This is a genomic window from Kitasatospora sp. NPDC004531 (assembly GCF_053602195.1).
In genome coordinates this window covers 112,427-169,154 of the sequence record NZ_JBSGDD010000004.1, presented here as the reverse complement: position 1 = coordinate 169,154, position 56,728 = coordinate 112,427, and the positions used below count along the sequence as shown (strand labels likewise).

General features: G+C 73.8%; 47 protein-coding genes and 3 CRISPR repeat arrays (1 of these 50 only partly in view). Of the genes, 20 read left to right on the top strand and 27 right to left on the bottom strand.

All coding sequences use genetic code 11. The features are described from left to right. Positions 1–110 precede the first annotated feature (110 nt). The 11 genes from ACWEMJ_RS03770 (at position 111) to ACWEMJ_RS03720 (ending at position 8,385) form a co-directional block, all read left to right on the top strand. The gene (locus ACWEMJ_RS03770) at positions 111–965 is read left to right on the top strand and encodes a S8 family peptidase (RefSeq protein ID WP_452135312.1); all 855 of its coding nucleotides are present in this window, start codon (positions 111–113) and stop codon (positions 963–965) included. A gap of 40 nt (positions 966–1,005) precedes the next feature. Beyond that, positions 1,006–1,626, top strand: a complete 621-nt coding sequence (locus ACWEMJ_RS03765) for a GAF domain-containing protein (protein WP_452135311.1) — start codon at positions 1,006–1,008, stop codon at positions 1,624–1,626. Between the two features lie 66 nt (positions 1,627–1,692). Continuing rightward, complete coding sequence (locus ACWEMJ_RS03760; RefSeq protein ID WP_452135310.1) at positions 1,693–1,857, top strand: hypothetical protein; 165 nt, start codon at positions 1,693–1,695, stop codon at positions 1,855–1,857. A 78-nt stretch (positions 1,858–1,935) separates the two neighbouring features. Continuing rightward, on the top strand, positions 1,936–2,103 hold the full coding sequence (locus ACWEMJ_RS03755; RefSeq protein WP_452135309.1) for a hypothetical protein: 168 nt from the start codon (positions 1,936–1,938) through the stop codon (positions 2,101–2,103). Between the two features lie 71 nt (positions 2,104–2,174). Beyond that, positions 2,175–2,336 (top strand): hypothetical protein, encoded by a 162-nt coding sequence (locus ACWEMJ_RS03750; RefSeq protein ID WP_452135308.1) that lies wholly within the window; start codon positions 2,175–2,177, stop codon positions 2,334–2,336. Positions 2,337–2,353: 17 nt separating this feature from the next. Continuing rightward, positions 2,354–2,524, top strand: coding sequence for a hypothetical protein (locus tag ACWEMJ_RS03745; protein WP_452135307.1), 171 nt, complete (start codon positions 2,354–2,356; stop codon positions 2,522–2,524). 17 nt (positions 2,525–2,541) lie between these two features. Further along, on the top strand, positions 2,542–2,715 hold the full coding sequence (locus ACWEMJ_RS03740; RefSeq protein ID WP_452135306.1) for a hypothetical protein: 174 nt from the start codon (positions 2,542–2,544) through the stop codon (positions 2,713–2,715). Between the two features lie 32 nt (positions 2,716–2,747). Then, complete coding sequence (gene lanKC / locus ACWEMJ_RS03735) at positions 2,748–5,327, top strand: class III lanthionine synthetase LanKC (protein WP_452135305.1); 2,580 nt, start codon at positions 2,748–2,750, stop codon at positions 5,325–5,327. Positions 5,328–5,331: 4 nt separating this feature from the next. Further along, entirely contained in the window at positions 5,332–6,600 is a 1,269-nt protein-coding gene (locus tag ACWEMJ_RS03730; RefSeq protein ID WP_452135304.1) for an MFS transporter, read from the top strand. Positions 6,601–6,655: 55 nt separating this feature from the next. Further along, on the top strand, positions 6,656–7,750 hold the full coding sequence (locus ACWEMJ_RS03725) for a helix-turn-helix transcriptional regulator (protein ID WP_452135303.1): 1,095 nt from the start codon (positions 6,656–6,658) through the stop codon (positions 7,748–7,750). A gap of 83 nt (positions 7,751–7,833) precedes the next feature. After that, positions 7,834–8,385 carry a GNAT family N-acetyltransferase gene (locus ACWEMJ_RS03720; protein ID WP_452135302.1) on the top strand — a complete coding sequence of 184 codons (552 nt, stop codon included), beginning with the start codon at positions 7,834–7,836 and terminating at the stop codon, positions 8,383–8,385. Positions 8,386–10,477: 2,092 nt separating this feature from the next. Next, positions 10,478–10,871: direct repeats of the CRISPR family, unit length 29 nt. Positions 10,872–10,962: 91 nt separating this feature from the next. Continuing rightward, positions 10,963–11,785: direct repeats of the CRISPR family, unit length 29 nt; unit sequence CGGCTGACCCCCGCTCGCGCGGGGAGGAC. A gap of 21 nt (positions 11,786–11,806) precedes the next feature. Here the strand turns inward: ACWEMJ_RS03720 and cas2e are convergent. From cas2e to casA, 7 genes are all read right to left on the bottom strand, one after another. Continuing rightward, positions 11,807–12,127 carry a type I-E CRISPR-associated endoribonuclease Cas2e gene (cas2e, locus tag ACWEMJ_RS03715; RefSeq protein WP_452135301.1) on the bottom strand — a complete coding sequence of 107 codons (321 nt, stop codon included), beginning with the start codon at positions 12,125–12,127 and terminating at the stop codon, positions 11,807–11,809. A gap of 31 nt (positions 12,128–12,158) precedes the next feature. Next, positions 12,159–13,082 (bottom strand): type I-E CRISPR-associated endonuclease Cas1e, encoded by a 924-nt coding sequence (gene cas1e / locus ACWEMJ_RS03710; protein ID WP_452135319.1) that lies wholly within the window; start codon positions 13,080–13,082, stop codon positions 12,159–12,161. A gap of 68 nt (positions 13,083–13,150) precedes the next feature. Then, positions 13,151–13,807 carry a type I-E CRISPR-associated protein Cas6/Cse3/CasE gene (gene cas6e / locus ACWEMJ_RS03705; protein ID WP_452135300.1) on the bottom strand — a complete coding sequence of 219 codons (657 nt, stop codon included), beginning with the start codon at positions 13,805–13,807 and terminating at the stop codon, positions 13,151–13,153. Next, a complete protein-coding gene (cas5e, locus tag ACWEMJ_RS03700; RefSeq protein ID WP_452135299.1) occupies positions 13,804–14,613 on the bottom strand; it encodes a type I-E CRISPR-associated protein Cas5/CasD in 810 nt (269 codons plus the stop codon). Before cas5e ends, cas6e begins: the two co-directional genes overlap by 4 nt. Further along, on the bottom strand, positions 14,610–15,770 hold the full coding sequence (gene cas7e, locus ACWEMJ_RS03695; protein ID WP_452135298.1) for a type I-E CRISPR-associated protein Cas7/Cse4/CasC: 1,161 nt from the start codon (positions 15,768–15,770) through the stop codon (positions 14,610–14,612). The genes cas5e and cas7e overlap by 4 nt, the downstream gene beginning before the upstream one ends. A gap of 79 nt (positions 15,771–15,849) precedes the next feature. Next, positions 15,850–16,608, bottom strand: a complete 759-nt coding sequence (gene casB, locus ACWEMJ_RS03690) for a type I-E CRISPR-associated protein Cse2/CasB (protein ID WP_452135297.1) — start codon at positions 16,606–16,608, stop codon at positions 15,850–15,852. Further along, on the bottom strand, positions 16,605–21,185 hold the full coding sequence (casA, locus tag ACWEMJ_RS03685; RefSeq protein ID WP_452135296.1) for a type I-E CRISPR-associated protein Cse1/CasA: 4,581 nt from the start codon (positions 21,183–21,185) through the stop codon (positions 16,605–16,607). Before casA ends, casB begins: the two co-directional genes overlap by 4 nt. A gap of 545 nt (positions 21,186–21,730) precedes the next feature. Here casA and ACWEMJ_RS03680 point away from each other — a divergent pair. Then, entirely contained in the window at positions 21,731–21,856 is a 126-nt protein-coding gene (locus ACWEMJ_RS03680) for a hypothetical protein (RefSeq protein WP_452135295.1), read from the top strand. 1,286 nt (positions 21,857–23,142) lie between these two features. After that, positions 23,143–24,025: a CRISPR direct-repeat array (repeat unit 28 nt; unit sequence GTCTTCCCCGCGCAGGCGGGGGTCAGCC). 369 nt (positions 24,026–24,394) lie between these two features. Here the strand turns inward: ACWEMJ_RS03680 and ACWEMJ_RS03675 are convergent. The 4 genes from ACWEMJ_RS03675 to ACWEMJ_RS03660 form a co-directional block, all read right to left on the bottom strand. Then, positions 24,395–25,048 carry a 2'-5' RNA ligase family protein gene (locus tag ACWEMJ_RS03675; RefSeq protein ID WP_452135294.1) on the bottom strand — a complete coding sequence of 218 codons (654 nt, stop codon included), beginning with the start codon at positions 25,046–25,048 and terminating at the stop codon, positions 24,395–24,397. A 44-nt stretch (positions 25,049–25,092) separates the two neighbouring features. Continuing rightward, positions 25,093–25,356, bottom strand: a complete 264-nt coding sequence (locus ACWEMJ_RS03670) for a hypothetical protein (protein WP_452135293.1) — start codon at positions 25,354–25,356, stop codon at positions 25,093–25,095. Between the two features lie 373 nt (positions 25,357–25,729). After that, on the bottom strand, positions 25,730–26,644 hold the full coding sequence (locus ACWEMJ_RS03665; RefSeq protein WP_452135292.1) for a hypothetical protein: 915 nt from the start codon (positions 26,642–26,644) through the stop codon (positions 25,730–25,732). Beyond that, positions 26,629–27,033 carry a glycosyltransferase gene (locus ACWEMJ_RS03660; protein ID WP_452135291.1) on the bottom strand — a complete coding sequence of 135 codons (405 nt, stop codon included), beginning with the start codon at positions 27,031–27,033 and terminating at the stop codon, positions 26,629–26,631. The genes ACWEMJ_RS03665 and ACWEMJ_RS03660 overlap by 16 nt, the downstream gene beginning before the upstream one ends. A gap of 690 nt (positions 27,034–27,723) precedes the next feature. On the opposite strand from ACWEMJ_RS03660, the gene ACWEMJ_RS03655 reads away from it, so the two are divergent. Next, complete coding sequence (locus tag ACWEMJ_RS03655) at positions 27,724–29,127, top strand: uracil-xanthine permease family protein (protein ID WP_452135290.1); 1,404 nt, start codon at positions 27,724–27,726, stop codon at positions 29,125–29,127. A gap of 8 nt (positions 29,128–29,135) precedes the next feature. Here ACWEMJ_RS03655 and ACWEMJ_RS03650 read toward each other — a convergent pair whose 3' ends face one another. After that, complete coding sequence (locus ACWEMJ_RS03650; protein WP_452135289.1) at positions 29,136–29,783, bottom strand: response regulator; 648 nt, start codon at positions 29,781–29,783, stop codon at positions 29,136–29,138. 531 nt (positions 29,784–30,314) lie between these two features. Next, on the bottom strand, positions 30,315–31,445 hold the full coding sequence (locus ACWEMJ_RS03645; protein ID WP_452135318.1) for a sensor histidine kinase: 1,131 nt from the start codon (positions 31,443–31,445) through the stop codon (positions 30,315–30,317). A 132-nt stretch (positions 31,446–31,577) separates the two neighbouring features. Between ACWEMJ_RS03645 and ACWEMJ_RS03640 the strand changes: the two genes are divergently transcribed. After that, positions 31,578–32,315, top strand: coding sequence for a class I SAM-dependent methyltransferase (locus tag ACWEMJ_RS03640; RefSeq protein WP_452135288.1), 738 nt, complete (start codon positions 31,578–31,580; stop codon positions 32,313–32,315). A 153-nt stretch (positions 32,316–32,468) separates the two neighbouring features. Continuing rightward, positions 32,469–33,179: a lytic polysaccharide monooxygenase gene (locus tag ACWEMJ_RS03635; RefSeq protein WP_452135287.1), complete on the top strand. Its 711-nt coding sequence runs from the start codon at positions 32,469–32,471 to the stop codon at positions 33,177–33,179. An 84-nt stretch (positions 33,180–33,263) separates the two neighbouring features. On the opposite strand, the gene ACWEMJ_RS03630 is transcribed toward ACWEMJ_RS03635, so the two are convergent. The 7 genes from ACWEMJ_RS03630 to ACWEMJ_RS03600 all read right to left on the bottom strand — a co-directional run bounded on the left by ACWEMJ_RS03630 (position 33,264) and on the right by ACWEMJ_RS03600 (position 42,717). Then, a complete protein-coding gene (locus ACWEMJ_RS03630) occupies positions 33,264–36,035 on the bottom strand; it encodes an AAA family ATPase (protein WP_452135286.1) in 2,772 nt (923 codons plus the stop codon). Positions 36,036–36,894: 859 nt separating this feature from the next. Then, positions 36,895–37,821 (bottom strand): helix-turn-helix domain-containing protein, encoded by a 927-nt coding sequence (locus tag ACWEMJ_RS03625; protein WP_452135285.1) that lies wholly within the window; start codon positions 37,819–37,821, stop codon positions 36,895–36,897. Positions 37,822–38,227: 406 nt separating this feature from the next. Continuing rightward, on the bottom strand, positions 38,228–39,670 hold the full coding sequence (locus ACWEMJ_RS03620) for a cytochrome P450 (protein WP_452135284.1): 1,443 nt from the start codon (positions 39,668–39,670) through the stop codon (positions 38,228–38,230). Positions 39,671–39,710: 40 nt separating this feature from the next. Beyond that, complete coding sequence (locus ACWEMJ_RS03615; protein ID WP_452135283.1) at positions 39,711–40,328, bottom strand: GTP-binding protein; 618 nt, start codon at positions 40,326–40,328, stop codon at positions 39,711–39,713. After that, positions 40,309–40,656 (bottom strand): DUF742 domain-containing protein, encoded by a 348-nt coding sequence (locus ACWEMJ_RS03610; protein ID WP_452135282.1) that lies wholly within the window; start codon positions 40,654–40,656, stop codon positions 40,309–40,311. Before ACWEMJ_RS03610 ends, ACWEMJ_RS03615 begins: the two co-directional genes overlap by 20 nt. A gap of 13 nt (positions 40,657–40,669) precedes the next feature. Continuing rightward, complete coding sequence (locus tag ACWEMJ_RS03605) at positions 40,670–41,077, bottom strand: roadblock/LC7 domain-containing protein (protein WP_452135281.1); 408 nt, start codon at positions 41,075–41,077, stop codon at positions 40,670–40,672. Further along, positions 41,074–42,717: an ATP-binding protein gene (locus ACWEMJ_RS03600; RefSeq protein WP_452135280.1), complete on the bottom strand. Its 1,644-nt coding sequence runs from the start codon at positions 42,715–42,717 to the stop codon at positions 41,074–41,076. Before ACWEMJ_RS03600 ends, ACWEMJ_RS03605 begins: the two co-directional genes overlap by 4 nt. 559 nt (positions 42,718–43,276) lie before the next feature. Here ACWEMJ_RS03600 and ACWEMJ_RS03595 point away from each other — a divergent pair. Next, the gene (locus tag ACWEMJ_RS03595; protein ID WP_452135279.1) at positions 43,277–44,830 is read left to right on the top strand and encodes a CehA/McbA family metallohydrolase; all 1,554 of its coding nucleotides are present in this window, start codon (positions 43,277–43,279) and stop codon (positions 44,828–44,830) included. A gap of 92 nt (positions 44,831–44,922) precedes the next feature. Here ACWEMJ_RS03595 and tyrS read toward each other — a convergent pair whose 3' ends face one another. After that, positions 44,923–46,296 carry a tyrosine--tRNA ligase gene (gene tyrS, locus ACWEMJ_RS03590; protein WP_452135278.1) on the bottom strand — a complete coding sequence of 458 codons (1,374 nt, stop codon included), beginning with the start codon at positions 46,294–46,296 and terminating at the stop codon, positions 44,923–44,925. 582 nt (positions 46,297–46,878) lie between these two features. Between tyrS and ACWEMJ_RS03585 the strand changes: the two genes are divergently transcribed. Beyond that, on the top strand, positions 46,879–47,559 hold the full coding sequence (locus tag ACWEMJ_RS03585) for a DUF5995 family protein (protein ID WP_452135277.1): 681 nt from the start codon (positions 46,879–46,881) through the stop codon (positions 47,557–47,559). Between the two features lie 54 nt (positions 47,560–47,613). On the opposite strand, the gene ACWEMJ_RS03580 is transcribed toward ACWEMJ_RS03585, so the two are convergent. The 5 genes from ACWEMJ_RS03580 to ACWEMJ_RS03560 all read right to left on the bottom strand — a co-directional run bounded on the left by ACWEMJ_RS03580 (position 47,614) and on the right by ACWEMJ_RS03560 (position 52,822). After that, positions 47,614–49,053, bottom strand: a complete 1,440-nt coding sequence (locus ACWEMJ_RS03580) for a GuaB1 family IMP dehydrogenase-related protein (RefSeq protein ID WP_452135276.1) — start codon at positions 49,051–49,053, stop codon at positions 47,614–47,616. A gap of 191 nt (positions 49,054–49,244) precedes the next feature. Beyond that, positions 49,245–49,877 carry a hypothetical protein gene (locus ACWEMJ_RS03575; RefSeq protein ID WP_452135275.1) on the bottom strand — a complete coding sequence of 211 codons (633 nt, stop codon included), beginning with the start codon at positions 49,875–49,877 and terminating at the stop codon, positions 49,245–49,247. Positions 49,878–49,948: 71 nt separating this feature from the next. Continuing rightward, complete coding sequence (locus ACWEMJ_RS03570) at positions 49,949–50,593, bottom strand: response regulator transcription factor (RefSeq protein ID WP_452135274.1); 645 nt, start codon at positions 50,591–50,593, stop codon at positions 49,949–49,951. Further along, positions 50,584–51,750 carry a histidine kinase gene (locus tag ACWEMJ_RS03565; protein ID WP_452135273.1) on the bottom strand — a complete coding sequence of 389 codons (1,167 nt, stop codon included), beginning with the start codon at positions 51,748–51,750 and terminating at the stop codon, positions 50,584–50,586. The genes ACWEMJ_RS03570 and ACWEMJ_RS03565 overlap by 10 nt, the downstream gene beginning before the upstream one ends. Positions 51,751–52,162: 412 nt before the next feature. Further along, a complete protein-coding gene (locus ACWEMJ_RS03560; RefSeq protein WP_452135272.1) occupies positions 52,163–52,822 on the bottom strand; it encodes a DedA family protein in 660 nt (219 codons plus the stop codon). A 267-nt stretch (positions 52,823–53,089) separates the two neighbouring features. On the opposite strand from ACWEMJ_RS03560, the gene ACWEMJ_RS03555 reads away from it, so the two are divergent. Next, positions 53,090–53,602, top strand: a complete 513-nt coding sequence (locus tag ACWEMJ_RS03555; RefSeq protein ID WP_452135271.1) for a hypothetical protein — start codon at positions 53,090–53,092, stop codon at positions 53,600–53,602. A 107-nt stretch (positions 53,603–53,709) separates the two neighbouring features. On the opposite strand, the gene ACWEMJ_RS03550 is transcribed toward ACWEMJ_RS03555, so the two are convergent. Next, positions 53,710–54,477 (bottom strand): lytic transglycosylase domain-containing protein, encoded by a 768-nt coding sequence (locus ACWEMJ_RS03550; RefSeq protein ID WP_452135270.1) that lies wholly within the window; start codon positions 54,475–54,477, stop codon positions 53,710–53,712. Positions 54,478–55,143: 666 nt separating this feature from the next. On the opposite strand from ACWEMJ_RS03550, the gene ACWEMJ_RS03545 reads away from it, so the two are divergent. Both ACWEMJ_RS03545 and ACWEMJ_RS03540 read left to right on the top strand, forming a co-directional pair. Then, positions 55,144–56,085 carry an AEC family transporter gene (locus tag ACWEMJ_RS03545; protein ID WP_452135269.1) on the top strand — a complete coding sequence of 314 codons (942 nt, stop codon included), beginning with the start codon at positions 55,144–55,146 and terminating at the stop codon, positions 56,083–56,085. 100 nt (positions 56,086–56,185) lie between these two features. After that, on the top strand, positions 56,186–56,728 hold the 5' end (the start) of the coding sequence (locus ACWEMJ_RS03540) for an SDR family NAD(P)-dependent oxidoreductase (RefSeq protein WP_452135268.1). Its footprint extends 957 nt past the window's final position; the window shows 543 of its 1,500 coding nt (coding positions 1–543); its start codon is at positions 56,186–56,188; its stop codon lies off the right edge, out of view.

Here is a 56,728-nt window from a genome sequence, read left to right as displayed (position 1 = left end):
GCCGCGTCCGTCGCCGCCGCCCGCTTCGCCGCCAAGGGCCACCGCCCGGGCGTGCGGCTCGCCGAGTCGCTGGCCGGCGACCACCGTTCCCGCAGAGAGGCGGCTTCGCGATGACGACCGTGCCCGAGGCCGCGTCCCCGCGCGGGCTGACCTGGTACCTGGCGGACCGGACCGTCGAGGACGTCCGGCTGGAGGCCGACGCGCTGCCCGGGCGTCCGGCGCCGGGCGCGCTGGTCGGCGGCTCCGGCCGCGGGGTGCGGGTGTGCGTGGTCGATTCGGGCGTGGACGCGACCCATCCGCTGGTCGGCGCCGTGGCGAGCGCGCACGTGGTGCGCCGGGGCGAGGACGGCGGCATCCGGGTCGATCCGCTGGACGCCGACGACCCGGGCGACCTGTGCGGGCACGGCACGGCCTGCGCGGGCATCGTCCGGCGGGTCGCGCCGGACTGCGAGCTGCACAGCGTCCGGGTGCTCGGCGAGCGGTTCACCGGGCGCGGCGACGTGCTGCTGGCCGGCCTGCGCTGGGCGGTCCGGCAGGGCTTCGAGGTGATCAACCTGAGTCTGTCCACCACCCGCAGCCGGTACGTCGAGGACCTGCACGTGCTGGCCGACGAGGCGTACTTCGGGCGCAGCGTGATCGTCGCGTCCGCGCACAACACGCCGGTGGAGAGCTTCCCGTGGCGGTTCTCCTCGGTGGTGTCGGTGGGCAGCCATCCGGTGGCCGACCCGGATCTGCACCTGTACAACCCGCGGCCGCCGGTGGAGTTCTTCGGCCCCGGCATCGATGTCGAGGTGGCCTGGCCGGGCGGCGGCACCGTGCGCAGCAGCGGCAACAGCTACGCGACGCCGTTCGTCGCGGGCCTGTGCGCGCGGATCCTGTCCGGGCGGCCGCGGCTGACGCCGTTCCAGTTGAAGCACGCCCTGTACCTGTCCGCAGCCAACGTCCGCGTCGGCGGCGACCGGTGAGCGCCGGTCCGTTCGGCGCGAGGAAGGGACCGTGGTCGAGATGACCCAGCCAACCGCCCCCGCAGCGCCCTCGACCGATCCGGTGGTGGCGGAGCTCCTGCAGTCGGTGGTCGACGTGGCCCGCGCGATCTTCGGCGCGCAGGCCGGCTCGATCCTGCTGCTCGACCACCACTCCTTCGAGCTGGTCTTCCAGGCGGTGTCGGGCCGGGGGCAGGAGTTCCTGATCGGCCGCCGCTTCCCGGCCGGGCAGGGCATCGCCGGCTGGGTGGCGGGTTCGGGCGAGCCGATGATCGTCGACGACCTGCGGCGCAGCGCCTCCTTCGACCGGGCGGTCGCCGAGTCCACCGGGTACGTGCCGGACGCGCTGATGGCCGCGCCGCTGGTGCACGGCGACCGGGTGCTGGGCGTCCTGGAGGTGCTGGACCCGGCGCCGGGGCCGACCCGGGCCGCGCTGCCCGAGCTGGAACTGCTGGCGCTGTTCGCCCGGCAGGCGGCGGTGGCACTGCGGGTGGCGGTGGACGGCGCCGCGACGGCTCCGGCCGCCGACGAGCGCGACCGCGCGGTGCGGCTGCTGGCGGAGGTGCAGCGGCTGATCGGCGACCGCCCGGAGCGGTGGGGCACCGGTTGTACCGACCCTGAACCGGGCTCGTACCGGCCTTGAAGCGAGCCCAACTAGCTTTGTTCTCAAGGCAGTTGAGCCGGATTCCCGCCAGCGAAGGAGACCACGATGAGCGTCGAGCAGACCCCCGAGGAGAACGCCGCCGAGACCGAGGCCGTCCTCTCCCTCCAGGAGACCGAGACCGGCGACGAGGTCGAGGCGCACGGGGGGGCCAGCACCTACAGCCTCTTCGCCTGCACCGGCACGGTCACCCCCACCAAGACCCAGGTCTGACCCTCCCGGGGCCGGGCCCGCACCGATCCGGCACGGACCCGGCCCCGGGCCCTCCCAGCGACCGCCGAGGAGACCGCCATGAACGTCAGCCCCACCGTCACGGACGCGGCCGAGACCGCCGCCGTGCTCTCCCTCCAGGAGACGCCCGTCGCCGAGGCCGACCACCAGGGCCCGGAGCAGGCCTACAGCTCCTGGAGCGTCGTCACCTGCCACATCCGGCTGCCCGGGACGAACACCCAGCCCTGAGCGGCGCGGAGCCACCACCGTGTCCCGCCGGGCCGATCGAGCCCGGCGGGACCACCCATCGGGAGACCGCCATGAGCACCGATCCGATCCGCGAGGACGCCGCCGAGACCGAGGCCGTCCTCTCGCTCCAGGAGACCGAGGCCGGCGACGAGGTCGAGGCGCACGAGGCCAGCACCTGGACCATCGGCTGCAACATCACCGTCACCAAGACGCTGCCCCCTACCGAACTCTGACCCCCGGGAGGCCACCGGTGAGCACCGACCGCACCCGCGAGAGCGACGACGCCGAGACCGAGGCCGTGCTCGCGCTCCAGGAGACGCCCGCCGCCGCCGACGACGTCGAGGCGCACGCCGCCAGCAACACCAGCGTGGTCATGTGCCCGACCACGCCCACCAACCCGACCCACCCCACCCTGTCCTGACACCCGGGAGGCCGCCGATGAGCACCGACCCCACCCCCGAGAACGACGACGCCGAGACCGAGGCCGTGCTCTCGCTCCAGGAGACGTCCGCCACCGCCGACGAGGCCGAGGTGGAGGCGCACGGGGCCAGCCTCTACAGCACGTGGAGCATCACCTGCGTCGTCAAGCCGCCCACCCCCACCGCCGTCTGACACCCCGCACCCACCGGACAAGGAGAGAGTTCATGGCCGAGGCGCTGGCGGAATTCACCGTCGCGGACCGGGAGTACTACGAGCCGCTGGACACCGCCGCGCCGCAGGGCGACCCGTTCACGCCGGGCCGGCCCGCCGAGGGCTGGCGCGGGAAGGCGGGCGGGATCTGGACCATGTGGCGACGGGAGGGGATGCCGGAACTGCCCGACGACGGCTGGAAGGTGCACGTCTCGGCGCGCCGGTCGCGGGCCGCCGCCGTGCTGGACACCGTCGCCGCGATCTGCTTCGCGCAGGACGTGGCGTTCAAGCACCTCTCCACCGACCACTGGTACTGGTGGCTGCACCGCAAGCACGCGTCGAGGCCGCAGAGCGGCAAGTTCATCGCCGCGTACCCGGTGGACGCCGACGCGGCCCGCCGGCTGATGGAGGCGCTTCGGGAGGCGCTGGACGGCGAGCAGGGTCCGCTGATCCTGACCGACCGGCGCTTCCCCGGCAGCGACACCGTGCAGTACCGGTACGGGGCGTACCGGGGCCGCGACGAGGTCGACGCCGACGGCAACCGCACCTCGCTGACCCGGGACGCCGACGGCAACGCCGTGCCGGACAAGCGCGGCGCGTCCTTCCACCTGCCGCAGGGCCTCACCGACCCGTTCGCCGCGGCCGCGCCCGATGCCGCACCCCGCCCCGAGGGGCCGGTCGTGCTGCGCGGGTTCTCGATCGAGGGCGCGATCGTCCACTCCAGCGGCGGCGGCACCTACGAGGGGCTGGAGGTCGCCACCGGCCGCAAGGTGTTCCTCAAGGAGGCCCGCCCGTTCCACGGCCTCGGCGACGGCGAGGACGACGCGGTCGTCCGGCTGCACCGGGAGTGGCGGACGCTGACCACCCTGCACGAACTCGCCCCCGGCCTCGCCCCGGAGCCGATCGCCCTGTTCACGGCCGGCGGGCACGAGTTCATGGTCACCGAATTCGTCGAGGGCAGGTCGCTGAACCGGATACCGCCGTCCAGCCACCCCCTGATGAAGGTCGACAGCACCCCCGACGACTACGCGGCCTACTACGCGCGCTGCGAGCGCATCCTCGCCTCCGTCGAGGCCGCGATGGAGCGCCTGCACGCCCTCGGCTGGACGTTCCAGGACGTCAGCCCGGCCAACGTGCTGGTCACGCCCGAGGACGACATCCGGCTGATCGACTTCGAGACCGCCTGCGGCCCCGACGACACACCCGACACGATGGGCACGCCCGGGTTCGTCCCGCCGCAGCACATCGTGGACCGCGACGGCCGTACCGCCAAGGACGACTTCGGCGTCAGCGCACTCGCCCAGACCCTGGCGGGCTGCCTGCCGCTCACCGTCGGCCACTCCCCCGACACGCTCACCCACTTCCACCACGACCTGGCCGAACTCGCCCCGGTCGCCGAGACCTTGTGGAAGCGCGCCACCCACTACTATCCGCCGAGCGAGTCCCCGGCGCTGCCCTCGCCGCAGGAGGTCGCCGCCGACCCGCTGCGCCACCTCGCCGAGCTGCGCGGCGCCGTCGCGGCGGGCCTGCTCGCCGCCGCCGACCCGGAGCACCCGGTGCGGACCTTCCCGACCGTCCCGCAGGGGTACGCCACCAACACCCGGTGCGTGCTGTTCGGCGCGGCGGGCGTGCTGCACGCGCTGAACCGCTGCGGCATCGCCGCACCCGAGGGCGCGCTGGAGCGGCTGCGCCGCGACGCCCTCGCCGACGCCGAGCAGCTCGCCCCCGGCCTGTACGTCGGCCTCGCCGGGATCGCCTGGGTGCTCGCCGAGCACGGGCTGCTGGAGGAGGCCCGGAGCCTGCTCGACACCGCCGACGCGCACCCGCTGACCGGGCGCAGCGCCACCCTGCACGGCGGCGCGGCCGGCCTGGCGATGGGCCACCTCGCGCTGTACCGGCACACCGGCGACGCGCACCACGCCGAACGCGCCCACGCCCTGCTGGCCGCCCAGCCGCACGGCGCGGACCTGGTCGCCCGGCTCGGCCGCGACGACGCCACCGGCCTGCTGCACGGGCGCGCCGGACTGGCCCTCGCCCACCAGCAGTTCGCCCAGGTCACCGGCGACACCTCGCTGCTCGCGCGGGGCGTCGACCTGCTGCACGCCGAACTCGACCGGGCCACCGACCCGGACGCGGCGGGCCTGCTCTTCCCGATCTCCACCGGGGACAAGCGGGCCATGCCGTACCTGTACTGCGGCTCGGCGGGCCTGGTGCACGTCGCCACCCGGTACCTGCGCGCCGTCCCCGACGAGCGGCTGACCGAGGCCCTGCCGCGCCTGCTCGCCCCGCTGCACGGCGCCCACACCGCGCTGCCGGCGCTGTTCGCGGGCGGCGCCGGGTTCGCGTTCGTCCTCGCCGAGCACGCCCTGCTGACCGGCGACGAGGCCTCGCGCGCCGGGGCCGTCCGGGCCGCCCGCCGGCTGTACAAGCACGCGGCGCCGCAGGAGGACGGGACGGTGCGCTTCCTCGGCTTCGGCCTGCTGCGGTACAGCACCGAGCTGTGGACCGGCTCGGCCGGCGTCCTGCTGGCGCTCGACCAGGTCCTGGCGCCGCGCACCGACCTGCTGTTCACCCTCGACGCACCGGCGGAGTGAACCCGTGGCCCGCGACCTGACCCTGTACTGGTGGGGGCAGACCGCCTCCACCGTCGGCTCCCTGTTCACCGCCGTCGCGCTGCCCGTGGTGGCCGTCGTCCACCTGGACGCCTCCCCCGGCCAGGTCTCGCTGATCGGCGCGGCGGGCACCCTGCCCGCCCTGCTGTTCGGCCTGCCCGCCGGGGTGCTGGCCGACCGGATCGCCCGGCCCCGACGGGCCCTGATGCTGCTCGACGCCGTCTCCGCGCTGGCGATCGCCGCGGTGGCCGCCGCCGTCGCGGGCGACGTGGTGTCGATCCCCTGGCTGGTCGCCCTGGCGCTGGTGTCCGGGGCGGTGTCGGTGGTCACCGAGGTGGTGTACTTCCTGCACCTGGGCCAGGTCGTCGAGGCCGGCGCACTCACCAGGGCGCGGGCCCGGCTGCAGAGCGGCCAGCTCGGCGCGGGCCTGGTCGGCCGGCTGCTGGCCGGCCCGGCGATCGTCGCGTTCGGCACCGCGACGGCGCTGGCCGTCGACGCCGTCAGCTACCTGCTCAGCGCCGCCGCGCTGCTCGCCATGCGCCCCGTCGCCCCGCGCGAGCGCGCCCCGCGCACCGGGCCGTCCACGTTCCTGCGCGACGCGCTGGTCGGCGGCCGCCTGCTGTACCGCAACCGGTTCTACCGGGCGCTGCTGCTGATGCTGGCCGCGCCCGTGGTCACCGGCGCGGGCAGCGGCGCGCTCGGCGGGCTCTACCTGCTGCACACCCTGGCCGTCCCCACCGGCGTGTACGGCCTGGTCGGCATGGCGGCCGGGCTGTTCGGGCTGCTCGGCTCGACGCTGGCCGGGCGGGTGCTCACCCCCCGGCACGACGCCCGGCGGGTGGTCGTCCTCAGCTACCTCGGCGGGACGCTGTGCGCGCTGCTGTACCCCGCCGCCGGCGGTCCGCTGCCGCTCGCCCTGGCGGTGGCGGGCCTCGGCGCGGGCGTGCCCGCCCTGTTCGGCGCGGTCGCCAACATCGCGCTCAGCCCCGTCCTGGTGGCGGAGACCAGCGAGGACGCGCTCGGCCGGGTCAGCGCGACGCTGCACGTCCTGGTCGGCGCGCTGGGCCTGGTCGGCGCGCTCGCCGGCGGCCTGCTCGGCGACCTGCTGGGCGTCCGCGCCGCGCTGTGGGTGCTCGCGGCGGCCGGCGCGGCCGCCGTCCTGGTCACCGCGCCGCTCGCGCTGCGGGTGGTCCGCGCGCTGCCCGCGCCGGGCGGACCGGCCGCCCGCGAGGAGGCCGCCGCCGTCACGCCGTGAGCATCCGCGCACACACCGTCGCCACGAGCCGAACACAGGTGCTAGCGTCCGGCGCATGGGATTACGCGGACCGCGGCGCGCCGCCGCGCGCGCAGCGATCGAAGGCCTGCGGGAGCTCACCGCGCTCGGACTGACCAGCAGTCAGATCTTCCGTCGCGCCGACGAACTCCTGCGCCCCGTCATGGATTTCGACGCGGTGTGCTGGCACACCAACGACCCCTCCACCGGGCTGGTCAACTCGGTGCAGAGCGACGACCTCAACCTCGGCCAGTTCCAGGACGCGGTGCACCTGGAGGTGTGGGCCGACGACCTCGCCACCTTCCCGAAGATCCGCAACAGCGGCGTGCACGCCGAGACCCTCAGCCGGGCCAGCCGGGGCGCCCCGCAGCGCAGCATCCGCTTCCGCGAGCAGATCTCCCGGCACGGGTTCGGCGACGAGCTGCGCGCCGTGTTCGACGCGGCGGGCGGCATGTGGGGGTGCGCGGCGTTCATGCGGGTGCCCGACCGCGGCCCCTTCCCGGCGCAGCAGCGCGAACTCGCCGACACCGCGGCCAAGTTGCTCGGCCAGGCGCTGCGGGCCAGCCACATCCCGCCCGCCGGACCGACGGGCGCGGACCCGACGCCGGCGGTGTTCGTACTGGACCGGCACAACCGGCCGCGCTCGCTGTCCGGCCCCGCGGAGGAACTGCTCGCGCGGCTCGCCGACCCCTCCCCGACCTCGCTGCGGGTACCGACGGCGATCGCGATGGCCGCCGAACACGCCCGCCGCGCCGCGCACGGGCTGCCCGCCCCGCAGGTGCCGGTGCGCATCCGCACCCACGACGGCCACTGGTACCTGCTGCACGCGGCCCCGCTGCGCGACACCTCCGCCGCCGACCTGTCCACCGGCGAGGTCACCGTGGTCGCCACCCCCGCCTCCCCCGCCGAGGTCATCCCGCTCCACCTGGCCGCCTACGGCCTGACCGCCCGCGAGCAGGAGGTCGCGCTGCTGCTCATCCGCGGCGCCGACACCCGCGAGGTCGCGCAACGGCTGGCGATGACCCCGTACACCGTGCAGGACCACCTCAAGTCCGTCTTCACCAAGACCGGCGTCAGCCGCCGCCAGGAACTCACCGCCTTGATCATGCTGGCCCTCAACCCGCCGGTCTGACCGGCCCGGCCCGGGTGCATGGACGCCATAGCAATGAGGGTTATTCGGTTGATCAACTACCCGCCCTCCTATAGCAATTGACCATGATCAGAGGCGAGAGGATCGGGCTGCGCGCCCGACACGAGAACGACGTCCCCGTCCTGCACGCCGAGCTGTACGAGGACGTGGCCACCCGGTCGCGCGCCGACTCCCGCCCCTGGCAGCCGATCCCCGCGGCATCGGGCCGCTCGCCCTTCGCCGTGACGGCGCCGGAGAACGACGTGGCGTGGTTCTCCGTCGAGGAACTCGCCTCGCGCGAACTGGCCGGCGAAGCCGTTCTCTGGGGCATCGACGCCCACCACCGCACCGCCCACGTCGGCCTGGCCCTGCGCCCCGCCTTCCGCGGTCGCAGACTCGCCGTCGACGTCGTGCACACCCTGTGCGAGTACGGCTTCGCCGTCCGAGGCATGCAACGCCTCCAACTGGAGACCCTCACCGACAACACCCCGATGCTCGCCACCGCCACCACCGCCGGCTTCACCCACGAGGGCACCCTGCGCCGCGCCGCCTGGACCTACGGCGGCTACGCCGACCAGGCCGTCCTCGGCCTGCTCGTCGACGACTGGCAGCCCCGCAACCACCACGCCCCGCAGTAGCGAACCGGCCCCCCCGACGGCATCGCGGCCCGGTCGCGGGACGTCCGGCTTGAGGATGAAGAGGACGAACGGCGAACACGAAGTCGCGGTACTCGTCCTGCGCCATCCCCTGGTTGACCCAGCGGCCTCGAACAGCACCGGTCCGGTGCTCCGCATCCGTTGCCACGGCGATCTGCCGAACTCGTCCTCCTCGCTCTCGGGGTCCAGCGCCGGCGGACGCCGGGGGCACAGGCATCGCCGACGGAGCAGAGGAACTGTGCGACTGATCGACCGCGGGCCGGAGCACCGACAGCGAAGGACTCGACAAGGCAGCGCACCCGGGCGGCCTGGCGGCCGGGGCCGACGTCGGACTGCAGGGTGGACGACAGATCCGGTGCTGAGCCGTTTGGGCGGTGCTGCTGAAATGCGCGACGCGGGCAAGGGCCTGGCCGCAGTCGGCAAGCCACCACCGCGCCCTGGCCCCGGCCAACACCTCGGCTGCCGACCGGACACAGGCGGCCGAGCAGCTCTCGGACGAAGGGAACAGGCCTCGTCGGACAGGTTCCACAGGCCGCCGGAGCATGCGGTACGGGCCTTGGGCCGGGAAGGGGCGCACCGTCTCGGTGGCACTTGGCCCGGGAACGGTCCAGAGGGCCTCGTCGTCGCGCTCGGACGACTGCCTGACGGCCCCGGGGCGAGGACCGAACTCAGCCTCCGAAGCGAATGTGGCGGGCGTATTCGGCAGACTGCCGACTGGCCCGGCCCTGCCCGTCGGCCGTGATCATCCAGTACATGCCGTCCTCCGCCTCTCGCTCCGGACCGGGTGCCGGCCCGTCGACTGGCGGGAGCCCGACGGTCATTCCAGTCCTCGCGAGTGGCCAACTGGTCATCGTTTCAAGCGCGATGGACACCGGCTCGCGCCACAGCCGACTCACCCGGTGCGGATGGCGATTCCGGCCTTGCTTCCACTTTGTGCAGTGTCGGCCGGGCAGCCCAGGCCTCCTGGGTGACGGCGGCCCGTCCTGCGCTGCCGCTCAACGAAGCCGGCGGCGAACTGGGTGGGAGCCGGGCCCGCCGCAGGCCGTTGCGGCCAGTGACCGGCAATCAAGGTCGATGCGTAGATGGCGACTTGGGCATGGGTGCCACCGGGTGACGAAGTCGATCGCACCGGTGATGGGCAGCGCCAGACCCAGCGGCGGCCCCTCCGCCCCCGCCTGGCGTCGTCGGTCCCGGCCCCCTGTGCGAAGCCGCCGTGAGCCTCGACCTGAAGGTGGTCTCGGCCGAGGTCGTCACGGGTACCGCCGACAGCCGTCAGTAGAGGGTCCCGGCCTGGCGAGACCAGCTGCGCCCGTACGTCCACCCGCCCCACGGCCCGCCCGCGGACAGGACGCTCACGTCGGCCAACTGCCGCACGATGTCGGCGCTGCCGTCGCCCTCCGGCGACCGCAGTCGTCAGGACAGTGGCGTCCGACGGCACACGTCCGGGCACTCGCTCTCGGGGTCGGGCAGGACCCGCAGGTGGACCAGCGGCGCGGCTTCCACTCCGGTCCGAGACGGACGCCGCGATGCTCAGGACGCCGGCTGCGGCCATCAGTTGTGCCGCGTCCGACCGGACGTCGGCGCGGTGCCCAGCCGCGTCGGGTCCGTACGTGGGCGCCGGGCGTCGCTCCCGTGACGAGGTAGCAGACCAGGGGCCGCCCCACCGCGACCAGGATGGTGCGCCGACAAGCGGGGCCAAGGGCCCGACATCTTCCCAGCGGCCGGCGACCAAGTCACCGCCTGCGAGCCGCCGGGCCAAGGGATCGTGAGACCGAGCCACCATCCCCTGCCCACGTCCACGATCCCGCCCGAGGAGGCGTCAGCAAACCGCACCCGGACTTCACCGCTCCACCCGGCCCTGACGGTGATCTCGCCGGCCACTTCGTACGCCTTGTCCACGGCCGTCCCCTTCCCGAATCGACCCTTTACCGGTTGTGCTTCCGACCGCCCGGGAACCGGGCGCACCCGCTCACCCCGACACGCTAACCGGCAAGGGCGGGCCGGGTCCGCCGCAACGGACGCCCCGCCCGCGCGGGGAGGACCAGGCCGGGATGCACAGCTGCACGCACTGGCGCGGCAGACCCCCGCTCGCGCGGGGAGGACTGCTCGGCCTCGCGCTGCTTGGCCTGGGCTTCCGGCGGACCCCCGCTCGCGCGGGGAGGACATGGACGGGCCGGACCTGGGCGACGTCAAGAGCGGCAGACCCGCGCTCGCGCGGGGAGGACACCTGGTCGCCGTTGGCGAAGCCGACCTCCGCCGGCAGACCCCCGCTCGCGCGGGGAGGACGGCGGCGTCGCGGTCGACACCCTCGTCACCGACGGCAGACCCCCGCTCGCGCGGGGAGGACCATAGGGAAGCTGGGGGCTGCCATGGGTCTGCGGCAGACCCCCGCTCGCGCAGGGAGGACCTGGGGGCCGTGATGAACCGGCCCGTCGTCGTCGGCAAACCCCCGCTCACGCGGGGAGGACCCCCAGCCGTCCAGCGCGCAGTTGTGACGTGCCAGCAGACCCCGCTCGCGCGGGGAGGACGACAACCTGGAACTGGGCGACGTCCCGGTGGCCGGCAGACCCCCGCTCGCGCGGGGAGGACCAGCAGCAGATCGACTTCGCCAAGGCGTGGCCCGGCTGACCCCCGCTCGCGCAGGGAGGACGCGAATCGGTTCGCGTTTCGTGCCGCACGGCTCGGCAGACCCCCGCTCGCGCGGGGAGGACCCGCAGCAGATCAGCACCTGGTGGACCACCGACGGCTGACCCCCGCTCGCGCGGGGAGGACCGCAAGCTGTCGGTCGCCTCCGTCCACGCCGACGGCTGACCCCCGCTCGCGCGGGGAGGACCGCAAGCTGTCGGTCGCCTCCGTCCACGCCGACGGCTGACCCCCGCTCGCGCGGGGAGGACTCGTAGACCCGGTGATCCTCCGTGAGGCCGAGCGGCTGACCCCCGCTCGCGCGGGGAGGACTGCCGTCGAAGCCCTCGTCGCTGACGGCTGTGCGGCTGACCCCCGCTCGCGCGGGGAGGACCATCGACGAGCCGCTGGACGCGGGCATCAACGCGGCTGACCCCCGCTCGCGCGGGGAGGACCGGCGCGCGGATACCGCCTGCCATGTCTCCCCCGGCTGACCCCCGCTCGCGCGGGGAGGACATCGGCCGCGCGGCCGGCAAGGTCGGCAGCGTCGGCTGACCCCCGCTCGCGCGGGGAGGACTCCTCGGCTGGTACGTCAACCGAACAAAGGGTCGGCTGACCCCCGCTCGCGCGGGGAGGACACCGTCGGGGCCTGGACCGACGGGAGCCACGCCGGCTGACCCCCGCTCGCGCGGGGAGGACCAGAACACAAGCCTCTGACCACGGAGTTTCATCGGCTGACCCCCGCTCGCGCGGGGAGGACCCTTTTTGACCTGCGCCTTCGCTACGCCTTTGCGATTTCTTGGCCTTCTGCCGGCGCGGCCCGCGCTTGGGCGATGAGTAGCAGTCCGTCGAAGTCGACGGGCCGGCGTCGTTGGGGGCCTGCCGTTCGCAGTGTGAAGCCCTGTTCGTTGGCGGCGGGGTGGACGAGTACGGCGACTCCGTCGGCGATGCAGTGGCTGACGGATGTCCAGAGTTCTTCGCGGACCTTGGCGGAGATGGTGCCGACGTACAGCTGGGGTGTGACTTCCAGCAGCCATCGCGTCAGGGCCCCGCGGAGGTGGTCGGGGACGGCGGTCACCGACAGGACGGTCAGGGACGCCACCGCGGCTCCTTGCCGATGCTCTGTGGGCGGTTCACAGGGCTTCTCCCGTGGAGTAGTTGACGCCGCCGGGGACTGCGCCGACCACCGGGTCCCAGAGGTCGACGAGTTGCTCGTCCGGGTCCGGGACGGTGATGTCGGTGTCGGGTGCGAGCAGGCGTTGGACGTCGGTGACGATCCTGGGGAGGAGTTTGAAGAGGCGGAGCCCTTCCCGGAAGCCGCGGCGGGCTTCGGCTTCCGGTTCGGTGGAGGAGTGGAGGGAGAAGGCCAGCGGGATGGTCAGCTCGGCCTTGTAGAGGTCGGCGATGTCGTATACGAAGGCCTGCTGGTTGCCGCTGTGGACGAAGCCGAGGGCGGGCGAGCAGCCGAGGGCGAGGATCGCGGCGTGCACGATGCCGTAGAGGCAGGTGTTGGCGGCGGACAGGGCCAGGTTGACGGGGTCCTGGGTGTCCCAGGAGTCGGGGTCGTAGGTGCGGCGGAAGCGTCCGATGCGGTGCTGTTGGGCGAGCAGGCGGTAGTGGGCCTTGACGCGTTGGCCTTCCATGCCACGGAGTCTGTCGAGGTTGACGTCGGCGGGCAGGTCGGTCGCGCCGAAGCGCCGGCGATACATGGCCACGGCGACGTCGAGGCGGCAACGGTCGTCGGCCCAGGCGCGGACTTGGCGTTCGAGCCAGGTGGTGCTGAGGGACTCGGGCAGACTCGCGGCGTAGCAGCGGACGCCGCCGGAGCCGGCGACGACGACGGTGGTGCCGTGGCGGGCGAGGGTGGCCAGGGCGCGGGCGGTGATGGACGTGCCGGGGCCGAGCAGGACGCAGCTGAGGGCGGCGGTGGGGAGGTAGACGGTCTCGGTGCCGCGCTGCGCGGTGTTGATCTCGGCGCAGACGCCGGTGTCGTCCTGGACGATTCGAACGAGGTCGAGGTAGAGGAACGAGAGGGAGTCGGCGATCCGGGGCAGCATCGCCACGGTGGGTGCGGCGAGTCTGTGGCGGGCTCCGGCCGAGGTGGCGGTTCGTGGGCGCGGGGGTGTCATGGGGCTTCCCTGCGGGGGGCGATGCTGAGCATGCCGCAGCCGTAGGCCTTGCCGCGGCCGATGCCGTCGCGGATGCGGGTGCGCAGGAGGTCGGGGTCGGTGATGTGGGCGGCGCCTTCGAAGAGGGTGCGGGCGTGTCGGACGCGCTGGTTGTTCTGGCGGCGGTTGCCGGCGGCGGTGTCCAGGGGGGTCGAGTGGAGGGTGGTGAGGGCGAGGCCGGAGGCTTCGGCCTGGCGGGTCCACCATTCGTCGGCGTGGGGGCCGTTGAGGGGGACGACTTCGGGGAGGTCGTAGAGGGCGCGGGTGGTGGCGCCGGGTTTGCGGGCGGCGTTGGCGGCGATGCGGTAGCGCACGGGCAGGCCTTTGCGCAGCGCGTCGAGGAGCGGGGTGAGGGGTTTGGCGGCGGCGGTGCCGTAGCCGGCGGGGAGTCGGGTCAGGTCGGGTTCGCGGTTGCTCTGCAGCAGGATCCGGTCGCCGTCGCGGCCGGTCTCGGTGCGGAAGAGGATGCCGAGGTGGCGGCGGGGTTCGGTGGCGGGGACGTCGTCGGGGAACAGCGACATGATCCTGTGGTGGAGGTTGACGGCGTCGTCGCCGTCGCGGTGGACGTCGCGGTGGCGCTGGTCGGGGATGATGCGGGTCAGCCACAGGGTCATGCCGGGGAGCTTTCGGGACGGGGCGGGTGGGGGGCGAGGGGGGCGAGGTGGGCGGCGAGGGCCTTGAGGTAGTCGGCGCCCAGGCCCTGGCAGCGGTCGGCGGGCAGGTGCAGGGTGTGTTGGTAGCGGGCGCGGCTCTGGTGGGCGCGGCGCTGGGGGTGGAAGGACAGCGGGTCGTCGTTGACCCGGCCCACCGGCTCGCCTCCGGCGTCTCCGGGCCCGAGGGCGGTCAGGGGCCGGTCGCCGTGGAAGACGACGGGTACGGTCCCGGCCGGGCCGCGGTGGACGCGGGCGAGTGGCAGGTGCACCAGGTGGTGCAGGACGTCGTCGAACTCGCCCAGCAGCAGCGGTCCTTCGGGCGGGCAGGAACGTCGGCCGAGGTACGGCGGCCAGAACGGCTCGCGCAGCGCCGCGGCACACGCCCGGAGGACGTCGCCGGGGCCGGTGAGCGCCGCGGTGAACGCCGCGTCCGCGAGGTAGTAGCGGTGGGAGAGCAGCGTCGCCGCTGCGGCGGGGCGCTTCCTGCCTTCGGCGGTGGTGACGGTGTGCCGGGCGGGCAGGCCGCCGCCGACGGTGTGCAGGTCGCGCAGCAGCACCCCGGGTCGGTCGGCGCGCACCGTCAGCGACAGCCGGGCCAGGTCGCCGATGTTGTCGCCGCGGCGGCGGCCGAGGGCGCAGGCGAGCAGGCCGATCACCCCGGAGCGGGTGGGGAAGGGCGCGGTGTCGCGTTCGTTGAACTTGCTGCGCTCGCCCCAGGACTGCAGCGGGCCGGCCAGCCTCAGCAGCAGGCCCGCCTCACCGCTCACGCCTGAGCCTGCGGGTAGGCGGCGGCGAGGGCGGAGTCGATCAGCGCGGGGAACGAGGCGGCGCGTTCGCCCAGTTCCTGCGGGCCCTTCGGGTCGATCCCGGCCCAGCCGGACGCGACGATGCCGCGGTTGCCGAGCAGCGTGTTCGCGGCCGTCGCGTACTCGGCCAGCGCATTGCGGGACGGCTCGGAGTAGCCGCCCTCCTGGCCGGCGCGGACCGGCTTCTCGAACGCGGCGGCGAACGACAGCGGCCGGTCCGAGCGCACCGCGATGTGCACCAGGTCGGGGATGGTGTGCGGCGCGGTCGCGGTCTTCTTCGCCTGCGGCAGCGACAGGACGAACGCCTCCACGAAACCGGCTGCCAGCTCGCGCGCGGCGGCCACGTCCCCGCCGAGGTTGTCCGCGAGCTCGCGCAGGTCGATCGTCGCGAAGCGGTAGAAGACGCCGGCGGAGAACTCGGCGTGCCCCATGTGCGCGCTGCCCGTGCTGTCGTTCCAGAAGTCGGTCACGTCGTCGACGGCCGAGAAGTAGTCCAGCTCGATGTCTGTGCCATGGGTGGTCAGCGCATGCGCGACCTGCACCGCCCCGTCCACGCCCGCGTCGTCGATCTCTGCCAGCATCCGCCCGAACAGGTTGATCACCCCGTTGCGCGAACGCAGCACCCCGTCGATCCGGTCCTTGGGCAGCACGCTCTTGTCGTTCGACTTCTTGATGTCCTTCGCCGCCTCCAGCCCGGCCCGGAACTCCTCGGCCAGATCGGCGAGTTCGGCAACCGCGCGGTACGGCACGTACACCATGGCGTTCGTCGTCACCGCGGCGCTGTCGCCGTCGACCTCGAACTTGATGCTGCTGCCCGCCGCCACGTGCTGCCCCGCCCGCGCCGCCAGGGCCCCCGGCCAGCCCCGCTCCTCCTCCAGCAGCCGCGTGACCCGCTCGCCGATCCGCCGCGTGCGCAGCGCCGCGTCGCCCATCTCCTCCTGGAAGTAGGTGCGGGCCGCGCGCTTCCACGACTGGCTGCTGACCCGGGTCCGTTCGGTCCCGCCGTAGGAGACCGTCTTCACCGAGTTGTTGTCGTCCCGGTTCAGGTTCGCGAACGGCACGCTCTGCACCACGTGCACGTCCACGAACCGCGCGCCCGCGTTCGACTTCGCTGCCATGCTCTTCTCCCTCGAATGATTGCCATGAACCTGCGTCGATCGGATGCCACGCGGCGGGCGGCACCCGGCCCTGCGCCCGCTACTTGTCGCCGCCGACGTCCGCCGCATCCGCCGCGTCCGCCGCGTCGTCCGCCTCCCGCGCCGCCCGCACACCCGACCGGTGCCGCTCGCGGTAGAAGTCCTGCAGCCAGCGCCGCTTCACCTCGCCCCCGTACCGGCGCCAGCCGGCCAGGTCCCCCAGCAGCAGTGCCCAGTCCACCGGCGCCCCGGCCTCCCGCAACTGCCGTACCGCGCCCGGCAGATGCCGGTGCAGGCCGTCCACGCTCTGCCGCGACAGCAGATTCAGCCGCGTCTCCGCCGAGCTCTCCCGCATCCCCCCGGACGCCACCGCCTGCGCGAACGACCGCCCCAGGCTCTGCCGGGCCCGCCATCGCACTTCCGGCTCCCCGTCGTCAGCCCCCACCACGGCGGCCCCCTCGGCGTCCTGGGCCTCCACAACCTCGCCTTCCGCGCCCGCGCGCACCGTGTACTGGCTGCGCCGCTGCGCGGCGATCATCGCCGCCACCGTGTAGTACGCCCGCTGCGCGTCGTCCCCGGCGCCGTCCGGAAGCCAGCGCACCACGAACCGGTGCATCGACGGCACCCGGTCCAGGCCCTTGCCCGCACCACGCCGCAGGGCCGACCGCACCGCCGGATCCGCCGCACACCGCTGCTCCACCCACGCCGTGAACGCCGCCTCCGGCCCCTTCGGCCGACGACCGGCCCGCTGCGCGGGAACGCCGCCGCCCTCCGGCGTCGCCGGCGGCTCCTGCTCGACGACCGTCACCGCTTCGCTCACCTCGCCACCTCCTTGCTCGCACCCCGACGGGCAGAGCCGCCCGCCGCCGGGCCCGGAACGCTCTTGCGCCGGCCCCCGTACAACTCGATCCGCGCCGCCTCACAGGCCCGCGCGCCCCGCACCGACACCACCGCCCGCGCGGTCACCGCCTCGAACGCCTCCTCCGCCAGCCGCCGGAACACCACGCCCGCACCGTCGAAGTCCCGCCTCCCGAACCGGTCCCAGAACTCCGCTTCCGCGGCCGGCCAGTACCGCGCACCCGCGTCCACCGCCCACGCGCAGTCCTTCAGCTTCGGGGCGTCGGTGAACTCCTGCCACGCCTTCTTCACCGCCAGCTCCAGCCGCCGCCCGTACATCTCCCCGACCGCCCGCAACTTGCCCACCAGCGCGGCGGAGTCCGGCGCCCGGCGCTCCGACAGCCCCAGCACGGGCGGCGTCGAGGCGTCGACGAACTGGACGTCCTTCGCCTGCCCGTCCTGCTCGAACCCCAGCGCCCGCACCCGCAGCCACTCCGAGACCTCCGGCGCCGTCCGGAACACCTCCGGACGGCGCGGCCGGCTCTCCCCCGGCAGCTCGCTCAGCAGCAGCGCGTCCACGTCCCGCCACAACGCCCTGCCCGAATCCGCCGGCCGCGGATAGGAGTTCCCCTCCTTCGAGAGCTGCCAGATCAGATACGGATCGCCCTCCCGCGCGACCTTCTCCCGCCACGCCCACGTGATGAACGCATCCCGCACCCGCCGCCCGTCCCCGTCCGGCACCAGCAGCAGCGCGTGCTGCGAACGCCCCGTCAACGACGAACACGGCCCCTGCACCCGCGCCGGCACCCCCAGCGGATCGTTCAACTCCGCCTGCTCCCACGGGCACAGGTCCTCTTCCCGCCGCACCTGGCCGCCGGGCTCCACCAGATTCGCCAGCAGCGTCTCGAACAGGCTCGCCCCCTGCGGGTGGTACGACAGCGTGCTGCGCAGCGGGCCCGCCTTCGCGTCCGCGGCCTTCACCTGACCGACCGTCCGGCTCGAACACCGGCCCGAGGGCCCGAAGTAGTGCCACACCAGCAGGTGCAGCACCGCCTCGGCCGTCTCCGGCAGCACCGGCGCGCCCGCCGCCACGTGTTCGAACCAGGCGTGGTTGTTGCCCGACGGCCTGGTCGTCACCAGCTTGTCCACCCCCGCCGTGTTCGACGCGTCGCACTGCTGCGCCAGCCGCGGGTCCTGCAGGAACGGCCGCACCGCATCGAACACGTCGAACCGGTGCCAGTACCGGTCGAGATACGCGCCGACGGCCTCCGCCCCGAACCGCCCCTCGTCCTGGACACGTTCGCGCCGGGCCCCCCACAGCCCCGGCCCGCGCTCGTCCAGGCCCGTCACCCGCGCCGTGATCGCCGCCAGCACCCGGTACAGCCCGGCAAGAGCCGGCGGCAGGCCGACGGCGATCTCCTCGATCTCGTGCGCGTCCAGCAGCAGCCGCCGCAGACCCACCGCACCGGGACGCTCCCCGCCCTCCACGAGCGGCGGCAGACCCGCAAGCCACCGCACCGGGATCCACGGCTCGTCGATCAGGTTGAACACCGCCGGCACACCGGACACCGCCACACCCCTCTCCTTGCTCTTCTTCGAGCCGACCAGCGGCTCCCACCGCGATGCCGCGCGCTCTTCCTGCGCTTCTGTTCCTGTGGCGCCGGCAGCCTGCGGCCGCTCCCCGGCCGCTGGCAGAGCCGCCGCGGCCAGCCTCGGCGGCTCGTCGACCGTCCAGCCCCGCGTCACCCCGACATCGGACAGCTGCAGCTCCCGACCGCCGACCCGACCGATCCACCGGCCCCCGCCGTCCTCGCGCAGCACCACCACCCGCACGTCCTTGAGCAGCGCCGTCCTCGCCCACGGCCCCGCAAGCCTGTCGCCCTCCGACTCCCCCGCCACCCAGCCCGCCGGCAGCGGCACCGAATGCCGCAGCACCTCGACCGCATCCGCCCGCCCGACGCCCCGGCCCCGCGACCAACCCGGCACCCGCACCCGGCCCTCGCGATCCAGGCTCACCCCGCCCCCCGACCGCGCGTACACGAACACCGCCCGTGCCGTCTCCGCCCCCAACCGCGTCGCCAGCAACTCCTCCGACACCCCCTCGGGAGCATCCGTCAGCACCGACCAGTCGCCGTCCACCTCCCCCGGTGCCGGAATCCGCACCAGCTCCGCGAGCTGCGCCTCCGCCAGCTCCCCCGCCTCGCGCCGCACGTCCCACCGCTCGAACTCCCGCCGCGCCGACTCCTCCAACCGCCGCCCGAAGTCGTCCTCGTACACCGCGTCGACCAGCCCCTGCACGTCCCCCGGCACCGCCACCGCCCGCCCGCCCAAACCCGCCAGCAGCGTGCTCGTCCGCACCAGCAACGAGGCGTCGTACACCGACCCCCACGAGCCCGGAACCCGTACCGCACCGTGATCCCCCACCGGTTCCAGCACCACCAGCCGCAGCTGCCCACCCGCCCACCCCGGCCGCTCACCGCGCTCGTGCCGCCACCCGCGCCCCGCCCGCTGCAGCAACTGCGCCAACGGCGCCAGATCCGACACCACCAGGTCGAAGTCCAGATCCAGCGACTGCTCCACCACCTGCGTCGCCACCAGCACCGACCCCGGCCTCACCCCCCTACCGCTCGCCTTCCCGAACGCCTCCTCGCACTCCCCCGAGACCCGCTCCCGCACCGCCGCCGGAAACCGCGAATGCAGCAGCCGCAAACCCCCGTCGCGGCCCGCCAACCCCGGAAACGCCTCCCGCAGGAAAAGGAACGTCCGCTGCGCCTCCTCGACGGTCGTGCAGCACACCAGCACGCACCCGCCGCCGTCCACCACCGGCGCCACCAGCTCCACCAGCGCCGCCCGCCGCGACCCGGCCGCCGGCGCACCGCCCTCGTGCACGTCCCACCGCACCGGCCGCCGCTCCACCACCAGCTCCCGCGCCCGGTCACTCCCCACCGCCCGCGGCCTGCTCACCTCCCCCGTGACCGCGTCCACGAACAACCAGCCCGGGTAGCACGGCTCGACCGGCGCCCGGTCCTCGAACCCCGCCCCACGCCGGTACGCCTCCACCAGCGACGACGCCGAACGCCCCGTCAACGTCGCCGACAGCAGCACCACCGGTGCCCCCAACGCCCCCAACCACTCCAGCAACCGCACCAACAGGCTGTGCATCCACGGCCCGTACGCGTGCGCCTCGTCGACGACCACCACCTTGTTCGCCAGCCCGAACAGCCGCAGGAACCCGTACCGGACGGGCAGAACCCCGGTCAGTGCCTGGTCGACCGTCCCCACCGCCAGCGGCGCCAACAACCCCCGCCGCCCCGCCCACAACCACTGCGCGGCCTCCGTCGACGTGCCCTCCTGCGAGGAGATCCCCCGGTTCTCCCGAACCTCCTCCTCGCCCTCCTGTGCCGGTGTGAACCGCGGGCTCAGGCGCGCCATCCCGTGCACCGGCATCAAGCCCCGGTCCCCCGCGAGATTCCTGTCCGCGAAATCCCGCACCCGCCGGAACATCGCATCCGCCGTCGCCATCGTCGGCAACGCGAAATACAGCCCCCCGGCCCCCGACGCCCTCGCCAACTCCGACGCCGCGAACAACGCCGCCTCGCTCTTCCCGTCACCCGTCGGCGCCGTCACCAGCACCAGGCCCGGCCCCGACACCAGTGCCGGCAACTCCCCCGCCAAACTGCGCTGCAGCGGATTCGCCCTCTCGAAGTCGAACATCTCCTCGATCGCCCGAGCGGGGAACTCCGCCTGCCCCAGACCGGCCTCCGCCACCCAGCCCTTCGCACCGGACACCGCCACGTCGAAATGCGCCCGCAACGCCCCCTCGTCCGCCACCCACCCCTCGACCGGAACCCGACCCTCGATCACCCCGACCTGGCTCACCAACCAGTCCGCCACCACCACCAGACCCAGCACCACCACCGCCGACCGCCCCGACAGCCCCGCCACCGGCACCGCACCGCCGCCGACGATCCCCCGCACCGCCTCCGCATGCGCCGCCCGCTGCTCCGCCCACCGCTCCGCCATCCCCAGCCCGGGCAGGTACGCCGACGGGTGATCCAGCTCCTTGCGCTGCAACGCCCGCCCGAAGCAACCATGATGACCACCGAGCAGCTGCGCGACCTGATGCGCCGGCCACGACCGCACCCGCCGCCCCTCGGCCGGGTAGCCCCACCCCTTCAGCAACTCCACCAGACCCCAGTGCGTCGCCGCCTCGTGCCGCACGTACTCCGACCCCGAAGCCTCCACATACCCGGGGTCGGCCTTCAACTTGGCGAACTCCGCCTCGACCAGCCCCTGGAACGAGGGACTGATCTTCCCCACGTCGTGCAACCCCGCCCACACCATCACCAGCCGCCGCGCCTCGGCCTCCTCCACCCCCAACTCCTCAGCCAGCCGACCACGCAACGGATCCCCCAGCACCGCATCCCACACCGCACCCGCCGCCGCGGCGGTGTCGAGGAGGTGGCAGATCAGCGGATACGGCTTGTCCAGCCCGCTTTCCTTCCCCCACAACAAAATGTCGATACCGCAGAACGCGCGGGCCTCGGACGCATTGCTCATGCCGAAGGAGGTACCAGCCTCCACTGACAAACCGCGAGTCGCCCGTGGAAATCGATCATAAATTGTCAAATCTGATCAAGCTTGCCCGACTGCAGGCAGAATCGCCGCCAATGTTGATGCACCTTGGCCTCCGCTCCTGCCTGACTCCTGTGATGTTGCAGTGAACAGCCATGGCGATCGTCGATCCTCGGAGGTGACTGCCCCTCCCCCCTCTCGCTTACGGACTCCGCGCCGTCGTCAACTTACGCACCGCTGGGAAAGGGTGACTCGTCAGAGGGCCGCCTGGGCGCAAATTATCGCGGCGGCGCCTTGGCAAGAGCAGTTCTGTCCTCCAACTGCCCCGTGGCGGCGCAGAGTTGCTGCTGCAGTAGAAGATCGGATGAATGCAAACGCTCATCCGATCATCGAACGAAGGCCCAAGAATGCTATTAGCGGGCCACTGACTGCGGCCGCCAGCTTCGTAACCTCCGATTGATCCTCGCCCAAAAGATGAGCCTGCCGTCGCATCGGACAGAAGAGGCAGCGACAGAGGAGAGGAGGGTGCCATGACCGACTGGTTCGTGCACCTGTGGGAGGTGGTCCGAAGGACGGCCACCACCGGGTACCCGGTGGTGGCCGCCACGTACTACCTGATTCGCATCACTGAGACGGTGGTCCATCACCTTCAGTGAGCTCCCCGAGGGGTGCCCCTTCAGATTCGACAAAAACGGCACCCCTCGGGCTTTTCGCGATGCCCTGGGCAGGTTGTTTCACCGAGGGCTGCGCGGCCCGGCTATCAGTCGCTCCTGACCATACGCCCGGAACCGTCCCTCTCGCGCAGACGGCCCCTTTGTTGTCCTTTGGCAAACAATGGGCTTTACCGCACCTATGGCGCATAGAACCTTGTGACTGCGATAGCCTGCCATCATCTTCGCTGACGCGTGGGTCTGCCCGTTCTGTGCGCAGCAGGAGCGGTTCAAGCTGCGTTCTCTCCGCGCAAGCGGAGGTCATCCAACTTCATAATTCCGCCACCCTCTTGAGTGAACACGTACACACCGGTGCCCATCTGTTCACGCCGGCAGGTGCGCACAGCAGTACCTGAACGGCGAGGAGAAGGCCCGGCTTATGGTCACCGCGCAGGGACGAGTCAACTCATCCGGACGTCACACGGCGGCACAATCTGCGCTGTGCGTCGCTGCCGGCCAGTCCTCCACCCACCGATTCCCAGAACCCCTGGGCCATGGAACCGCCGAGCGTGCGCCAGGACAGCACCGGGTTCTCGTCGCGCAGTTGGGCGGGCATGCAGCGGCGAGGCCGAGCCGTCGATACCGTTGCCGGGTGCATGGCTGTTCGACCCAGCCGAGGCGACATCGAGTGCAAGTACGGTAGCGCCCTCAGGCACCGGCTCGCCGTTGAGATTCGCGCCACGACAGCGCCAAGTTGGACGCTCCGACGCTGGTGGCGTCCTTCCAGGGGGGCGCCCAACCAAGGGTCCTGTGAAGCTTCCCTGCCGCCGCCCGAACCGACGGCCTGTCAACCAATGCAATGCCTTGTGGACTCGGTCGCGGTCCCAGCCCACGTCGTCCCCGCGCACGCAGTGGCCAGCCGCTATCCAGCACCACCGGCGCGGCCAAGACGGAGCCGTCCCCGCGCGAGCGGTGGTCGGCCTGCCAGCGAACCCGCTCCCGACAGTCGTCCCCGCGCACTGGGGTCAGCCAGCGAGCTCGGTGGCGGCGCACCGGGCGTCGCTGTCCTCCCCGCACGAGCGGGGGCGGCCGACGGCGGCCCTCAGCGCCGCTGCGGCACCCGGTCGTCCCCGCGGCTCAGCCGGGGCAGGCCTTGCGCTCGACACCGGGGCATCGTCGTACCTCCGTGTCACGATGCACCCGCACGCCGCCCTTTGACATCTGAACCTCCCTCATCAGCCAGACATGGCAAAGAAAGTGCAAACCCGCCATAACGCCGCAGGTCGCGAAGGGTCTTCCCCGCGCTGGCGGGGGTCAGCCACGGGCAGCCTCAGCGGCACGATCCCGCTGCCGGTCTTCCCCGCGCTGGCGGGGGTCAGCCGCCGAGCGGGGCGGGGCGGCTTGTTGTGCAGTCGTCTTCCCCGCGCTGGCGGGGGTCAGCCGCAGTGCTGACCTGCGGAGATCGCTTTTTTGTGGTCTTCCCCGCGCTGGCGGGGGTCAGCCGTAGTCGCGCACCGCCAGAAGGCCGGCGGGCTGGTCTTCCCCGCGCTGGCGGGGGTCAGCCGAACGCGGTTCTCTCCTGGATCTGGGAGGGCTGGTCTTCCCCGCGCAGGCGGGGGTCAGCCGCGGCATCGGGCGGCCAGGGTGGTGAAATGCTGGTCTTCCCCGCGCAGGCGGGGGTCAGCCCCGTACACGGTCTCGGCCAGCTCACCCGCCCCTGTCTTCCCCGCGCAGGCGGGGGTCAGCCCGTTGGTGGAGCAGCCCCAGCTCGGGCAACGGGAGTCTTCCCCGCGCAGGCGGGGGTCAGCCGTCGGGCATGCTGTGTCCTGGTTCGTCTCGTACGTCTTCCCCGCGCAGGCGGGGGTCAGCCGCTGGAGACGGGGACGACCTCGAGGTCGAGCCGGTCTTCCCCGCGCAGGCGGGGGTCAGCCGCAGAGCTACACGGTGAACTCGGGCAACATGAAGTCTTCCCCGCGCAGGCGGGGGTCAGCCCTCAGCGAAGGGCCCCGCAGCCGACACCGGCAGGTCTTCCCCGCGCAGGCGGGGGTCAGCCGCAGGCCGCTGCGCGGATCGCCCAGTGCGGGATGTCCTCCCCGCGCAGGCGGGGGTCAGCCGGCATGGTCGGGCAAGGTCGCGACGTGGCTCGCGTCCTCCCCGCGCAGGCGGGGGTCAGCCGCCGACCCCGATCGAGCAGGCCGTGGCGGACGGGTCCTACGATGTCGCGCGGGGTCTCGTGGAGTTCGACGACCAGGCGCAGGATCTCGGTGGCGTAGTCGCGGGTCTGCAGATTGCCCCAGATCAGGTCGGGGCTGTAGCCCCGGTAGTGGCGGGTCTGCTCGACGAGCGTGCGGAAGGCGGCCTGGGTGGGGCCGGTGCCCTGCTTGAGCAGCGCGGGCCAGGCGGTGCCGGGCGCGGTGGGACTGGACATGTTCTCCTCCAGGTGGGTGTGGTCGGCCAGGTGGTTCGACCGGACGGGTGCTCGATGGAATCGGACGCCCGACGGGGAATCGGGTGCCGGGGGTTGTCCGACTGTGGCCGGGGCGGCTACGCGTCGGCGGCGGTGAGGGGGATGGCCGCGATGTCCTCCCAGGTCAGCTCCCAGGCGGTGCGTCCGTCGGGGCGCGGCCTCCGGTGCCACAGGGCGTCGACCAGGCGGACCTCGGTGAACGCGACGGGGACGTGGCTGGGCGAGATCCGGCGCAGCGTGTTCTGGAGGGTGTCGGAGTCGGCGGTGTCGTGGGCGTAGCCGAGGGTGATGTGGGGTCGGCCGCCGCGGTGCCGGAGTGCCTCGGGTCCGCGGGTCTCGGTGATGGCGGCGCGGACGCGTCGGCGGAGGTCGTCGAAGGGGTGGTCGGGGTGCAGGTCGAGGTAGCTGCCGGCGGAGTTGGTCGCGGGGCTGCCGGCTGTGGCCCGGATGGGGGCGGTACCGGCGAGGTGGCGGTGGAGGGCGTCAATGAGGGCCTGGCGTTCGGCGGGCGTGATCGCGTCGCTGGTGGTGTCGGCGATCATCTCGACGGTGCTGTGGAGGTAGGTGGTCATCAGGGTGATCGGGTGGTCGGCCATCGCCCGGTGGCACTGGGCGACGAGCTGGGCCAGTTCGGGGTTCAGGTTCAGGTCGGGCACCAGGTAGACGTGCAGGACGCGCGCGCCTTCGGCGGGCCAGTCGGTGCCCTGGAATTGGGGGGTGAACGGTTGCAACGTGCTCTCCTTCGCGGGCGGGTCGGGGTGCGGGTTCGGCGGTGTCAGGCCCGGCCGAGGTGAAGTTGGCGGACGGGGTCGAAGGTGCAGCGGGCGTCCTCGGGGTGCCGGCGTTCCCACGCCAGCCGCACGTTGGAGACGGTGGCGCGGGTGCGGATACCGGGCCGGATGGCCTTGCCGAGGTCGGAGGCGAGCTGGTCGGAGCGGGCCGCGAGGTGGGGGCTGGCGGTGTCCTGGACGCCGTAGCCCCAGGACATGTCGGACCAGAAGTGCTCGGCAGCCACGGGCAGTTGAAGGCTGGCGCGCACGCGGCAGTCCAGGGCGTCGGGCCCAGGCTCGGGCCGGATCTCCACGATTCCGGCTGCGCGGGACGCCCGGGCGGGCTCGATCTGGATCTCGAACGCCGGCAGGTCGGCGAATTGCTGCTGGGACGGCCTGCGGCGACGGTGAGCATCGCGGTGTCGACGAGCGTCCCGTCGTCGGTACGGGGCAGGATCTGCTGGATGGTCATGTGGAGGTCGGCGTCGAGGATCGTGGTAGCAAGGTCCGCGCACCGGAAGGTGATCCCCCGCAGGCGGCCGAAGTAGTCGAAGACCTGGGGGTGGTCCTGCAGCGGCCACCGCACGGGTGGGCGCACCGGTCTTCGTCGGAACTGCCCGCCTCGCCCCACCGCTTTTCCGTTCATGAACTGCCGCACGGGTCACGCACCCGTGCCGGTGGGGCGGATGAGGGCCGGCCGGATGTCGGCGTAGACCGGCCGGTGCTCGGACGTCGGCGTGCTGGCCGTCGTGGTGAGGACCTGGTAGGCGGTGGGCGGGCGCGGCGGCCCGGGCGAGGAGGATCAGGTCGATGTGGCGAACGCCCGCAGGTGGGGATCGCCCGTGCCGTCGGCCAGTGGCCCGACGACGGCTGCCACGGGGCGCCAAGGTGTGCGGCGGCGTCCACCGCGAAGCCGTCGCGCAGCAGCACGGGACTCTGCCTGCGGTCGGCGACGTTGCCGGTGCCGACCGTCTCCGCGACGCACTGGTACTCCAGGTCGTCGTGCGCCTGGTCGGTGTACGGCTCGGCGTCGTGGGAGCCCATCCGCCCGTCGGGGCCCAGGACTTGGGCGGCGGAGAGGGGGTTGAAGTACCCGAGGATCGCGGCGGGGCGAGCGCCGCCGCTGCGCCGCTGCAGGCCCTTGAGGCGGATCGCCCCGTTCGCGCGCCGGTCAGGGCGGAACGGGCTTCCGTGGTAGGAGGCGACGGGTAGCTGTTCGGCGGCGCCGACGTCGAAGGCGAAGGTCGTGACGCCGTGGTGGAACTCCCGCGCGCCGAGCGGGCGGAAGATGCGCGGGACGGGGCTGACGGTAGCGGGGTTCCACAACATGGCGGTGCACCAGGTGCGTTCGGCGCTCGGAGCCGTGGCGGTGACGGCGGTCCCGCCGGGGATCGCCCCGCTCAGTCCGCAGTCGGCGGCGAGTCGGGCGGTGATCGCGGCGGCCTTTCGGTCGTGCCGGTCGGCCGTGTCGGCGGTGCCCTTCTCGTCGCGGCGGCGGGCGGCGAAGGCGCGGATCTCCCACAAGCACAAGCTGTCGTCGATCAGTCTGTGCTCCACGTGCACCTCCTGTGAGTTCCGGTCTGCCGGACCGGCTGGTGGCCCGGCGAAGCCACCAGGCCACGGGTCGTCGCCCTCCCGGAGGGCCTGGCCTGAGCCTGCGGCAGTTCAGCGGGCGTGCTGGCCGCGCGGACGGGCGAGGGCCATCGTCCGGGCGGCGATGTCCCCGGGCGGCGCGGCGGACGGCGCGGCCCGGCGGTCATCTCCTCATCGGCCACGACGAGGCAGGTGGCGTGCCACGCGTACGCCTGCGTGTTGTCGAGTTGGTCGCCGCGACTGACGGAGGCCATCAGCGGGACGAGGACAGCGGGCTCGGCGAGCGCATACAGCTCGGCCAACGTGGTCGCCCCGGCACCGGCCGATGACGAGGTCGGCGAACGAGAGGGCATCGACCATGTCGCCGCGCAGGTACTCCTGCTGCCAGTAGCCGGCCACGGAGACCAGGTCCGGGTCGAGGTTGCCGCGACCGCAGACGTGGACGACGGAGAAGTGCCGGGTCGGGCCGCCGAGTTGGCGGCGCACGGCCTCGCTGACGCGCCGGGAGCCGCTGCCGCAGGAGACGAGCAGCACCGGCGGCCCGGCGGGGATGCCGAGGCGGGCCCGGAAGCCCTCGGGCCGGCCGTCGACGAGGTTGTCGCTCAGGGGTGGTCGGACGAGAATCCCCAGATGAGATGACCTCTTGGCTGGGGCCGGGCCCCACTGGCAGATGCCCAGCCGTGGAGGACCGAACGCGCGAGCCTGGGCCGGTTCCCACCTACCCGCCGACGAGCAGGACGTCCCTTCCGGGCTTCGATTCGGAGCGTCGGTCGAGGTGCCTTCGTCACGTGGAAAGCCGTGCTGATCGGCAGCGTGTACGCGCGGTGCGGTCGATACGGTCGTATTCGCCGTCGACGGCGGCCCCCGCTTCGCTGCCGCCGTCGGCGACGGTGGGTGACCGGAGAGGGTGGGTTCTGCGATACCGCCGGGTGGGTGATCCCCCGAGGTCAGGGTGGTGGGAGCGGTAGGAGATCATGTCGCGACCGGTTGCATGGTCGCCCATCGGGGTTTCGCACGGCAGAGCACAGAGACGAGGCAGGGACATGAGAGTCGCGTTCGGGTGGAAGCTGCACGGGGACGGTCGCGCCCCGCAGCCCGGAGCGGTGGTGAAGCCGGACGAGCGGCTGTCGTGGGGCCGCACGATCGGGCTCGGCGCGCAGCACGTGGTCGCGATGTTCGGGGCCACGTTCGTCGCGCCCGTACTCATGGGCCTGGACCCGAACCTCGCCGTGATGGTGTCCGGCGTAGCGACGATCTTCTTCCTGTTGGTGACGAGCGGCCGGATTCCGTCGTACCTGGGCTCCAGCCTGTCGTTCGTGGGCGTGGCCGCCGTGATCAAGGCGCAGGGCGGGGACGCGGCGACGCTGACCGGTTCGCTGCTGGTGGTCGGCGCGGTGCTGGCGGCGTGCGGCGCGGTGGTGCAGGGCTTCGGCGCGAAGGTGATCCACGCGGTGCTGCCGCCGGTGGTGACCGGTGCGGTCGTCATGCTGATCGGCTTCAACCTGGCGCCGGTCGCGGCCGGGACGTACTGGCCGCAGGACCAGTGGGTGGCGCTGCTGACGATGTTCTTCACGGGGCTCGCCCTGGTGGTGCTGCGCGGGTTCTGGTCGCGGATCGCGATCTTCCTGGGCCTGGTGTTCGGCTATCTGGTGTCGTTCCTGTTCGACCGGATCTTCGGCAAGATCCACTCCCCGATGGGCGGCGGCGAGGCCGTCGACCACTGGCGGCTGGACTTCTCGGGCGTCGGCAAGGCGGACTGGATCGGCCTGCCGTCGCTGCACGCCCCGAGCTTCTCGGCCTCCGCGATCCTGGTGGCGCTGCCTGTGGTGGTCGCGCTGATCGCCGAGAACGCCGGCCACGTGAAGGCGGTCTCCGAGATGACCGGCGACAGGCTGGACGACAAGATGGGCACCGCGATCATGGCGGACGGCGCGGCGACGGTGCTGTCCACCGCGGTCGGCGGCCCGGCCACCACCACGTACGCGGAGAACATCGGCGTCATGGCGGCCACCCGCGTCTACTCGACGGCGGCGTACTGGTGCGCGGCCGGCTTCGCGATCCTGTTCGGCCTGTGCCCGAAGTTCGGCGCGGTCATCGCGGCGATCCCCGGCGGTGTGCTCGGCGGCATCACGGTGGTGCTGTACGGCATGATCGGCCTGCTCGGCGCGCAGATCTGGATCCACAACAAGGTCGATCTGACCAACCCGCTCAACCTGGTCCCGGTCGCGGCGGGCGTCATCGTCGGCATCGGCAACGTCAACCTGAAGATCACCGACAACTTCGAGCTCGGCGGCATCGCCCTCGGCACCCTGATCGTCCTGACCGGCTACCACGCCCTGCGCGCGATGGCCCCGGCGCACCTCAAGCACCCCAGCCCCGCCAACGGCCCGCTGCTCGACGAGGGCACCAGCACCTACGACGACAACGGCGGCGCGGACCGCCCGTAGGCCCCGTTTCAGCCCAGCCCCGCGTCCCGGGCCAGCAGAGCGGCCTGGACGCGGTTGGTGACGGCGAGCGCCGTGAGGATGCGGCTGACGTGCGCCTTCACGGTGCTCTCCCGCATCGCCAGGCACGCGGCGATGTCGGCGTTGGCGCGGCCCTCCGCGAGCAGCGCCAGCACCTCGCGTTCGCGCGGGGTGAGACGGTCGACGCGGGCGCGGGCCGTGGTGGCGCTGGCGCGGCCCGCGGCGTGGTAGCGGTCGATGACCCGGCGGGCGGCGGCCGGGTGCAGCATCGCGGAACCGGCCGCGACCAGGTGGACGGCGCGCAGGATCTCGGCGGGGTCGGTGTCCTTGAGCAGGAACCCGTCCGCACCGGCCGCGAGCGCGTCGTAGACGTACCGGTCCAGGTCGAAGGTGGTCAGCGTGATCACCTTCGGCGGGTCCGGCAGCGCACGCAGCCGGGCGGTGGCGGTGATGCCGTCCATCCTCGGCATCCGGACATCGACCAGCGCGACGTCGATCCGGTGCGCGGTGGCCCGTTCGACCGCCTCGACCCCGTCGGCCGCCTGCGCGACCACCTCGATGCCGGGATCGCCGTCGAGCAGATCGGTGAGACCGAGCCGGACGAGCGCGTCGTCGTCGACGATCAGGGTGCGGATCATGCGGGACCGTCCTTTTGCGAGTGCGTGCGGAAAGCGCTTACCGGCTCTGCCGTCGGAAGGCGGTTCAGGCGGGGGCGGCGTTCGGGCGGAAAGCGCTTACCAGGTCTGACGCCGGGAGACCGGTCATTCGATGACAGCGTTCGCCGGGCCTGCGGGGAAAGCGCTTGCCCGCTCCGCTGACAGAAACTGTTCGGATTGTGGCCCTGTGCGAACAATTGCTGTCGGCGAGATGGGTAACCGCTTTCCATGGGGGTTTGGTGGCGGGCGGTACCCGATGGGGTGGTGGCCTGCTGACGGTGGGCGGGAAAGCGCTTTCCGGTTTAGGGTGCCGGCGAGTGGTGTTGTGCGAACAATTTCTGTCAGCGGGGCGGGTAAACGCTTTCCGCGCAGGCTCGATGGCTGGCCGCACTGTGCGGGTGGCCTGCCGGGCGGAGGAACGGGAAAGCGTTTTCCCATTGGGTCCGGCAACAACCGATCCCGCCGCCACACCCAACCGGAAAGCGCTTTCCCGCCCCACCGCCGAAAGCCCGCTCACGCGCCGCCACCCTTCGCCGCCGGGTGCGGGAGCATGGCCGACAGGCGCCAGGAGCCCGTGCCCGCCGGGCCGGCGTCGAGATGGCCGCCGAGGGCGGTGACGCGTTCGCGCAGGCCGATCAGGCCGTAGCCGGAGTCCACGGTGGCGGTGCCGGGCGTGCCGGGGGCGTTGGTGACTTCGACCCGGGTGGCGGGCGGGCGGTAGTCGATCCGGACCTCCACGGGCGCCCCGGTCGCGTGTTTGCGGGCGTTGGTGAGGGCTTCCTGGACGATGCGGTAGGCGGCCAGGCGGTGTGTGGTCGGCGCGTCGGGGGCCCGGCCGGTGACGGTGAGTGCGACCTGCTGTCCGGCGGCGCGGGCGTCCTCCACCAGTGCGGCGACCTCGCGGACGGCGGGCGCGGCGGCCGGTACGGCGTGCGGGTCGTGGAGGGCGCCGAGCACCTCGCGCAGGTCGGTGAGCGCTTCGACGGAGGTGGCGCGGAGCACCGTGAGGCGGTCGGCGACGGGGGCGGGCAGGGTGTCCCGCCGGGTGGCGAGGACGCCGGTGTGCAGGGCGATCAGGCTGAGCCGGTGGGCGAGCACGTCGTGCATCTCGGCGGCGATCCGGGACCGTTCGGCGGCCCGCGCCGCGTCCTCGCGCAGCCGGGTCTCCACCCGCAGTTGTTCGACCTGCCCGGCGAGGGTCTGCACCAGCCGCCGCCGGTTGCCCTGCCACAGGCCCAGCACCAGCCCGAACAGCAGCACCGTCACGGTGGACAGCCACCGCTGCCCGACCCACACCGACGCCGCCCGCACCCCCGCCAGGTTGCCCGTCAGCGCGAGCGCCGCGCACAGCAGCGCCGTCCGGGTGCGCCGCGCGACCGCCAGGTCGAACAGCACCACGGCCAGCAGCAGATCGGTCAGCCACCCCCACCAAGCGGTGACGACGACCACCGCCAATGGGGCAACAAAGAGCCGTAGTTGACGGACAGTCAGCAACAGGGCGCAGCACCCGGCCGCCACCGTCACGGCCAACCGCTGCCGCCCGCCGTCGAGTTGGGCACTGTTGGCGGAGACCGTCACCACCAGGAACGCCAGGACCAACGCCCGCCCCACGTCCGCCCACAACGGTCTCCGCCACCACCCCATGACGTCCATACAAGCCATCCTGCCCGACCGCCGCCAGCGACGAACGGCCGTTCCCACCACCGACTTTGGTCGATGGCGGAGGTCGCCGGACGGCGGATCACCACGGCTCCCGCGCTTCCTAGCGTCGAAGCTATGACCGAGCAGCCCGCACAGCCCGAGCAGACCAAAGAGACCGAGCAGACCAACAAGCCGGAACAGCCCGGGACGGCCGCACCGACCCCTCCCCCGCCCCGCCCCCGCGCCGACGGCTGGGCGTTCCTCCGCGAAGCCGTCCGCGACCTGCGCACCACCGGCGCGGTCGCCCCGAGCAGCCGGGCCCTCGCGCACGCGCTGGCCGCCCCGGTGCGGGCCCGCGCCCCGCATCCGATCGACGTCCTGGAGGCGGGCGCGGGCACCGGCGCCGTGACCCGCGTCCTGTTGCCCCAACTGCCACGCGGCGCACGGCTGGACGTGGTGGAGGCGAACCCGCGTTTCGCCGCCCGGCTGCGCGAGCTGGTGGCCGCCCAGCGGTGCGAGAGCCGCGTGACGGTGCACCAGGCGTACGTGGAGGAGCTGGCCACCGACCGCCGCTACGACGTGATCGTCTCCGGTCTGCCGCTGACCAACTTCACGCCCGCGCAGGTCGACCGCATCATGGCCCGCTACCTCGAACTGCTGCACCCCGGCGGCACGTTGACCTGGTTCTCCTACCTGGGCACCCGCCGCGCCCGGGCGGTGTTCGCCACCCGCGCCGAGCTGCACCGGCACGCGGCGGCCGAGCGCGCCCTGGCCGCCCACCTGCGCGGCGGCCGGACCGCCTGCCGCACCGTGCTGGCGAACCTGCCCCCGGCCCGGGTCTGGCAGCTCCACCCGGACGCCCGACTCCCATAGGGCATCGGGCCAATCCGCCGCAACCCCTTGACCGCCGCCGGTACGCCGCTATCGTCTCCCTCGGCATCCGGTCTAGACCTATGACCGTCTCCCGGCCCGCCCCACCGCCCGCCGGGAGGGACTGCCCTGACCCCACATCAGGAAGGCACGGAAATGAAGGCAAACAGAAAGGTGACCGCCGCGATCGGCGCGCTGGTCGCCCCGCTGATCGGGCTGACCGTCTCGGCCGGCACCGCCAGCGCCCACGGCTGGGTCACCGACCCGGCCAGCCGGCAGGCGCAGTGCGCCAACGGCGTGGTGGTGTGCGGGCAGATCAAGTACGAGCCGCAGAGCGTCGAGGGCCCGAAGGGGCTGTTCAGCTGCAGCGGCGGGCACTCCGAGTACGCCGAGCTGGACGACGACTCGAAGCCCTGGCAGGTCACCAACGTCACGTCCACGCAGACCTTCAACTGGCACCTGACGGCCCGCCACGCCACCGCGAACTGGCAGTACTTCATCGGCGGCACGCTGATCGGCCAGTTCTCCGGCAACAACCAGCAGCCCCCGGCGGACGTCAGCCACCAGGTGAACTTCGGCAGCTTCACGGGCCGGCAGAAGGTCCTGGCGGTGTGGAACGTCTCCGACACCAACAACGCCTTCTACTCCTGCATCGACGTCAACATCGGCGGCACCGGCGGCGGCACCCCGGGTGGCGGCAACGGCAGTTGCACGGCCGCCGCGTGGGACCCGGCGCGGGTCTACAACGGCGGTGAGACCGTCTCCTACGGCAACCACAACTGGCGCGCCAAGTGGTGGACCCAGGGCACCCAGCCCGGCTCCACCGGCCAGTGGGGCGTCTGGGAAGACCTCGGCGCCTGCAAGTAGGCGCCTGAAAGTAAGCAGCCCGGAAGCACCGGACCGCGTCCGCCCGGCGGCCCCCTGTGGGGGAGGGCCCCGGGCGGGCGGCGGTCAGGCCGTCGCGCCGAGCGCGTCGCGCAGCTGGGCGCGGGCCCGGATGCCGAGCTTGGCGAACACCTTCCGCAGGTGGTAGCCGACGGTCCTCGGCGACAGGTAGAGCCGGGCGGCGATGTCCCGGTTGGTGAGGCCGCGGGCGGCGAGTTCGGCGATCCGCAGCTCCTGCGGCGTGAGCGGCGCCGGCGCGGCCGCGGCGCCGGCGGCGGGCACGTCCGCGCCGGCGGCCCGCAGTTCGGCGGCCGCCCGGTCGCGCCACGGCCGGGCGTCGAGCCGGCGGAAGGTCTCCAGCGCCGCGCCGAGCAGCGGCCGGGCCTCCGCCGACCGCCGCCGGCGCCGCAGCCACTCCGCGTGGTCGAGCTGGGTCTGCGCCCGCTCGAACGGCCAGCCGGCCCCGGCGGGGTCGGCCAGCGCCGCCCGGAAGTGCCGCTCCGCTTCGTCGCCGTCGGCGAGCAGCGCCGCCGCCCGCTCGGCGATCGCGTGCAGCCTGGGCGAACGGTCGTCGCCGAGGTCGGGTCCGACGGCGTCGAGCACCGCGCGGGCGTCGGCGACCTCGTCGGCGTGCACGGCGGCCGCCGCCAGGTCGCCCAGGTAGTACAGCGAGGCGTGGTAGTGCAGCGGGCGCGGCCGGATGTCCCGGGTGAACGCGGCGCGCAGCTGACGGTAGGCCTCGGCGTGGTCGCCGGTCGCGGTCGCGGCGGTCGCCAGCGCCACCCGGTGGCGCACCTGGAGGGCCAGCGAGCGGCGCAGGTCGACGCCGGACACCGCCGCCTCGGCGCGTTCCCGGGCCGCCGGGTCGCCCTGCCGGGCGTCCAGGGTGGCCTGCAGGATCCGGGCCCCGACGGCGGCCAGCTCGGCACCGGCCTCGGCGGCCATCCACAGCGTGTCCTCGGTGCTGTTGCGGGCCGCCGTCCACGCCCCGGCCTCGTACTGGGCGAGCGCGACGGCCTGCGAGACGGTGGCGTTGGTGCCGGCCGTGCCCGCCCGGCGCAGGTGGTCCAGGGCCCGGCCGAGCAGGTCCTGGGCGAGCGCCGTCTCGTCCAGGCACCAGGCGGTGCCGCCGAGCACGGTCAGCGCGCTCAGGTCGTTCTCGCCCATCGCCGCACGGGCTTCGGCGAGCAGCTCCAGTGCGCGGGCCCGGCCGGTGTGCGGGTCGGTCGCGGCCGCGATCCAGGCCCGGGTGTACGGCTCGGCGGGGCCGGCCGCGCGGGCGGCCAGCCGCCGCAGCTCGGCCCGGTGGAACGGGTCGCCGGAAGCGAACGCGGACGTCGAGGCCACGCCCAGCGCGGCGAACGCCGCCTCGGGCAGGGTGTCCAGGTGCTGCTCGGCGACCCGCAGCAGGGTCTCCAGCGCGGCGTCGTGGCGCAGCGTCACGCCCAGCGACCAGCCGGACAGCACGCCCGCGTCGGCCCGCAGCGCGGGGCGGTCGGTGCACGCGGGGACGCGGGCGGTCAGGTCTCCGACCCACTGCGGGTGGCCGCCGAACATGGCAGACCTGGCGGCGGCCAGCAGCCGCCGGGCGCGCTGCTCGGGGTCGGGCGTCAGGTCGGCGGCGCGTTCCAGGGCGGCCGCGGCGGCGGCGTGGCCGCCCCGGCTGCGGGAGCGTTCGGCGCTGGCGGCGAGCGCGTCGGCGACCGCGTCGTCGGGGCCGGTCGCGGCGGCGGCCAGGTGCCAGGCCTGCCGGTCGGGTTCGTGGGCGAGCGCGCTGGCCAGCGCCAGGTGGGCGTCGCGGCGTTCCGCGAACGAGGCCGCGCCGTAGATCGCCGACCTGACCAGCGGGTGCCGCAGTCGCAGCAGGCCCTCCTCGACGCGGACCAGTCCGGCGCGTTCGGCGGGCTCCAACGCGCGCAGGCAGTCCAGGCCGCCGGCCGCGCCGACCACGTCCGAGAGCTCGCCGGTGTCGGTGGCGGCGGTGAGCAGCAGTGCCCGGCGGGTGTCCGGCGGCAGGTCCGGCAGGTCGGCGGCGAACAGGTTCTCCAGCCGCCGGGTCAGCGGCAGTGCCCGGCTGCCGTCGGACTCGGAGCGGCCGTGCGCGAGGGCGCGGCTGAGCTCCACGAGGGCCAGCGGGTTCCCGGCCGCCTCCTGGAGGATCCGGGCCCGGGCCCGACCGCGCGGCGGGACCGGCTGGGCGTCCAGCAGCAGCCCGGCCGAGGCGCGGTCCAGCGGTCCGGCGGCCAGTTGCGGGAAGTCCCGGTCGAAGCGCAGCGGGACGGTGTCCTCCCGGGCGGCGGCCAGCAGCGCGGCGGCCTCGCCGTCCAGTCGGCGGGCGACGAAGGCCAGCAGGTCGAGTGAGCCGAGGTCCAGCCACTGCAGGTCGTCGACCACCAGCAGCAGCGGCTGCCGGGCGGCGGCGTCCCCGACCAGCGTCGACACGCCGACCCGCAGGTGCAGCGGGTCGACCGGCTCGCCCGCCCGGGCGCCGACGCCGAACGCGCCGCGGACCGCCCGCCGCTGGCTCTCCGGCAGCCGGCCCGCCCCCGGCAGCAGCGGCCGCAGCAGCTGGTGCAGCGCGGCCAGGCCGATCCCGCACTCGCTCTCACTGCCCCGGGCCCGCAGCACCAGCGCGCCCTTTGCGGCGGCCGAGTCGGCGGCGTGGTCCAGCAGCGAGGTCTTCCCCGCCCCCGGCTCACCGGTCAGCACCAGCACGGACGCCCCCTGGCCGCCCCCGGCCGCGACCTCGACCAGCTCGGCGATCCGGGCCGCCTCCCGTTCCCGCCCGAGCAACCCCGGCTCCCGGTACTGGCCGGCCCTCCCAGGGACGGTCGTCATGTCGCTGGCCTCGCCGTTCTGCCGTTCCGTCAGGTCACGAACATCCTGCCACGGGCCGTCCGGCCCACCGTCCCTCACCCGCACGAGTGAAACTCCCGGCGACCTCACCGCCCGCGAAGACCCGTGCCCAACGCTTCGGGCCGGCAGCCGACGCGACACCCTCCGGGGAGATCGGCGGACGCAGGTACCCGCGGCCTGCCCCTCGCACGGCCACACCGCCGGCGACCCGCACCGCCCCGGCAACCGGCAAGCGCCCCTCCCACCACCACAAGCCCGACGCCGCGCGGCCGACCGGCCCGCCAACCGAACGGCCAGGGCCTGCTGCGGGCAGCGCCGAGCGTGGGCCCCAGCGCCCGGAGCCCGGCTCCATCACACGCCCACCGCACGCGACCGGCCGCCGACGCCACACCTCCCGGAGCTCGGCGGCCGCAGGCCTGCGAAGAGCCTGCCGACGCCCGGCGAAGCCCGCATCCGCGTACGGCAACACCACCCGTCGGCCCGCGCCGCGCCGCGCGGACGACCGGCAAACAGCGCACGCAACACAGCAACCCGACGCCCTACAGCCGCTCGGCCCGCCGCGCGTGACCTGCCACCACCCGCAAACCAGCGCGAAGCGACATCCCCAACGCCGCACCGCCCGGAAAGGCCGGCGGCCGCACGTGCAGACGAACGAGCCTGCCGGCGCGCGGCAAAGAGCCTGCTGACGCCCGGCGAAGCCCCCGTCCGCACACGCCAACACCGCCCGGCGGCCCGCGCCCACCGGACCCCACCGTCCGGAAGCCACGCCCCCGCACCCTCCTCCCCTCCTCCCCCCGGCGCCCGGCGCACGCGCACGCCAACAGCGACAGCCCCGAGCCGCCTACCGCGAGCCGTCGGCCCCCCGCCGCTCCGCTGCCTCGCCGTCCGCTCCCCCGATCGGGCCCCGGGTCTGCCACTGGGTGGGGGTCAGGCCGTAGGCCTCGCGGAAGACGCGGCTGAAGTGGGAGGCGCTGGCGAAGCCCCAGCGGCCGGCCACCACGGCGACGGGCAGGCGGCGGTGCGGGGGGCGGTCGAGTTCGCGGCGGCAGGCTTCCAGGCGGCGGTGGCGGATCCAGCGCCCGACGGTGGTGCCCTGGCGCTGGAAGAGCTTGTGCAGGTAGCGGACCGAGATGGCGTGGGCCCGCGCGACGGATTCCGGTGACAGTTCGGGGTCCGTCAGGTTCCGCTCGATGTGGTCCCGGACACGGGCGGCCAGCGCGGTGGGGTCGTCGGCCGGGTCGTGCTGGTCCTGGTCGAGCAGATCCGCGACGACGAGTGCGAGCAGGTCGGCGGCGCTGCGGGCGAGCCGGATGCGGGCCAGCGCGCCCAGGTCGTCGGACCATTCGGCCAGTGCGGTGAGGAAGCGGGAGGCGAGCGCCCCGTGGCCGGTGGAGCCGGGGGCGAGCAGGGTGCCGGCGGCGCGTATCTCGGCGGCGGAGATGCCGAGTGTCCCGCACGGCACCCGGTACGTGCGGCCGGTGCAGTCGCCCGAGCGCAGCAGGTGCTCGGGGTGCGGGCCGCTGCTGATCACCAGATCGCCTGCGGTGAGCGGCAGTTCGGCGCCCTTGCGGCGCAGCACCGCCCGTCCGGCGAGGTGCAGGGTGACGTGGACGTACTGCCCGTCGGCGGCGCCGGCCGGTGTCGGCAGCAGGTCGATCGGGCCGCCGCCCGTCGCGGGGGCCCGGCGCTGGGCCGGGACGACGGTGGGGTGTTCGGTGGCGGCGGGCAGGAGGGTGGTGGTGACCGTGTGGTGCACGAGAGGTCCCATCGTGTTGGTCGGTGGTGAGCCCCGGCCCGGGGGCCGCACACCCGAGGGGTTCGACCGCGGCCGATCGGTGCATAATCGGCGCGTCGAAGGTTCGTGTACGGCGGCGGCCGGGGCGGGAGTCGGGTGCGTCCGCACGTCCCTCGTCCCGACGGAATTCCTACCGGCCCCGGGCGGCGCCGACCAACCGCCCGACCGGCCGCCCGCGCGGCTCACCGAACCGCCCGGAAGCCCCGGAAAACCGCCCTGACCTGCGGCGATACCCACGGGCCGACGGCCCGGCGAACGACCGCCGCACGCTCCACGACTGGTCATCCGACCGATGCGCGACCACGCCCCGCGCTGCACACGGCACCGCCCCCGGCGCCGGAGAACCGGTACCGGGGGCGTCACTGCGCGCGTCGGCCGGTCAGCCGCGCAGCTTCGCCAGCAGCGCCGCCCAGCGGCCGCGGGGGCGCTGCTCCGGCACGGCGGGCACGGGGTCCGGGGTCGCGGCGGCCGGCGGCGCGGCCGGTGCCGGCGCGGGGGTGGAGATCACCGGGGCGCTGGCGGTGGTGGTCGGGTCCTGCGGCTGGAGCACGGTGCGGGGGGTGAAGCTGGCCGGCAGCTCGGTGAGGTGCCGCGACATCCAGTTGCCGCGCCAGACCAACTCGTCCTCGGTGACGTCGAGTTGGAGGTCGGGCAGGCGGGTGAGCAGGATGTCGATGCCGGTCTCGGCGATGGCCCGGCCGATCTCCTGGCCGGGGCACTCGTGCGGGCCGCTGCCGAACGCCAGGTGCGAACGGTTGCCGAACAGCGGCTTGTTGAGGTCGGGCCGCACCGCGGGGTCGGTGTTGCCGGCGGCGAGGCCGATCAGCAGCATGTCGCCGGCCTTGATGCGGCGGCCGCCGAGTTCGGTGTCGCCGGTCGCCCAGCGGCCGGGGACCAGCATGAACGGCGGGGAGTCCCACAGGACTTGGTCGAGCGCGTCGGGCAGCGTCATCTGGCCGCCGGACAGGTGGGCGCGGAAGCGGCCGTCGGTGAGGACCATCTTCAGCGTCTCGGAGATCAGGTTGATGGTGGTCTCGTTGGCGGCCAGCAGCACCGAGCGCAGGTGCTGGAGCACCTCGTCCTCGCTCAGCCCGGACTCGTGCTGCATCAGCCGGGTGACCAGGTCGGGGCCGGGGTCGGTGCGCTTGCGGTCGATGGTGCGCTGCAGGCACTGGACGACGTACTCGTTGGAGGCGACGGCGGTCGCGGTGCCGCGGACCAGGTCGCGGGCGGCCTCGACCAGCCGGGGGCCGTACTCCTCGGGCATGCCGACGACCTGGGTCATCACCAGCATCGGCAGGTGTTCGGCGAACTGGGAGACCAGTTCGGCCCGGCCGGTGGTGCCGAACCCGGCGATCAGCTGGTCGGCGAAGCGGGTGACGTAGCGTCGCATGCCGCGCCGGTCGAAGCTGTTGAGGCCGTCGGTGACGGCGGTGCGCAGCCGGCGGTGCTCCTCGCCGTCGACGAACGAGCAGGTGGGCTGCCAGGCGATGACGGGCAGCACCGGGGAGTCGGGGGCGACCCGGCCCTGCTGGAACTCGGTCCAGCGGCGGGAGTCCCGGGAGAACCGGGACGGGGTGCGCATCGCGGTGAGGTTGGCGGAGTAGCCGAGCACCAGCCAGGCCGGCAGGTCGCCGTGCAGCAGCACGGGCGCGACGTCGCCGTGCTCGGCGCGCAGCTTCTCGTACAGGCCCGCCGGGTCGGCCTCGGCCTCGGGCCCGAACAGCCGCCGCAGGTCGTCCTGTTGGAGGGGGGTGGCGCCGTGGGCCGGGCAGCCGGGCGGGGGGACGGCGCCGTGGTACGTGCGCTCTTCGGGGATCACGGAGGTCTCCGGGGGAGAGGGTCGGGACGCGAGGGGGGCGTCAGCCGACGGGCTGGGCGGCGAGTTCGTACAGGTAGCGCATCAGTGCCATCAGCACGTCGCGGCTGGACTCCCGGGAGCGGGCGTCGCATTCGACGATCGGCACGTGCGGCGGCAGGTCGAGCGCGCCGCGGAGTTCGTCGAGCGGGTACGCCGGGGACTCGGGGAAGGAGTTGACGGCGACGACGAACGGCACACCGCGGTCCTCCAGTCGGCCCAGGACGTCGAAGCTGACTTCCAGGCGTCGGGTGTCGACCAGCACGACCGCGCCGAGCGCGCCTTCGAACAGCCCGTTCCACAGGAACCAGAAGCGTTCCTGGCCGGGGGTGCCGAAGACGTACAGCACGAGCTGCTCGCTGAGGCTGATGCGGCCGAAGTCCATCGCGACGGTGGTGGAGCTCTTGCGTTCCACCCCGGCCAGGTCGTCGATGCCGATGCCGGCCTCGGTCATGGTCTCCTCGGTGGTCAGCGGGCGGATCTCGCTGACCGAGCCGACCAGGGTGGTCTTGCCGACTCCGAAGCCGCCGACGATGACGACCTTGACGGCGGCGGCCACGGTGGCCGGGAGGAGTTCGGCCTCGCGCGGCCCGCGCACCGGCTCAGAGCCGCTGAAGTCCATGGATCACTGCCTCCAACAGGGAAAGGTCGGGAAGGGCGGCCGGCGGGATGGGCGCGCGGGCCTCGATCCTGTGCGCGGCCATCAGGTCGGCGAGCAGGACGATGACCAGGCTGTTCGGCAGCCGCAGGTATGCGGAGATCTCGGCCACCGACAGCGGTGAGCCGCAGATCCTCAGGATCGCCGCGTGCTCGGGCTGCATGGTGGGTTCGGGCCGGGAGCGGGCGATGATCAGCGTGACCAGGTCGAAGCCGGTCGCGGCCTGCTCCCGGTCGCGGCCCCGGGTGATCACGAAGAACCGCTCGGGGCCGCCCTGTTCCCAGTTGCTCATCGGTGGCCCCGGTTCACGCGAGCTGGTCGCCTGTGCGGGCGGGTGTGGTGAGGTGCTCGCCGATCCGCGCGACCAGGTCGCGCATCCGCTGGCCGACCAGTCCGGCGTCCACGCCCTCGTCGGCGAGCACCGCGAGGAACGCCCGGGAGCCGGCCGCCATCAGGTAGAAGAAGCCGCCGCCGACCTCGATCACCACCAGCCGCATCCGGCCGTCGCCGTGCGGGAACTCGTTGCCGACCGCGTGCGCCAGGCTCTGCAGTCCGGCGCAGGCGGCGGCCAGCCGGTCGGCGGTGTCCGGGTCGGTGCCGTGCTGGGCCAGCCGCAGGCCGTCGGCCGACAGGACGATGGCGTGCCGTGCGTGCGGGACGCTCTCCGCGAGGTCCCTGAGCATCCAGTCCATGTTGGTCCGTTGCTGAATCACTTGTCGCCTTTCCCTGCTGACTCTTCACTGGCGTGGCGGCCGTTCGGCGGAGTGCCGGGCGTGGTGCCGTTGACCCCTTCCGTGAACGCGGCCAGCCACAGGCCGGGCTGGACCGGCTCGGCGGCGGGTTGGGGGGCTTGGGGGGCCTGCGGCTGCCGGGGGTTCGGCATGCCCGGGCGCAGCATCGCGGCGTGGCGGCGGCGCTGCGGCAGGCCGTTGGCGGTGCGTTCGGTCACCACCGGGTAGTCGTCCTCGGTCCGGGCCGGCGCCGGGGCCCGCCGCCGGCCCATGGCGGGCGCGGAGGCGGCGGCCGCGGCGAATCCGCCGGTGGGGCTGTCGGTGGCGGTGAACGGGGCGGGGGGCGTCCGGGTGTCGGCGGGCCGGCCGGCCGTTCCGGTCCAGACGTGCGGCTGCGGCTCGGTGGGGTGGGTCTTGACGGCCATCGGGTGGGCGGTGGCCATCCGGCCGATGCCGTGGGCGCGGCTGGGCGCGGGGGCGGTGGTGATGTACTGCTGCGGGACGATCAGCACGGCGCGCACGCCGCCGTACGCGGACGGGCGTAGCGAGACCTGGAAGCCGTAGGCGCGGGAGAGTCGGCCGACCACCGCGAGGCCGAGTCGCGGGGTTTCGCCGAGGTCGTTGAGGTCGATGCCGGAGCGGGCCTCCTCCAGCATCCGTTCGGCGCGGGCCCGGCCCTCCTCGCCGAGGCTGAGGCCGCCGTCCTCGATCTCGATGGCGATGCCGGTCTGCACTTCGACGGCGGTGAGGTGGACGTCGGTCTGCGGCGGCGAGTAGCGGGTGGCGTTGTCGAGGAGTTCGGCGAGGGCGTGGATGAGCGGTTCGACGGCGGGGCCGACGACGGCGACCTCGGAGACCGGGTGCAGTTCGACCCGGCGAAAGTCGAGGATGCGGGAGATGCCGCCGCGCAGCACGCTGTACAGCGGGACGGGCTTGCTCCACTGGCGGCCGGGGCGGGCGCCGCCGAGGACGGCGATGGAGTCGGCGAGGCGGCCGATCAGCGCGTTGCCGTGGTCGAGCAGCAGCAGGTCGTCGAAGACGGCGGGCAGGTCGCCGTGCCGTTCCTCCATCTCCCGCAGGTCGACGGCCTGGCGGTGGACGATCGCCTGGACGCGGCGGGCGATGTTGACGAAGGCGCGCTGGGTGGCCTCGCGCATCGCCTCCTCGTTGTCGACCGCTTCGACGGTGGCGCGCAGCACGGCCTGCCGGGCCTCGTGGAAGTCCTCGCCGACGTTGGCGAGGTGGCGCTGTTCGTAGGAGCGCAGCACGTCGGTGACGAATTCGCCGCGCTGGAGCCGGTCGACGGCCTCGGGCAGTTCGTTCTTGGCGAGGTCGAGCATGCCGGCCTGCTGCCTGGCGAGGCGGGCGAGCGCCTCCTGCTCGCGCCGGGCGCCGGCCGCGCGGGCCTCGTCCAGGGCGCGGCCGCGGCGGGCCGCTTCGGCGCCGGCCGCCACCGCCGCCGCGGCGCCCACCAGACCGCACAGCAGGATTCCCCAGACCGCGTGCCCGGGCCCGACGGTCGCGGCGAGGGCCGCGGTCGTGCCGATCACGACCGCGGGCAGCAGGACGACGAGTACGGCTGCGGGCAGTCGGTTTCCTGGCGACGATCCGGGTCGAAGCATCGGTGTCCTCATACGTCAAAGGGATGGGAAACGCGGGTCCGGGCAGTGCGGCGGGGCCCGGGCGCGAAGCAGCATAGCCGGTGCACGACAGCTCCGACGGTTCGTCATCATCCTTTTCCACCAGCGGAGTTGTGGCTGATGGCAGGAGGTTTCGAACACTCGGGAACATGCCGTGCGCCCCTCGCCGGGGCTCTTAGGCTTGTCGCACCACGCACCCCACAGCAGCCTCCCGCCCCGGATTCACCCGGACGAGCGGCAGTCGCGGCGATCCCTCGCCACGGGCCCCCGGCTGGTGCTAGGGCCGCCTCGACGGGACCGGCAACGACACGGCTCGTACCTCCGGTGCGGAGGAACGAGCCCTGGGCGGCATATTACTGACGGATGATCAGTTCGTCATATTCATGCCGGGGATTCACCCGATGCCTGCCCCGCGTACGCCCGATGTCCGGTCGACCTTCACCGACTCTCCGCCCGCCCGTGGACTCCCCCTCACCACCGGTTCATCCCCTCGGGTAGGCAGCCGGGCGAGCCCGCCCCGACGACCTTTCCGGAGACTGCCGTGACCGACCAACTCCCTTCCCCCGACGGTGCGTTGCCCGGCCGCCGGACCCTGCTGCGGACCGGCGCCGTGGCCGCCGCCGCCACCGCTGCGCTCGGCGCGGGCGTCGGCCGGGCGCAGGCCGCCGCCGACCGCACACTCACACTCACCGGCCAACTCCCCACCGGTGCACCGGACTTCGTCTACCTGCCGTTCGAAGTGCCGCGCGGAGTACGGGAGATCGCGGTCTCCTACAGCTACGACCGGCCCACCGTCCCGCCCGGAACCCCCGGGAACTCCTGCGACATCGGCATCTTCGACGAACGCGGCACCGCCCTCGGCGGCGAGGGCTTCCGGGGCTGGTCGGGCGGCTTCCGCACCGAGTTCAGCCTCTCCGCCGAGGCCGCCACGCCCGGCTACCTGCCCGGACCGATCAACCCCGGCACCTGGCACGTCGTGCTCGGCCCCTACCAGATCGCCCCCGCCGGACTCGCCTACACCGTGCAGATCACCCTCCGCTTCGGCACGCCCGGCCCCGCCTTCACGCCCAGCTACCCGCCCGAGCGCGCCCGCGGCCGGGGCCGCGCCTGGTATCGGGGCGACTGCCACCTGCACACCGTCCACTCCGACGGCCGCCGCCTCCCCGCCGAGGTGGCCGCCGGGGCCCGCGCCGCCGGCCTCGACTTCATCGTCTCCACCGACCACAACACCTCGTCCTCGCATGGCAGTTGGGGACCGCTCGCGGGCCCCGACCTGCTGATCGTGCCGGGCGAGGAGATCACCACCCGCAACGGCCACTGGCTGGCCCTCGGCCTCGACCCCGGCCAGTTCGTGGACTGGCGCTACCGCGCCCGCGACGAACAGTTCCCGCGCTTCGCCCGCCAGGTCCGCCGGCACGGCGGCCTGGTGATCGCCGCCCACCCGTACTGCCCCTACGTCGCCTGCCAGTGGAAGTTCGGCTACCAGGACGCCGACGGCGTCGAGGTCTGGAACGGCCCCTGGACCTACGACGACGAATCCGCCGTCGACACCTGGGACGCCAACCTCGCCACCGCCCTCCGCGAGGGCCGCAGCTGGCTGCCCGCCCTCGGCAACAGCGACGCCCACAGCGCCCCGCAGGTCATCGGCACCCCGCACAACGTCGTCCACGCCGACGACCTCAACCGCACCGCCGTCCTCACCGCCCTGCGTGCCGGCCACAGCTGGATCGCCGAATCCTCCGCCGTCCAACTGGAGTTCACCGCCACCGGCCACGGCCGCCGGGCCACCGTCGGCGAGCGCCTGACCGTCCCCGCCGACGCCCCCGTCGACGTGCGGCTCACCGTCTCCGGCGTCCCCGGCGGCACCGTCCGCCTGATCACCGACGAGGGCCAGCTCCACCAGGAGTCCCTGCCCGCCGACGGCACGGGCACCGTCACCTGGCGCACCACCGCCTCCCTCGCCGGCTACGTCCGCGCCGAAGTCCGCCGCCCCAGGGCGGACGGCACCCCCGGCAAGGGCAACTCGATGGGGCCGGAGCTGCCGTGGGGGCCGATGGCGGCGCTCACCAACCCGATTGTGCTGCAGGCATCCTGACGCGCCGTCAGGTCCGCTGGGCGGCCCGCCGTTCGCACTGATCAATTCTTTGGCCGGCCGCCTATGCCCCTTGTTCGATCCTCCAATTGACGCTACGTCAGTTCCAGCACCTTCCGGCCGCAGCGCAGGAACACCCGGCGCTGCGCGCTCGCCCGCGCCAGGTCGTGGGCCCCGAGCACCACCAGCAGTCGCTCGTCGGCGTCGCCGCGGGACAGCGGCAGGGTGCGCTGCCCGCCGTCCGTGCCCTCCACCACCAGCCGCAGTCCGCCCGCCTCGGCGACCCGGCGGACCTGGTTGAGGCTCGGCAGCTGGCCGCCGATCCTCACCAGCACCTCACCGAGCGTCGCCGCGCCGTGCCCGGCCGCGTCCACGGCGGGCAGCGGGCCGGCCTCGGAGAAGCGGCGGCGGGAGAAGCGGGCCCGGAAGGCGTCCCGGGCGGCGAGGGCGGCCGGGACGCCGTGCACGGTGGCAGTGACGGCGGCCGCGAGCAGGGTCTTCACCGCCATCGGGTGGCGTCGGCCGTCGGCGGCCTGGGCGATCAGCAACTCGGCCTCCTCGTCGAGGAGTTCGGTGAGCAGCCGGAGGTAGTCGGGGAGCAGCCGGTCCGCGCAGGCCATCAGGCGGCCGAACATCTCCTCGGCGGGGAAGGCCAGTCCGACGTAGTTGTTCTTCGACTTGCTCATCTTCGCGCCGGTGCCGTCGGTGCCCTCGATCAGCCCCGTCGCCAGCACCACCTCCGGCTCCTGGCCGTGCACGCCCTGCACCCGGCGGCACATCTGGAGGTTCAACAGCTGGTCCAGGCCGCCGAGTTCGATGTCCGCGACCAGCTCCACCGAGTCCAGCGCCATCACCACCGAGTACACCAGCTCCGCCAGCGTCAGCCCGCTGCCCTCGGCCAGCCTGCTCCGGAAGTCCTCCCGCTGGAGCGCCGCCGAGGCCGGCAGCCGGGACAGCACGGCGAGGAAGTCCGGCAGTGCCAGCTGCCCCAACCACTCGCTGTTGAACCGGAATTCGTCCTGCTCGAAGTCGAAGAACGGGCCGACCTGCTCGCGGTAGGTCGCCACGTTGCGCGTGACGTCCTCGGCGGTCAGCGGCGGCCGCTCGGCGCTGCGGCCGGACGGGTCGCCGATCCGCGCCGTCACGTCCCCCACCAGGAACACCACCCGGTGCCCCATCCGCTGCAACCTGCTGGCCAGGATCATCGGCACCGCGTGCCCGAGATGCACCTCCGCACCCGTCGGGTCGATGCCGTACTTCACCGTCAACGGCCGCCCCTGCCCCAGGAGTTCGCCCAACCGGCGCTCCCCCGGCAACACCGCCGCCGCTCGCGCCCCCAGCAGTGCGGCCTGCCGCGCCGGCGCCAGCTCCGACAGGTCGGCCCGCCGCCGCTCCGCCAGCACCTCCAGCCACCGGCCCAGCGCCGGGCCCTCCCTCAACTCCCCTTCCTTCTCAATCAGTTCACTCATCAGCACGACACTGCGGTCGAATGCGGTGGCAGCCACGGCCATCCTCTCGGGGCAACAGGAACAACAGACAACGGACGCACCCGCCCACCACCCGCACACCACTGACCACGAACGACAACCGCACCCACCCACCGGGCAGGCATCACCACAGGTCGTCCAAGAATTCCGAAGGCCCGGCCGCCGTCACGTCAGGCAGCCCGGAGGGCGGTGGGGACCGCCACTAATATCGCTTCACCACGCGAAACCTCCGGCAACAGGAAGCGGCAGGAGCCCTCGGCTCCACCGCACCCCCATCCTGCCGCACCCCTCTCCCCGCCCGCACCTGCTTTTTTCGCACCCGATCGACTCGCCCGAGCCGCACGGAGCGCGCCCCCGCGCCGAGCGGCGCCGAAATGGCACCCGAGTCATCCAACTGACCTGTTCAGTACGGGAGTTGTCGGGCTCCGCGATTCCTGCACAGCTCCGGCGGCAGGCGGATGGGGCCGTCGCCCCGGGCCCGCGCGTCGTGGCTTGGCAGGGCCTCGGGGGCCTGCCATCGTGAGCACATCGTCTCTTTGTCGGATCGTCACCGAGGGAGAATGGATGTCCATGACCATGCCGGTGGTGCTGACGGTGGACCAGGTGGTCGACCGGATGGCGGGGATCGCGACGGAGTTGCCGCTCACCGATGGTGTGGCGGTCTTCAACGCGATGTACCTGACCGTGACGCGGCTGGTGCGCGACCGGCTCGCCGACGCGTACTTCGACGACCCGGCGACCATGGCGGAGCTGGACGCCGTGTTCGCGGCCCGCTACCTGGGCGCCGTCGACGACGACCGCGCGGGGCGGCGGCCGGCGGCCTGCTGGCGGCCGCTGTTCGAACTGCGGGACGCGCCGAACGTGCACCCGCTGCAGTTCGCGCTGGCGGGGATGAACGCGCACATCGAGAACGACCTGCCGCTCGCCGTCCTGGAGACCTGCCGGCTGACCGGCCGCACGCCGACGCAGCTGCGCGCCGACTACCTGCGGATCAACACCCTGCTCGCCCAGGTGGAGTCCCAGGTCCGCACCACGCTGCTGCCGACCCCGGCCGCCGGCGATCCGCTGCTGCACATCCTCGGGGTGTGGAGCATCGACCGGGCCCGCGACGCCGCCTGGGCGTCCGTCCTGGCCCTGTGGGAGATGCACCGCCTGCCACCGGCATTCCGGCTGGTCGCCGAGGCACTGTCGGGCTCGGTCGGCATGGTCAGCCGGGCGCTGCTCACCCCGCTGTCCCCCAACTGAGCCCGGAACGGGCGGGCCCCCGCCTGTGGGGGGAGCCCGCCCGGGAGCAGGGCGTCAGGCCCAGCTGGAGTGCAGCGGCTTGCCCTCGGCGTAGCCGGCGGCGCTCTGCAGGCCGATGATCGCGTTCTGGTGGAACTCCTCCAGGTCGGACGCGCCCGCGTAGGTGCAGGAGGAGCGGACGCCGGCCACGATCGAGTCGATGAGGTCCTCGACGCCGGGGCGGGCGGGGTCGACGAACATCCGGGAGTGCGAGATGCCCTCCTCGAACAGGGCCTTGCGGGCCCGGTCGTAGGCGGACTCCTCGGAGGTGCGGTTGCGGACGGCGCGGGCCGAGGCCATGCCGAAGCTCTCCTTGTAGTGGCGCCCGTCGGCGGTGGTCTGGAGGTCTCCGGGGGATTCCAGGGTGCCGGCGAACCAGGAGCCGATCATCACGTTGGACGCGCCGGCGGCCAGCGCCATGGCGACGTCGCGCGGGTGCCGGACACCGCCGTCGGCCCAGACGTGCTTGCCGAGCCGGCGGGCCTCGGTCGCGCACTCGAGGACGGCGGAGAACTGCGGCCGGCCGACGCCGGTCATCATCCGGGTGGTGCACATCGCGCCGGGGCCGACGCCGACCTTGAGGATGTCCGCCCCGGCCTCGACCAGGTCGCGGACGCCGGCGGCGGAGACCACGTTGCCCGCGACGATCGGCACCTGCGGGTCGAGGGCGCGGACGGCGCGCAGCGCGGAGATCATCGACTCCTGGTGGCCGTGCGCGGTGTCCACCACGAGGACGTCGGCGCCGGCTTCGAGCAGCGCCTTGGCTCGGCCGGCGACGTCGCCGTTGATGCCGACGGTGGCGGCGATCCGCAGCCGCCCGGAGGCGTCCACGGCGGGGGTGTAGAGGGTGGCGCGCAGCGCGTTCTTCCGGGTGAGGATGCCGACCAGGGTGCCGTCCGGGGCGACCACGGGGGCGAGCTTGCGGTGGGCCTCGTTGAGGCGGTCGAACGCGGTGCGCGGGTCGATGGCCTCGTCGAGCAGCAGCAGGTCGCGGGACATCACCTCGGAGAGGCTGGTGAACCGGTCCACGCTCTGGCAGTCGCCCTCGGTGACCACGCCGACGGGCTTTCCGCCGTCGACCACGACCAGCGCGCCGTGCGCCCGCTTGGGCAGCAGCACCAGGGCGTCGGCGACGGTGTCGCCGGGGGCGAGGGTGAGCGCGGTGTCGTGCACCAGGTGGCGCTGCTTGACCCAGCCGATCACCTCAGCGACGACCTCGATCGGGATGTCCTGCGGGATGGCGACCAGTCCGCCGCGGCGGGCAACGGTCTCGGCCATCCGGCGTCCGGCGATCGCGGTCATGTTGGCGACCACCAGCGGAATGGTGGTGCCGGTGCCGTCGTGGGAGGAGAGGTCGACGCCCTGCCGGGAGCCGACTGCGGAACGGCTGGGGACCATGAAGACGTCGTCGTACGTCAAGTCGTACGCAGGCTTGAGGTCGTTCAGGAAGCGCATGAAGAGGCTCTCTGGCTCGGGAGGAACGTTTCACCGGGGGCGCGGTACGGCGATGCCGTGCGGCGCACTCCGGGCGCGCCGCACCCAGGGTTCAATCCTCACTGATTGCCCGGCCCGGGGCCAGCCCACGCCGGAATCCTGAAGATCGACACAACCGGAAGGCCACCCTCGCCGAACCGGCTTGGAGGAAGCTACAAGAGCGTCGAGGCGAGGCGGCGGCCCTCCGCCAGGAACGCCGTGGTCGCGGACAGGTCGCCCAGCTCGGCGAGGGTGCGGGCGGCGCCGAACGGGGCGTTCCAGAACGCCCCGCTGCGGGGCGTCGGCAGACCGACGTACGCGTACGGCTCGGCAAGGTGGGCATCGCCCGGCGAGAGGCCGTAGTTCACGCCGTTCACGGTGACCGCCAGGTCGAAGTGCTCGGGCCACAGCACCGGGTCGGCCTGCGCGAACAGCGCCCGCAGCGCCGCGTCCCCGTGCGCGAAGCACGCGGCGACGGCGTCCGCGCCCGCAGCGTCCAGCTCCAGCGGCTGGTCGAGGGGCACGCCCGAACCGTCCGGGTACAGGCCCTCGGGGCGGCCGGGGACGATCCCGGCGGCCGCGCCGAGCTCCGCGCAGCTCGCCCCGGGCAGGTCCAACGCCCTTCCCGCGCTGAGCAGTTGGGCACTGCGGACGCGCAGCCGGGGCTCGAAGCGGGTGGCGAACCCGCCCGGGTAGGCGCGCAGTCGGACGGTGCCCGCGGCCCGGTACTGCGGGCCGGCCAGCAGGTGCTCGGCGACCGCGTGCAGCGCGGTGCGGGCCTTGGCGAACCGCTGCACAGCATCCATACCGCCATCCTCGCGCGCGGCCCGGGCCCGGTCCAGGCTGCGCGGGCCGGGGTCCGGGTTCGAGGAGGGGCTCAGGCCCCGAGGTAGCGCAGCACGGCCAGCACGCGACGGCTGTACCCGGCCGTGCGGGGCAGGTCCAGCTTGTCGAACAGGGCGTTCAGGTGCTTCTCGACCGCGCTCAGCGACAGGTGCAGCCGCGCGGCGATCGCCACGTTGGTGTGGCCCTCGGCGAGCGCCTCCAGGACGGTGCGCTCGCGCGGGGTGAGCCGGGCCAGCGGGTCGGCGTGCTCGGTGCGCACCACCAGCCGGCGCACCACCTCCGGGTCGATCACCGCGCCGCCCGAGCCGACCCGGGTGAGCGCGTCCAGGAACTCGTCCACCTCGGCCACCCGGTCCTTGAGCAGGTAGCCGACCCGTTCCGCGCCGGACGCCAACAGCTGGGCGGCGTAACCGCGTTCGATGTGCTGCGAGAGCACCAGCACCCCCACCTCGGGCCGGCGCTCGCGGATCCGCACCGCCGCCCGCACCCCTTCGTCGGTGTGCGTCGGGGGCATCCGGATGTCGACCACCACCACGTCCGGCGGCTCGGCCTCGACCGCCGCGAGCAACGCCTCCGCGTCGCCGACGGCGGCCAGCACCCGGTGCCCCTCCTCGGCGAGCAGCCTGACCAGGCCCTCCCGCAGCAGGGTCGAATCCTCGGCGACGATCACCCGCATGGCAGCTCCGCAGTGACGACGGTGGGGCCCCCGACGGGGCTGTGGACACGCAGCGTCCCGTCGAGGGCGGCGACCCGGCCGCGCAGCCCGGACAGGCCGCCGCCCGCCGGATCCGCGCCGCCGCGCCCGTCGTCCTCGACCCGGACGGCCAGCCGCGCGCCGTCGCGCTCGACGGCGACCTCGATCGAGCCGGCCGCGGAGTGCTTGGCGGCGTTGGTGACGCACTCGCTGACCACGAAGTACGCGGCGGTGAGCACCGGCCCGGGCAGCGCGTCGACGGCCGCGTACCGCACCCGCAGCGGGATCGGGCAGCGTTCGGCGAGGCCGGCCAGCGCCTCGTCCAGCCCGAGGGTGTCCAGCGCGGACGGGTAGACCCGCCAGGCGACCTCGCGCAGTTCGGTCAGCACCTCGGCGGCCTCCCGGTGCGCCTGGCGCAGCAGTTCGTCGGTGCGCTGCGCATCGCCGCCGCGCCGGGCCCGGCCGAGCAGCAGGCGCAGCGCGACCAGCCGCTGCTGGACGCCGTCGTGCAGGTCGCGTTCGATCCGGCGGCGCTCGGCGTCCACGGCGTACAGCACGGCGGCGCGGCTGTCGGCGAGTTCGGCGATCCGGCGGCGCAGCAGCTCGGCCTCCGACGGTCCGAAGCACTCGCGGGCCAGCCGCGCGTCCAGCTCGGCGAGCGAGGCCAGGCCCTGGACGGCGAGGAACAGCAGGACGCCGCCGAGCAGCACTTGGCCCAGCAGGTCCGCGACGCTCAGCGTGCCGCGCAGCACGCCCGCCGCGAGCAGCACCACCAGCACCGCGCCGAACCCGATCAGCCCGAGCACCAGCCCCGAGACCAGCCCGGCCCCCGTCCGGCGGGCCAGGTAGCGCAGCAACTCCCGCTCGCCGGCCCGGTAGTGCGCCGGAAACAGGTCGCCGAACCACGCGGCACGACGGCCCCGTTCGACGGCGGCCAGCCGGGCCGCACCCCCGTACAGCACGGCCCGCGCCCGCGGCCCGACACCCGGCCAGGGCAGCAGCGGCCCCAACAACCCGACCGCCAGCCCCAGGTACAGCGCCCCCACCGGCGCGCTCAACACCCCCAGCAGCCCGCCGACCGCCCGCCGCGGCCAGGTCGCGACGGCGCTGCGCTCGGCGACGCCCAGTTCCTCCCCCATGGGCGGAAGCCTACTGTCCACCACGATCACCCCACTCCCCCGCGGATCGGCCGCCAACAGCGGTGCCTCGACGGCCTGTTCGTCACCACCCGACAGCCCGAACCGGCCGGGCAACGGTCGCGCTCCCGCCGCCGACCGTCCGACCGGGAGACCGTTGCCCCCGACCCCTGGCGGACACGGCCACACCCGGGGCCGCCCAGTTCGCCGCCCACCACCGGCCGGGCAGCCGCCAACAGCGCGTCCTCGAAGGGCAGTTGGCCGCCATCGACCCGAAGCAGGCCATGCGACGGGGGCGGGTCAGCCACCGGACGAGCGGCGCAGCGCACGCATGACGGCCGGGCTTCGGGGCCGGATCGTCCGGGCGGCGCTCCAGCGGCCGCGTCCCGCCCCGCCCCGGCCCGGCGCCCGGCCGTCAGCGGCGGTGGCGGGCGGCGACGGCGCGGCCGCGCAGGCGGAGGACCAGGTAGACGGCGATGGCGATCAGGGCGAGGACGAGGACCACCTTGGAGAAGATGCCGACGTAGTCCTCGACCACGTCCCAGCGGTCGCCGAGGACGTAGCCGGCCATCACCAGCACGGTGTTCCAGGCCAGGCTGCCGACGGCGGTGAGGGCGAGGAAGCGGGGCAGCGGCATCCGTTCGACGCCGGCGGGCACCGAGATCAGGCTGCGGAAGATCGGCACCATCCGGCCGAACAGCACCGCCTTGGTGCCGTGCCGCACGAACCAGGCCTCGGTGCGGTCGAGGTCGGACGCCTTGACCAGCGGCAGCCGGGCCCAGAGGGCGTGCATCCGGTCGCGACCGAAGACCGCGCCGAGCAGGTAGAGGGCGAGCGCCCCGGCCACCGACCCGGCCGTCGTCCAGCCGAGGGCGGAGAACAGGCTGAGGGTGCCACGCCCGGCCGCGAAGCCGGTGAGCGGCAGGATCACCTCGCTCGGCAGCGGCGGAAAGAGGTTCTCCAGGGCGATGGCCAGTCCGGCCCCCGGCCCGCCGAGGGTGTCGACGAGTCCCGCCGCCCAGCCGGCGACACCCTCGGTGGGCGCCTGCTCGGTCGCCAAAGAGATCAGCTGCATCACGGAATTCCCCTCCGGTTCAGTGCTCCCCGAGCCACTCGCCCGGGGCCGTCACCCATCCTGGAATCCGCAGCTCACGGGCGGTACGCGGTTTCCCACCCGGCCCGATTACGGGTTTCCGCACCCCCCGGCAGGCTCCGAACCGGCCCGCCTCCCCGGGCTTCCAAGCGCCGGGAAGGGCCGGTGTGCTCGATGATTCTGCGGGCGGTGGAGCATGGGTCGGGACGCCGGCGGGGTCGGCGGCGCGGATGTGGTGGGGAGCGTGGCGTGGGGAGTCTGTTGCGGGGCGTTTCCGGGGTCCGCTGGGCGGGTCTTCGTGACGCGACGGGGGCTCCGGCCGGCGGCATTCCCCCGCTGCTGTCCCGGATCGCGTACGGGGACGAGGACGCGGCCCGCGCCGCGATCGAGGAGCTGGGCGATGCCGTCTGTGCGCTCGGGTTCGTCGTCGGCGAGGCCACAGCCCCCGTGGTTCCGTACCTCGTGGAGCTGGCAGGGGCTCCGCACGTGGCCTGCAAGGCCGAGCTGCTGGACCTGCTGGAAAGCATCTGCCGGACCGACCAGTGGCACTCCGCCGCTGCGGCGGCCGGGGGCAGCAAGCGCGACCGGAGCTGCTGGCGGCAACCTCGCTGGGAGGCGGCCGCGAGGGCAGCCGTCTGCGCGGGCCGGTCGGTCGTCGAAGGCGTGGCGTCCTCCGTACGGCCGGAGGAGGCAGTGGCCGCAAGGAGGTTGCTGCGGCTGATGGACCACCTCCCGCCGTTTCCGGAGCTGCGACGGTCGTAGCGGGACAGCCCTCGGTCGGGCCCGGCAGACACGTCCGCACCTGCCGGCAAAAGCCGAAACGGCCCGCCGGATGAACCGGCGGGCCGTCACGAAGAGGAACAGCTGACTCAGTAGCCGCGCCAGTAGGCGCCGTAGCCGCGGGCGGCGGCCATGTTGTCCATGGAGCCGTAGCGGGCGTCGCAGTAGCGCGAGCTGGCGATCAGGTTGTCGACGGGGTTGCGGATGTCGGTGTGGCCGGGCAGCGCGTAGGCGCGGAAGGTCGGCTGGATCATCTGGGTCAGGCCGATGGAGGGGGTGCCCTTCTTGGCGTTGGAGTCCCAGTTGTTGATCGCGTTCGGGTTGCCGGAGGACTCGGCGATCGCCGCGGCGCGCATCGCCTTCGCGGACGGGACGTTCTTGCCGGCGGCGGCCAGCACGTCGCGGGCCTCGGCGATCCAGCCGTCCAGGTTGTTGGCGTAGGTCGGCTTGGCGGGGGCGGGCGCGGGCTCCGGCTGCGGCGCGGGAGCGGGCGCGGGGGCCGGCTCGGGCTGCGGGGCCGGCGCGGGCTCGGGCTGCGGCTGCTCGGCGGGCTGCTGCTCGGGCTGCGGCTGCGGCTGCTCGGCGGGCTGCTCCTGCTGGACCGGCTGGCGGTCCTCGCTGCGGGACGCGGCCTCGTCGCCGCCGCGCTCGGCGTTCTGGCCGTCGGCGGCGACCACGGCGCTCTCGGCGCGGGCGTGCGACGGTTCGCCGATCGCCTGGGTGGCGGGCAGCAGGGCGCCGACGGCGATCGCGCCGGCCAGGCCCACGCCGAGGAAGGCGTCGGGCATCCGGTGGTGGCCCATCCGGATCTGGCGGATCTGCGGCAGTCGGCCCAGGTTGTGCTTGATGCGTCGCATGTCGGGTACCTCCGAGAGTCGTGTCCAGGTCACGCCGCACCCGGGGCTGGACAAGGGGGAGCTCCGCAGCACTGCGGGGTTCCTCGGCCCGGGACGGCCGGCCCGGCGGCTCGTGCTCACCGGGGGCGCTGCGCCGCGCTGGTCTCGCGGGGCTGCTGCGCCGTGAAGCCCCGTGAGCACTCGGACCGGCTCGGGGCACAACCACGAGACTGCCGGAGCCCCAACCGAGCGGCAAACACCCCGAAATGGGGCGGATCGCGCCCGCCGAGGGGCTCGCTTCCCTTGCGCGCCAAGGAAATCGGGCCGCCGCCGGGGCCCGCATTCCCAGCCGCCTATGAGGGACCTCACAGGCCGCTCCCAGGAAGCGCCAACCCCGCCCCGCACCACGGATCTTGGGCCCTCGCCCAGTCGCCCCAAGGCCTCCGGGCCGGCCCGGAGGCGCCGTCGGCCCGCCGCGCCCCGGCCGGCCCTGTGACCCCGGCCACCGCCGCCGCGCTGTGACCCGGCTCTCCCGCCCGCCACCCGTCGCAGCCGCCCCGCCACCCACCGCCGCCGCGCTGTGACCGGGGCCACCCGCCGCCCCGCGAACCGCCTGTGACCGGGGCCACCGCCGACCCCGGCGAACGACCGTTCGGGCACGCCTGGTTGACTGCGGCGGGAGGTCCGGTGGAGGCGTTGGTCGCGGCGTTCGCGCCGATCTGGGTGCTGACGGCGGTCGGCTGGCTGGCCGCGCGGACGGGGCTGCTGGGCGCGGACGCCGAGGCGGTGCTGGGCCGGTTCGTGTTCCACGTGGCGATGCCGGCCGCGCTGTTCACGGTGGTGGCCCGGACCGATCTGGCGGGGTTCGCCAACACCTCGATGCTGGCCTTCGTCGCGGGGACGGCCGTCGCCTCGCTGCTGGGCCTGCTGGCGGGCCGCCGGGCCGCGCGCCGCACGCCCGCCGAGCGGACGGTGGCGGTGATGGCGGCGGGCTACGTGAACTCCGGCAACCTGGGCATCCCGGTGGCCGCGCAGGTGCTGGGCGACGCGTCCTTCGTCGCGCCGGTGCTGCTGTTCCAGGTGCTGCTGGTGACGCCGGTCATGCTGGCCCTGCTGGACGCGGCCACCGGTTCGGCCGCCCGCCCGGCCGAGCGGCTGCGCCGGCTGGCGCTGCTGCCGCTGCGCAACCCGGTGATCCTGGGCGCGGGCCTGGGCGCGGTCTGCTCGGCGGCCGGCTGGCGGCTGCCGGGCCCGCTGGCGCACTCGGTGGAGCTGCTGGGCGGCGCGGCCGTCCCGGCGGCGCTGGTCACCCTCGGCCTGTCCCTGCACTCCCCGCCGGGCCCGGCTGCGCAGCGCGCCGACCGCGCCGAGCTGGCCGTCACGGTGCTGGTGAAGACCGTCGCGCAGCCGCTGGCGGCGCTCGCGGTGGGCGCGCTGCTGCTCGGCCTGCCCCGGCCGCAGCTGCTGGCGGTGGTGCTGCTGTCCGCGCTGCCGACCGCGCAGAACGTGTACGTGTACGCGCGGCTGTACGGGGCGGCGCCGGTGCTGGCGCGTTCCGCGGTGCTGGTGTCGACGGTGCTGTCGATGCTGACGCTGTCGGCCATCGCCTGGGCGCTGGGCGGGCGTTGACCCGCGGCGGCCTGTGCGGCAGGTCACAGGCTTGGCCCCGGCCGGGCCCGCTCACGTAGAGTTCGCCGGTACCCATGGGGAGATTGAGGAAGCATCCGCAGTGACGAACGCGCAGACCGAGCCGGGCAGCACCCCGGTCGAGGACGACATCGACTACGGCAAGGGCATCGACCCCGAACGCCTTGAGCTGTGCCTGAGCGTGATCGCCGAGCTGGACGAGATCCACGTCGACCACCCGGACGCGATCAAGGTCCGGATGGCCGTCGGCGGGATCTTCCGCACCCTCAAGCAGCGCCGCCGCCAGGAGACCCGGGCCCGCAAGACCGCCAACGACCGTGCGGTGACGGCCCGGACGGCGACCGGCGCGCCGGGCCGGATCGACGACGAGACGGCGGGCGTGTTCGGCCTCAGCACGGAGACCACCACCGAGCTGGCGGGCGTCCTGGAGCGCGCGCGCTCCTGCTACATGTGCAAGCAGCGGTACACCGAGGTGGACGCGTTCTACCACCAGCTGTGCCGCAACTGCGCGGCGCTCAGCCGGGCCCGCCGGCACGCCCGCACCGACCTGACCGGCAAGCGGGCGCTGCTGACCGGCGGCCGCGCCAAGATCGGCATGTACATCGCGCTGTGCCTGCTGCGGGAC

Excerpts from the sequence above, each read along its gene's own strand:
- ACWEMJ_RS03770 (WP_452135312.1), top strand. The coding sequence starts at position 111 with ATGACGACCGTGCCCGAGGCCGCGTCCCCGCGCGGGCTGACCTGGTAC.
- ACWEMJ_RS03765 (WP_452135311.1), top strand. The coding sequence starts at position 1,006 with ATGACCCAGCCAACCGCCCCCGCAGCGCCCTCGACCGATCCGGTGGTG.
- ACWEMJ_RS03760 (WP_452135310.1), top strand. The coding sequence starts at position 1,693 with ATGAGCGTCGAGCAGACCCCCGAGGAGAACGCCGCCGAGACCGAGGCC.
- ACWEMJ_RS03755 (WP_452135309.1), top strand. The coding sequence starts at position 1,936 with ATGAACGTCAGCCCCACCGTCACGGACGCGGCCGAGACCGCCGCCGTG.
- ACWEMJ_RS03750 (WP_452135308.1), top strand. The coding sequence starts at position 2,175 with ATGAGCACCGATCCGATCCGCGAGGACGCCGCCGAGACCGAGGCCGTC.
- ACWEMJ_RS03740 (WP_452135306.1), top strand. The coding sequence starts at position 2,542 with ATGAGCACCGACCCCACCCCCGAGAACGACGACGCCGAGACCGAGGCC.
- lanKC (WP_452135305.1), top strand. The coding sequence starts at position 2,748 with ATGGCCGAGGCGCTGGCGGAATTCACCGTCGCGGACCGGGAGTACTAC.
- ACWEMJ_RS03725 (WP_452135303.1), top strand. The coding sequence starts at position 6,656 with ATGGGATTACGCGGACCGCGGCGCGCCGCCGCGCGCGCAGCGATCGAA.
- ACWEMJ_RS03720 (WP_452135302.1), top strand. The coding sequence starts at position 7,834 with ATGATCAGAGGCGAGAGGATCGGGCTGCGCGCCCGACACGAGAACGAC.
- cas1e (WP_452135319.1), bottom strand. The coding sequence starts at position 13,082 with ATGCTGCCCCGGATCGCCGACTCCCTCTCGTTCCTCTACCTCGACCTC.
- cas6e (WP_452135300.1), bottom strand. The coding sequence starts at position 13,807 with ATGACCCTGTGGCTGACCCGCATCATCCCCGACCAGCGCCACCGCGAC.
- cas7e (WP_452135298.1), bottom strand. The coding sequence starts at position 15,770 with ATGGCAGCGAAGTCGAACGCGGGCGCGCGGTTCGTGGACGTGCACGTG.
- casA (WP_452135296.1), bottom strand. The coding sequence starts at position 21,185 with ATGAGCAATGCGTCCGAGGCCCGCGCGTTCTGCGGTATCGACATTTTG.
- ACWEMJ_RS03680 (WP_452135295.1), top strand. The coding sequence starts at position 21,731 with ATGACCGACTGGTTCGTGCACCTGTGGGAGGTGGTCCGAAGGACGGCC.
- ACWEMJ_RS03660 (WP_452135291.1), bottom strand. The coding sequence starts at position 27,033 with ATGCCCTCTCGTTCGCCGACCTCGTCATCGGCCGGTGCCGGGGCGACC.
- ACWEMJ_RS03655 (WP_452135290.1), top strand. The coding sequence starts at position 27,724 with ATGAGAGTCGCGTTCGGGTGGAAGCTGCACGGGGACGGTCGCGCCCCG.
- ACWEMJ_RS03650 (WP_452135289.1), bottom strand. The coding sequence starts at position 29,783 with ATGATCCGCACCCTGATCGTCGACGACGACGCGCTCGTCCGGCTCGGT.
- ACWEMJ_RS03645 (WP_452135318.1), bottom strand. The coding sequence starts at position 31,445 with ATGGGGTGGTGGCGGAGACCGTTGTGGGCGGACGTGGGGCGGGCGTTG.
- ACWEMJ_RS03640 (WP_452135288.1), top strand. The coding sequence starts at position 31,578 with ATGACCGAGCAGCCCGCACAGCCCGAGCAGACCAAAGAGACCGAGCAG.
- ACWEMJ_RS03635 (WP_452135287.1), top strand. The coding sequence starts at position 32,469 with ATGAAGGCAAACAGAAAGGTGACCGCCGCGATCGGCGCGCTGGTCGCC.
- ACWEMJ_RS03630 (WP_452135286.1), bottom strand. The coding sequence starts at position 36,035 with ATGACGACCGTCCCTGGGAGGGCCGGCCAGTACCGGGAGCCGGGGTTG.
- ACWEMJ_RS03625 (WP_452135285.1), bottom strand. The coding sequence starts at position 37,821 with ATGGGACCTCTCGTGCACCACACGGTCACCACCACCCTCCTGCCCGCC.
- ACWEMJ_RS03615 (WP_452135283.1), bottom strand. The coding sequence starts at position 40,328 with ATGGACTTCAGCGGCTCTGAGCCGGTGCGCGGGCCGCGCGAGGCCGAA.
- ACWEMJ_RS03610 (WP_452135282.1), bottom strand. The coding sequence starts at position 40,656 with ATGAGCAACTGGGAACAGGGCGGCCCCGAGCGGTTCTTCGTGATCACC.
- ACWEMJ_RS03600 (WP_452135280.1), bottom strand. The coding sequence starts at position 42,717 with ATGCTTCGACCCGGATCGTCGCCAGGAAACCGACTGCCCGCAGCCGTA.
- tyrS (WP_452135278.1), bottom strand. The coding sequence starts at position 46,296 with ATGAGTGAACTGATTGAGAAGGAAGGGGAGTTGAGGGAGGGCCCGGCG.
- ACWEMJ_RS03585 (WP_452135277.1), top strand. The coding sequence starts at position 46,879 with ATGTCCATGACCATGCCGGTGGTGCTGACGGTGGACCAGGTGGTCGAC.
- ACWEMJ_RS03580 (WP_452135276.1), bottom strand. The coding sequence starts at position 49,053 with ATGCGCTTCCTGAACGACCTCAAGCCTGCGTACGACTTGACGTACGAC.
- ACWEMJ_RS03575 (WP_452135275.1), bottom strand. The coding sequence starts at position 49,877 with ATGGATGCTGTGCAGCGGTTCGCCAAGGCCCGCACCGCGCTGCACGCG.
- ACWEMJ_RS03570 (WP_452135274.1), bottom strand. The coding sequence starts at position 50,593 with ATGCGGGTGATCGTCGCCGAGGATTCGACCCTGCTGCGGGAGGGCCTG.
- ACWEMJ_RS03565 (WP_452135273.1), bottom strand. The coding sequence starts at position 51,750 with ATGGGGGAGGAACTGGGCGTCGCCGAGCGCAGCGCCGTCGCGACCTGG.
- ACWEMJ_RS03560 (WP_452135272.1), bottom strand. The coding sequence starts at position 52,822 with ATGCAGCTGATCTCTTTGGCGACCGAGCAGGCGCCCACCGAGGGTGTC.
- ACWEMJ_RS03550 (WP_452135270.1), bottom strand. The coding sequence starts at position 54,477 with ATGCGACGCATCAAGCACAACCTGGGCCGACTGCCGCAGATCCGCCAG.